We start from the raw sequence: 57,671 nt of genomic DNA on the forward strand, positions 1-57,671 counted from the left end.
TAAAGATCAGCAAAACAAAGATCAGCAAAACAAAGATCAGCAAAACAAAGATCAGCAAAACAAAGATCAGCAAAATAAAGATCAGCAAAATAAAGATCAGCAAAACAAAGATCAGCAAAATAAAGATCAGCAAAACAAAGATCAGCAAAATAAAGATCAGCAAAACAAAGATCAGCAAAATAAAGATCAGCAAAACAAAGATCAGCAAAACAAAGATCAGCAAAACAAAGATCAGCAAAACAAAGATCAAAATAAAACAGATCAATCCTCTCAAAATAGTGAAACTCAGTCTGAAACTGAGCGAGAAAAACAACAAGCAAAAGAACAATGGTTACGGTTAATTCCAGATGATCCAGGTGGATTAATGCGAGAAAAATTTTTACGTGACCATTTACGAAGAGCACGTGGGTGGTATCAATGAAAAAATTACTAATAATTGGATTTTTTTGTCTCTTTAGCTTAGTAGTTAATGCTGAAATACAAGTGCAGGTTGAGCCGTCTCAAGTAAGTAGCGACACATCATTTCGATTGATTTTAACTCAAGATAATTTACAAAACGGCATTCCTGATCTGACTCCTTTACAAAAAGACTTTATGATTCTGGGCACAGAACACCGAATGAATTATTCCATTACCAATGGACAGGCACAATCATCCAGTGAATGGACCGTCACCTTAAAAGCACAAAAAGAGGGAAAATTAACAATTCCCGCGATCAAAATTGGTAACGAATATACAGCACCAATAACCATTAACGTGACCGCTGCAAGTACAACACCACAAAGTACTTCTACTGATAATTCAAATCAACAGCAACGCCTCTATTTAACAACTTCTGTCAACGAAAAAAAACCCTATGTCAATCAACAAATTATCTATAAAGTAACCTTATATAACTCAAAACATCTGTTAGATTCTGATTACCAAGGCCCACAAGTTGAAAATGCCTTACTTATTCCCTTAGGAGCTGAAAAGCGTTATCAAACTCAAAAAAATAATATTAACTATCTTGTTGAAGAACAAAACTACGCTATTTTTCCGCAAAAAAGTGGTTCTTTAAAAATAAAATCTCCTGTATTCACTGCACTGATTTATGACTTTAACCCAGAACGCGTCAAGACGGAAGATAAAACAACTCACTTAGAGGTACAGCCAATCCCTAAAGAATTTTCGGGTAAAACATGGCTGCCTGCAAAAGATATTAAATTAACGGAACAATACGAAAATTCAGAACAAACTATCACCCAAGGTAACACGCTCATTCGTACGATAACTCTTCAAGGAATAGGAATCCCCGCCCAACTTTTGCCGGCACTTACTTTTACAGAAATTGACGGTGTGAATGTTTATCCTGAAAAAGGCAAAGATAAAAACCAAGTTATTCAGGAAGAATTAATTGGTCGTACGGAAATTAAGGTTACTTACCTATTTAATAAATCAGGAAAGATCACTATTCCAGAATTAAAACTCCCTTGGTTTAATACAGAAACAGGTAAAGAAGAAATTGCTGTCTTGCCCTCAAAACTCATTGATGTTACAGCATCAGCTACTATGCCCGTACCCAGTACAAGCCAAACTACTGTAACAAATAATCAAGATGAGCTACCACCAACAACCAAAATAAATAAATCCAATACCGCAAATCAGTTTAACTGGGGCTGGTTAGTTGCAGCACTTTTTGCTTTCGCCTGGTTCGTTACTTTAATTTTATGGGGATGGCAAAAGCATTATAAAAACTCCCAAAAAGGCCAATATAAAGCGACACTCAATGAGCTCCACAAGGCATGTATGCAAGCAAATCCCCAACATGCACGTGATGCATTACTCAAATGGGCGAGTCTACATTGGCCAGATGTTTCTATATTAAATCTCACCGATTTAACACAATTAACTACGGATGTCGCATTTAAAAAGCAAATACAGAATCTTTCACAAGTTTTATACAAAAATCATGAGAAAGTCTTGTGGCGAGGTGATGAATTATGGTGCAGTATTCAACAAATGAAAAAAAATAATGGGCGTAAACAAGAAAACAATAGTGCCCTACCTCCTATCAATCCCTTTTAATTAAGTTCTAAATAAAAGCAGTTCGATAGGAAAAATCAATTTATTTTTTCTATCGAACTCACGTTAAGTATTAGGCAACGTCCCTGTTTATTTAAAGAAAAATTAGATGCTCATCATTCTCAGGCTCATTTTGGTCGCCTTTATTATTGTCAGATTTGGATGTTATTTTATTCGCAATTAAAGCTTGAGTGTTTATTTCAACTAATTTCTGTGACAAATCAACGCGTTCCCTTGAATGAACACCTGATATTTCTTTGAATTCATTTGCTAATTTTTTTGCCTCATTTATTAAAACAAGATCTTCAAACATTAAAGGAATATTTGGCACACTGACTTCTATAGAATTTCGAGGATCCTTATCAGCGTCCGTTCTTTTTGCAATCGCATTAATTATTTTTTCCATCAGAGACTTCATGAAAGGACTAGTGACACGTGCAGCAATATAAGCTACTCCTAAAGAGCCAGGAACAGCAAGCATCCCGATTCCGGCAGAAGGAATATTTGAATGGGTTAACGCTTTTTTTCCGCCTAACACACTTAATTCTAGAGAAGCTTGATGATCATTATTAGAATTTGTCTTTTTTGAAACCGCATTAATTATTTTTTCCACCAGAGACTTCATCAAAGGAACCGTTATACGCCCAACAAAATAAGCCACTCCTAAAGAGGCCGTTGTAGCAAGTATTCCGATTCCGACAGGAGGAAAAATCATGCTGGTTACAATACCAATTAAGGCAAGAGCAGCGAAGCCAACACCTACTGTTCTATCTAAAGCAGATGTTGTACCCAATTTTTCTAATTTTTGCTTGCAATGCTCTTGTGAATCATATAAGGATTGAAGCTCATCTAAATGTTTGGCAATTTCTTTTTTCTTGTTTGTGATTTTATCTTTTATCGACTCTAATTCTTCATCATTTGCCATCTCCGCAGTTTTTTCTAACTTCTCTAATTTATCAATTAACGAAGTTATTTTCTTTTTTTTCTGAGTAATATCCTTTTCTATCTGTTCTAATTTATCTTGAACTTCATAACGCTTATAATAAAGATTAGCCAAAGTGGTTACACTTTGACCTAATGCTGCTATTCCAGCAACTAAAGCAATAATTGGTGCTGAAGGAGGAAAAGCTACTGCAGTAATAGTAAGTCCTAAGATCACCGATGAATATAAAAATTTGGCATTACGCGAAAAAGTGAACGGTACTTCTTGCTTGGCTATAAGGGCTCCTACATAAATGGCAGGGATTCGAAAGAAATCAATAATCGCTGTACCTAATTTAATGTATTGAAACGCACTTGCTGCTGTTTGTGTTGCATTATTGACAAGTCCTTGTATCTCAATCATCCGCGTAATTGCATTCCCAGCACCGCTTGCAGATGCAATAAATTTGTTAAAAAAGGGGATCAAGCTCAATATAGATAAGGCAATAGACTGTCGAGAAGCTTTAGTGCCTTCCATCGATTCTAATGTTTTTCTTAATTCCACTGAATTTTTTTTTAACTGCAGCTGCTCAATAGATTCAATTTCAGTTTTATTAAGAGGCATTTTCTTATCCCCTCTAATTACTTATTCATCTACAAAGTATACCAATCAAAGATTATCTAACTATTATCTAACGACTTACTATTTTGCATATCCTATGAAAAATAGTCATGAATGATGTCTACATGACTAATAATTATGCAAGTTTTTACTCAAATTTATTAATATAGCTTTCTTAATATTGGGACAATTGGCAAAAAAGTGTATAATTCACTTTTTTGTTACACAAATATTGATCAGAATGAATCTTGGAAAATTATATGACGTCATCATAGTCGGTGGTGGACATGCTGGTACAGAAGCAGCACTTGCTGCAGCACGTATGGGTATGCAAACTTTATTACTGACTCATAACATGGATCTGCTCGGTCAAATGTCGTGTAATCCAGCAATAGGCGGAATAGGTAAAGGGCATTTAGTGAGAGAAATCGATGCCTTAGATGGCGCGATGGCCAAAGCCGCAGATAAAGCAGGAATTCAATTTCGTATCTTGAATGCCTCTAAGGGGCCAGCTGTACGTGCAACTCGCGCACAAGCGGATAGAGTGCTGTACAGGCAAGCTATTAGAGAACAATTACAAACTCAAAAAAATTTGACGCTTTTTCAACAAGCAGTTGATGATTTATTGATTGAAGGAGAACGTGTAGCCGGTGTTATTACCCAAATGGGCCTTACTCTACGAGCTCGTGCTGTCGTATTGACTGTAGGTACATTCTTAGGAGGAAAAATTCATGTGGGAATGAATCAATATGCCGGCGGGCGCGCAGGAGATCCTCCTTCCGTCGCTTTAGCAAAAAGCCTTCGGGATCTCGACTTACCAGTGGGTCGTTTAAAAACAGGAACTCCACCACGAATTGATCGTCGTTCCTTAGATTACAGCCAAATGATTGTACAACCTGGTGATACTCCTATTCCTGTTTTTTCTTATTTAGGACTTGTGAGTGATCATCCGCAACAGATTCCTTGTCATATCACCCATACTACTGAAGCCACTCATGAGATTATTCGTAACAATCTCCACCAATCGCCCATGTATGCGGGAGTTATTGAAGGAGTTGGCCCACGTTATTGTCCCTCTATTGAAGACAAAATAGTTCGGTTTGCAGACAAATTGTCCCATCAAATTTTTGTTGAACCTGAAGGATTAACTACTGAAGAAATTTATCCGAATGGCATTTCCACAAGTCTTCCCTTTGAAGTACAAGTACAATTTGTTCGGACGATTAAAGGGTTTGAAAATGCTCATATCACACGACCAGGCTATGCTATTGAGTATGATTATTTTGATCCACGAGGGCTCACTTCATTTTTACAAACCAAACCGATTCCAAATTTGTTTTTTGCTGGACAAATTAATGGTACCACAGGCTATGAAGAAGCAGCAGCACAAGGAATAATCGCAGGCATGAATGCTGCTTTATATGTACAAGAAAAAGAACTTTGGTGTCCCCGTCGTGATGAAGCTTATATAGGTGTGCTCATTGATGATTTAATTACCCGCGGTACTCAAGAGCCCTATAGGATGTTTACATCCCGTGCTGAATATCGCTTACTTCTACGAGAAGATAATGCAGATTTGCGCTTGACTGAAAAAGGCAAGGAGTTAGGTTTAGTAGGAGAAACACGTTGGCATCATTTTTCTGCTAAGCGTGAAGCAATAGAATCTACTCAATCACAATTACGGAATACTTGGGTTCGAGTGAGCCATAATGAAATGCTTACTGATATTCTGGTTAATCCAATGCAACATGACACTAGAGCTTCAGAGTTTCTGAAACGACCGGAAATTAATTATTATCATTTATTAAAACTCGAAGATTTAAACCTACCTGAGCTACCACCTGAAGTAAGTGAGCAAGTAGAGATTCAAAATAAATATGCCGGTTATATTGAGCGACAACAACAAGATATAGAAAAAATGCGAAAGCAGGAAAATACACTATTACCTGACTGGCTTGATTATAATGATGTAACTGGGTTGTCTCATGAAGTGATCCAGAAATTAACAAAAATCAAACCAACAACCTTAGCACAAGCAGCTCGTATTTCCGGAGTGACCCCAGCCGCGCTCTCACTACTTTTGGTTCATTTAAAAAAACAGCGAATTGATGCATGAAGGATGAAGCAAAGATAAAATTATTGCTCGAAGAGGGATTACGATCCTTTGATTTAGAGCCCATAATTACTTCCTTATCAGAGTATTTATCCTTATTGAATAAATGGAATTCAACTTATAATCTCACTGCAATTCGCGATGTTGAGACTATGGTGAGCAAACATATATTTGATAGTTTAGCGATTTTGCCCTGGCTTAACGGCACCCGAATTATAGACGTAGGCACAGGTGCCGGTTTACCGGGTATTCCGCTTGCTTTAGCTAAACCCGAAATAAACTTTATATTGCTAGACTCTAATGGAAAAAAAACTCGCTTTCTAAATGAAGTAAAACGGCAGCTCAACTTAAAAAATGTGGAAATAGTACAATTTAGAGTCGAAAACTACCGCTCGACACAAGGTTTTGATACAGTATTAAGCCGAGCGTTCAGTAGTCTTGCACAGATGATTCAGTGGACCCAACACCTTATTGCTGATAAAGGAATTTGGTTAGCAATGAAAGGGCGCTCCCCTGATGCAGAATTGAATGAGATAAAACAAAACTGCACTGTAAATACTTATAATGTTGCTGGTGTTGACGGTGAACGCTGTTGCGTCATTATTGAAAACACAACTAAGGAATAAATCATGGCAAAAGTCATAGCCATTGCCAATCAAAAAGGCGGTGTAGGCAAAACTACCACGGCTATTAATTTAGCTGCTTCTTTGGCAGCTAATCGACAACACGTTTTATTGATTGACTTGGATCCCCAGGGGAATACAACAATGGGTAGTGGTGTTGATAAAAGTCAGCTGGTACATACAACCAACGATGTTTTACTGCATGACTGTCTGGCAGAGCAAGCATGCCTTACCACCAATGGCGGTTATGACTTAATACCTGGAAATGATGATTTAACTGTTGCTGAAGTAAGCCTCATGGAGCGCAATCATCGTGAAACTTTTTTGTATAAAGCCTTGCAACCTATTCAAAGTAATTATGACTTTATTCTAATTGATTGCCCACCAGCATTGAACACTTTAACTATTAATGCTTTTGTTGCTGCTGATTCGGTTCTCATTCCCATGCAATGCGAATACTATGCTTTAGAGGGTTTAGCTGCCCTACTCTCTACCATTGAACAAGTCAAAGCAGCAGTAAATCCACGTTTGCAGCTTGAGGGAGTACTCCGAACGATGTACGATACACGTAACCGCCTGTGTTCTGAAGTATCAAAGCAATTAATAGAGCATTTTCCAAATAAAGTTTATAGAACAGTAGTTCCCCGTAATGTTCGATTGGCTGAAGCTCCAAGTCATGGACTACCTGCTTTGCATTATGATAAAACATCACCTGGTGCAGCAGCCTATATGGTTCTTGCCTCTGAACTTATTAATAAACAAACTGTTGCAGGATAGGGGTAATTTATGACAGTGAAACGTAGTAGTTTAGGACGTAATTTATCCGCTTTATTAGGCCAATCAAGCAGTGTTTTATTGGATGAAAAACCACAAAACGAACCTCTCATGCTTGCAGTGGATTGTTTGCAACCAGGCAAATATCAACCTCGTGGTGAAATGGAGGAAATACCCTTACAAGAGCTAGCTCAATCCATTAAAAAACAGGGATTACTGCAGCCATTATTAGTGCGCGAATTAAGTAATGGACGTTATGAAATTATTGCCGGTGAGCGTCGCTGGCGAGCAAGTCAAATGGCAGGTCTGACTGAAATCCCTGTGCTATTAAAACAGGTAGATGATGAAACTGCAATGGCAATGGCTTTAGTGGAGAATTTACAGCGTGAGGATTTAAATGCTATGGATCAAGCACGTGCGATGCAACGTTTAATTAATGAATTTTCATTAACCCATCAACAAGTTGCTGAGCTCTTATGTAAATCCAGAACTGCAGTGAGTAATTATATTCGCTTATTGGCTCTGTCCAATCCTGTAAAAAAACTTTTAGAACATGGTGATATTGATATGGGGCATGCCCGCGCGCTATTGGTTTTGGATGAAGAACAACAAAATCAAGTGGCACAATTAATCGCGGCAAAAAGTCTATCTGTCCGAGAAACAGAAAAATTAGTTGAGCGCATTAAAGCTGATAAGAATAAAGCTGAAGAGCGAAAGTATGCGGTTTCTTTACCTTATCTGTATCACGACCAGTTAAATAGTCTCTCTGAACATTTACGAGTGCCGATCAAAATTAAACCAGGTAAGTCTGGTAAAGGCTCTTTAGTCATTCACTATGACAATGAGCATAGGTTACAGATAATTATTGAGCAGTTAATTAAATCAACCGTATAATTTCATAGTTATTCAGATTTATTTTGATTTTGGAAAATGACTTTTAGCATTGATAAGTACTATTTATTTTAAATATAAACACTTAGGCAACGTCCCTAAAGTTTTTTATAGCTTTAGGGACGTTGCCTATTTTATTCGAAAAAATTTGTGCTTTATTGAAGAGAGGCGAACGCTTGCAGTAAAAAGGCTAAGAGGGTCGATCATCTCATTCAGAACCAATTCATACTATTCCATCTGCGCTTCTCAAGAAACTTTTATTCCTATCAAGTTAATATTACCCTAAGGCCAAGTGGTTAATATGTACTCATTTAAAAAATTATTTAATCAATTTGGCCATGAGACATTTTCTATTTTTCAAACCTACTCCATTCAGATTTATATATGGAATTAATGTTCCTTACTTTACAATGCCATACTTGTTACCTCCAGCACAAGAATCCGTGCCGGTACAAGAACACATTCCATTTAATCAAAAAGAAATTTGCGAGCAAGTGCGAAAATATGATTTCATATATAAGAATCTCAATCATATTTATCAGAGCTATCATGGCTTATGTGAGCTAATTTGTAACTATATTATTATTAAAGACTTATTGGATAAAAATTGCACTAGTGACAGACTTAAGAAAATAAATGTAGTTAAATTAGAGAAGCAGAAAATTACTTCCAGCCATATTCTTAATGCCAGCTCATCCTTTTCTATGTTTAAAGCCTATTTATTTAATATCTATCCCTATGATCTCTTTTCTCACAGCGAAATAGAAAGTAACAATCAAATTGATGAAAAATTGCTCTCATCTAAATTAGATAATGTTAATAATAATGCTTATATTAAATTTTTTGTATTTAGTAAATCCATTTTTAGCTTCAAAGGTCACTCGATGCTCATTAAAAAAACCGGGAATGACTTTACTTTTTTTGACCCTAACCAGGGGGTATTTACTCATCTATCCGTTGCTGAGTTATGCAAAAAATTAAGCCAGGCCTATGAAAAGCATAAAGGAACAAACATGGCATTTATCGATGGGAACAAATATATTGATAGCTTGCAACCTGATGAATCAAAACAGCAAAGTAGGTTGGGTCGCTACCTAATGGTGCAGCCTTAAGGCAAAAACCAGGTTTGCCTACGTCCTGCGACTTGTTCCAGGATCTAGGGTTCTATGCACAGAACGAGATTTCTGGATCCCGCGAACAAGTCGCAGAATGTAGCACATAGAGGGAAAAAATAGGTTAAAACCTCAAAACAAGATAAACTATAAGATTTAGCAACCCATGATGTCTGATGAGCCAGAAAGATAATCCTATTCAGTCCTGTTCGAACTGTGGGTTTTTCCCATTTTGTACTCTTGATGGAGGCAGCCCTCACTGGCTCAATCAAATCAGTTCCGCAGTAAAACAACAACATGTTCTTAAAACAAGACAAGCATTGTATTTTCCTCAAAATACGTTCTATAGCCTTTATGCGATTAAATCAGGCCATTTAAAAACTTTTGAAGTGGATAGAGAAGGTAATGAATTAATCCGAGGTTTTTATTTTGCGGGAGAAATTCTAGGCTTTGAAGCAATTGCCTCCGGAACTTATCTTTTTTCGGCGATTGCTCTTTCTGAGACCATCGTGTGCGAGATTCCCTATAATCATTTCATTGAATTATTAAATTCTAACCCCAGTCTACAAAAGCATCTATTATATTTATTCAGTCAAAAATTAACTGTTGGCTCTTACTTAAGTTTTGTAACCGCAGAGCAGCGCTTAGCGGCATTTCTTATCGATTTGTTTCAACGATTACATGTATGTGACCAGCGCATGGAATTTATTTTGCCGATCTCTCGTCAAGATATTGGAAACTACTTGGGATTGACGGCAGAAACGATTAGCCGCTTATTTTCCCAGTTTAAAGAAAATAAAATTATCGCTATTGAACATAAGCGCATTCAATTTCTTCAATTAGACCAGCTCAAATTGATTGCGGGAGTAGTGAATTAGTTTGCTTGGCTTTCTGCCCCCCCATTTTTTCGCCAAATTGGAAAATTAAAAATCATTCAATGATCTAGATCAAGGTTTCCTTTTAAATAACATTTAAAATATCTGCTCATAAATGAATCTATTTCATAAAAGTATTCTGAGTATCTTAATCCTTCTTTAGGAGTATGTATGAGCTTCCCCAAAAAAAATTCATGGAAGGATATAAAGTTAATCAAATCATCTGTTGTAAGAACAATGATTCCTAAAGCATGTTATAACCGCTCTTATGTTAAAACTTTTTTTTGGTATTTTTTTGACTTATTTCTGTTTCTATTTGGATTAATTCTTATTTTTTCAGAGTTTAATTTTAAACTGCAAGTGGTTGGAAGTTTAATTTCAGGACTATCTACCGCGATGCTCTTTGTTTGGGCCCATGATGCAGCACATGGGGCACTTTTCAAAGACAGCAAAGTCTCTGAGGTACTGGGAACAATAGCGATGCTTCCCTCCTTGAATATTTATCGGATGTGGAGTTTTGGTCATAATAAAGTTCATCATGGTTTTGCTTCTTTTTCTCCTATTGATTGGATATGGCGCCCTTTAACTTCCGTAGAATATCGATCACTCTCCGTATTGCAACGTGGAATGTATCGAATTGAACGCTGTTTCTTTACAAGCGCTTTTCATTATTTACGCAGGATTTGGTGGGAGCAAATGCTGTGTTTTAACCCAGGGGAAAATGAAAAAGAACGCCGATACTATCAATGGGGAAAAATATTGGTTCTCTTATACGGGCTTCTAGTGTCACTTTTCTCCTATTTTTTTGCTGGCGGGGTGATAGGTATAGTACTTACAGTGATTTTGCCCTTTATTATTTTTAATTATTTTATTGCAATAATCGTCTATTTGCATCATACACACCCCAAGATGCCTTTTTTTGAGGTTAAAAATGAGTGGTCTCATTCAATTAGTGCTTTGTATTGCAGCACGATTATCCATTGTTCAAAAATATCAAGACTCTTACTGCACAATATTATGATCCATATTCCGCACCATTTGGATCCGCGTATTCCCTTTTATAATTTACCCCAGGCTCACCAGGCTTTAAAAGAGAAATACGGAACCTATTTTCATGAGTATCACTTTAAATTTAGCGAAGTACTAAGTATTTTCAAACAATGTAAGCTGTATGATTTTGAGAATAAGTTATGGATGACGTTTAAGGATGCCATGCAAGCAGATGAAGCTTAAAACCCATTTCCTGAATCTTAAAGCAGGCAGATGATGAACCTGAGAAAAACCAAACCATTTTAGTGCATTACTTGACTTAACGGCGGTGTTTTATATTCCAGAGACTTATATAGATACGGTTTGTTGGAAAAAAGCAAAACATATAAAAATTAATGCTATAAGATAAATTTGCATCCATGCTATGCTTTTCCTTGTTGAGAAAACCTGATCCATGGTTTATCCTAGAAGATTCAATCCCATTAAAGATAAGCTCTATAACCAATATACAAAAACAAATAAGAATAACCAAACTACGTCGACAAAGTGCCAGTACCAAGCGACACCTTCAAAGGCAAAATGTCGTTCTGGGGTAAAATGACCTAATTTACATCGGAAAAATATAACAATGAGCATTATGGTTCCCAAAGTTACGTGTATACCATGAAAGCCTGTTAACATAAAAAAAGTCGTACCGTAAATACCAGCAGATAAAGTTAAGTTCATTTCTGTGTACGCTTCATGATACTCATAACTTTGAAGTGCTAAGAACAAAATACCTAATGAAATAGTTAACGCCATACCAATAAGTAGTTGTTTTTGTTTTCTTAATTTTAATGCCCAATGAGCCCAAGTTATCGTAACACCTGAGGTCAATAAAATTAATGTATTCACTGCTGCTAGGCCCCAAGCTCCCATGGCTTCGTGGGCTCCAGCAAAGACATGATTATCCGGATTAGTTAATATAGGCCAAGTTGAGTTGAAATTGGGCCAGAGCGTAAAATGAGTAATGGGGTGTACTTCGCCTCCTAAAAGAGGCACAGACCAAAGTCTAGAATAGAACAAGGCACCGAAAAAGGCTCCGAAAAAACAAACTTCGGAAAAGATAAACCAACACATTCCCCAACGAAACGATCGGTCAACTTGTTCATCATATACACCTTTTGAATTTTCATAAATGACCTGACCAAACCAGCCAAAGAGCATGAAAACCATAATACCAAGACCAATAGTGAATATATAAGGGCCATACCAATCATCATGAAGCCATGATCCTGCTCCTACAAGAGTAGTTGTTAATCCACATGAAGCAACTAAAGGCCAATGGCTTGGTTTAGGGATGTAATAAGTACCATGTGCTCCCATTATAATTTAATCTCCTGTATCAATAATCATTTATCAGTTACATCAAATAAAGTATAGGATAACGTAACTGTATTTACTTTTTCGGGCAAATCAGCATCTAAATGAAAAAGCAAAGGCATATTCATTGCCTCATGTCCATCTAATGTTTGCCGAGTAAAACAAAAACACTCTGTTTTCTTCAAATACTTAGCAGCAATACCTGGAGTGACGCTTGGTATGGCTTGTACTGTCATTGGATGATTCGTCTTATTTTCAGCATAAAAAGCCAACTTCGCAATTTCACCAGGATGCACCTGTATTTTTCGAACCTTAGGATAAAATTCCCAGGGCACCCCACTATTATTTGTAGCAACAAACTCAACAGTAACCAACCTATCTTTAGCAACCTTTACCTTGGTGGCATCATAGGCGATTGCCTCTGGATTTGTTTTGCCATTAATTCCTAGACTCTTACATATACTGTTGTAAATAGGAACTAGGGCAAAACCAAAAGCAAACATACCTACAACAAGCAAAGCTAATAAAAGAACTAATTTATTATGCCCTTTACGTTCACTCATAAAAACACACCTACAAATCTAGTTTGGGAGGAGTTGTAAATGTATGGTATGGTGGTGGTGAAGGCAAAGTCCACTCTAGCCCATATGCACCTTCCCAAGATCGAGCAGCGGCAATATCCTTATTAGTTCCTCTCTTCCTGACGGTAGCAATTACATTATATAGAAAAAGTAATTGGGTAAAACCAAAGATGAACGCACCAATTGAAGAAATCACATTAAAATTAGTAAATTGCAATGCATAATCAGGAATTCTTCTTGGCATACCTGCTAGTCCTAAAAAGTGCATTGGAAAGAACGCGATATTTACTGAAATTGCTGATAACCAGAAATGCCATTTACCTAAACATTCGTTATACATATGCCCAGTCCATTTAGGCAACCAGTAATACGTGGCTGAAAAAAGTGCAAATATTACTCCTGGGACGAGAACATAGTGGAAATGAGCTACAACAAAATAGCTGTCTTGATATTGGAAGTCTGCTGGAACTAAAGCTAACATCAAACCAGTAAAACCACCAATTGTAAATAAAAATACAAAAGCTAATGCAAACAACATAGGTGTTTCGAAAGTCATCGAACCTTTGAACATCGTACTTACCCAGTTAAATACTTTAATACCTGTAGGTACTGCAATGAGCATGGTAGTATACATAAAGAATAATTCTGCACCCAAAGGGATACCCGTAGTGAACATGTGGTGCGCCCAAACAATAAATGACAATATTGCAATGCTTACCACAGCATAAACCATAAAGTAATAACCAAATAAAGGCTTACGACTAAAGGTAGGAATTACTTCTGAAATCACACCGAAAGCAGGCATTACTAAGACATAAACCTCAGGATGTCCAAAAAACCAAAATACATGTTGAAAGAGTATTGGATCACCACCACCTGCTGCACTAAAGAAACTGGTTCCAAAATGTCGGTCCGCTAGCATCATAGTAACTGCCCCTGCCAAAACAGGCATGATTGCAATCAACAAAAAGGCAGTAACTAACCAAGTCCAAACAAACATTGGCATTCTCATTAGGGTCATGCCTGGAGCGCGTAAGTTTAAAATGGTTGCAATAATGTTAATTGAACCCATAATGGATGAAAGACCCATCATATGAATTGAGAAAATCATAAAATCGGTGCTTGGGGGAGCATATGTAGTCGATAAAGGTGCATACATAGTCCAACCAAAATTAGGGCCACCACCTGCATGAAATGTTGTTGAAAGCAATAAAGTAAAAGCAAAGGGTAGAATCCAAAAACTCCAATTATTTAACCGAGGCAAAGCCATATCTGGAGCGCCGATCATCATTGGAATTTGCCAGTTTGCTATTCCAGTAAACGCGGGCATCACGACACCGAATAACATGATTAATCCATGTAGCGTTGTCATTTGATTGAAGAAGTTTGGATCAACAAGACGATGACCCGGTTGAAATAACTCTGCGCGAATCACTAAAGCCATTCCACCCGCTAAAAAGAAGCTAATCATTGCCAGCCACAAATAAAGTGTACCAATATCTTTGTGGTTCGTAGTAAACAACCAGCGTTTTATAAACCCTAAAACACCTTTACCTTGCTCAGGTCCATGATCATCATGTTTTTCATCATGCGCTAATGTGTAACTAGTCATTGCAAACCTCCAGCTTGAACTTTATTAACCATGGTTGGTTGTTGATTAGCATTCTGACGTTGTGCTGCAACCTCCGCGGGTTGAATTAATTCGTTAGTATTGTTTTCCCAGGCATTGCGCTCATAAGTTGCAATCGCAGCAATCTCTTCATCAGTAAGTTGATCTTTATAGGGTTGCATTGCCGAGCCAGGAATACCATGCAGTATGATATCTATATGGCGCGAAATAGGATGACCTGTAGCTACTGAGCTTCCTCTAAGAGCTGGATACAATGGGGGAATACCTAAACCATCGGGTCTATGACATGGCGAGCAAATTTGATCATATTTTTCTTTTCCTTTCGCCAGCAATTCATCACGGGTCATTGTCCTTTGTGCAGCCTCACTAGACTCTTCTTTAGTGTATTTATCTTGTGATTTTGTTTGTGCAGCCACCCACTTATCAAACTCTTCTTGACTTACAGCCTCAACAACTATAGGCATAAATCCATGATTAACCCCACAAAGTTCAGCACACTGTCCTCTATAAGTACCTGGTTTTTCGATAGTTGCCCAAGCTTCATACATAAACCCAGGGATTGCATCACGTTTTATACCCAATTCAGGAACCCACCAAGAATGAACTACATCGTTAGAGGTAACCAGAAAACGAACTTTCTTATTTACAGGTAACACTAATGGCTTATCAACTTCCAATAAATACCACTCATTTTTTCTTTGATTATTCTCAATTTGATCAAATGGAGTGGATAAAATACTAAAATAGCTAATACCTTGATCAAGATATTCATACTGCCATTTCCACTGATACCCTACTATTTTTACAGTAATTTCGGACTGTTGGGTATCATCCATGCGCATTAAAACGCGAGTCGCAGGTATTGCAAGTCCAACCAAAATTAAAAAGGGGATAATAGACCAGAAAATTTCTAATCTAGGATTATCATGGAATGATGCTGGTTTATAGCCCTTAGATTTTCGATGATGAATCATAGAGTAAATCATGACGCTAAATACAACAACGCCAATAATAGCGCATACCGCCATACAAACCATATGCAGATAATAGGCATCCTTACTGATAGGAGTAACCCCTTCATACATATTTAGTTGCCAATTATTCGCGGCTGCAAATATTGGTTGGCTCATGACCCAAGCACCTAGCATTATTATTAATTTACAGATTTTCAACCTGTTTAACATCCCCATTCCTCGTCTTATCATTGAAGTATGAATAACCGACATGAAAAAGATCTCATCCCCTTTATCCAGATAGTTAACTCTTCAATCAATCAATATCTTCATTCAAGAAAAGCCATAGTGATGCTTTAGCTTGAACGTAACGCCCTTTTCTTGAACAAAGGCCTAAGCTCTTTCAGGTCTTTGTTCAACGTTCAATTTACCACAAAGAGTAGTTTCCCTCAGTTTTAGACTTACTGACCATGTACTTAATTGCTTCGATTACTTCATCAGTAGTACAGTGTTTACAGCCACCGTTTTTCAAATGTTTTTTTCCATTAACGGTATTCTCAATAAGCACATCCATATTTTCTGCAAGTAAAGGCTGCCACGCTTTTTGATCTCCAAGCTTAGGAGCCCCTTCTTTTCCTTCGTTGTGGCAAACAGCGCAATTTTCATTATAAATGGTCTCGCCATCAGTAGGATATTTTTTCGCACCACCCGATTTAAGGTTTAATAATTGAGTACGAGTTAACGACTTATCTAATATGTAATCAACAGCAGAAATAATGTCATTATCAGAACAAGTCACACAAGCTCCTTTCACCGGCATGAAGTTAAAACCATGAATTGCATGGCGATATAATCCATTCAAACCACTTGTTTTTAATCGCTCATACCAACCCGGTGCATTTCCTATTAGTGGGGCAGTCATTGCTCCATCTTGATGGCAAATGTGACAAGCAGTGTAATAAACCTCTTTACCACGAGCAAGAGAAGGCGGCTTTTCCGAAGGCGGTAATCCCAATGGTTCTTCGCTAACAACCGTTTTAAGATAAATCGCAATAGCCATTTTATCCGCATCCGTTAAATACATCAGACTGTTATGGTTTACTTCAGCCATAGGGCCAGCTACAGGGCCAGCATTATTAATGAGTTTATCGTGTTTGAATACATCAACAACTTCCTGATGCGTCGCTGATTCCAACCCGTATTTAGTGATATTAGGTGCCCAATAGCCATCAATGAAACCGCCTGTTAAATAATATCTGGTTTTTGGGGAACCAAACACGTTTAATGGGGTATGGCACATACTGCAATGACCTAAACCATCTACTATATATTTTCCACGATTCCATTCTGGAGATTTATCGTTCTGATATTGATAAACACCTTCTTGAGGGAAGAAAAATAATATATTCCATCCCCAAAGTGTAAAACGAGCACCAGGAACATTGAATGGGAAAGGTAATGATTTATTCTCTAAATGGACTGGCGGCAAGCTCATGAAATAAGCATACAAAGCACGTGCATCTTCATCAGATATCTTAGAAAAATAAATATAGGGAAACACAGGAAAATAGTTTCTGCCTTGGGGATCACGTCCTTCTCTTAACGCACGAATAAAATCCTGTTCCGTCCAATTACCAATTCCTGTTTCCTTATCTGGAGTAATATTAGGACTGTAAAATGTTCCAAAAGGTGTAGCTATAGGCAATCCCCCTGCATAAGCCGGTGTGCCTCCTTTAACATGAGTATGGCAAGAAATACAATCTCCCATTTTTGCTAAATACTCACCGCGCTGAATTAGTTCTTGTTTCTCACCCGTAGCTGGAGCGGTAGGTGGATAAGCTGGATAATATCCATCAATAATTGACAATTTCTCTTGAGCAGGTGCATTTTCAGCTTGTAATAATTGACCTGTCATGCCAAGCACAGTCACCGTTGCAGTGACAATTAGCTTTCTTAGTAACAAAGAGCCCACGCCCCCTCCTATTTGTTCTTATTTTGTACGCATATCTTATGGAGACAGAATAACCGACGCATTTTATACTCCACAATACATAAGTTGCAATGTTATAATAGCTATCTTTGATTTTTTTTAATATCTCTATTATGTTTGTTTACCTCGATGGCTTACTTTTAGGCTTATCCTTAATCATTGCTTTAGGGCCGCAAAATGTTTTTTTAATCAAACAAGGCGCGCTTAAAAATCATGCGCTCCTCTCCGCTCTCATTTGTTTTATTTGTGATTTTATCTTAATTTGTGGCAGTATAGCAGGTCTTCATGAATTACTCATAATTCGTCCTGTTTTGCAAATATGGATGGTACTATTAGGCTCCGCTTTTTTGCTTTTTTATGCAGCAAAAGCCCTAACAAATGCTTTTTCAAAAACAGCAAAAACCTCCGAACAGGCAGCTCAACCCCGTAATAGAACTCAAATTATACTTTTAGCCTTAGGTTTTAGCATACTTAATCCGCATGCAATTATTGATTCTCTGGTTATTATCGGTGGAGGCAGTAGTGGCTATCCTAACCAAGAGCATATTTTTTTACTAGGAGTACTTACATCAAGCCTTCTTTGGTTCAGCTCGTTAACATTCACCGCTCGATATTTTTCGGATATTTTGACAAAAGAAAATGTATGGAAAGGAATAGAACTTGTTAGCGGCTTACTCATGGCTTTCATTGGAGGTAAGCTGGGAACAGATGGTTTACGCTTAATTTCAGAATTGATGTAACAGATCAGCCCCATTCAGGAGACGACCATATTTTCTCGCAACCTGAGCTCAAATTTGACCGTTTGTGCTCTGTTCAGCATGAAGTGCCTGGAATTAAATTAATAAAAAGAAATGGAGTAGAAAGGGCCAATCAGTGTGTCGCCAATTGACCCAGTGGAATGACACATAGCAAGTCCAACCTCGCAAGGTGCACTATCTCATAACCGATGATTTATGTCAACTCAAGGAGCGCGTTTCCTAACAAGTCTATTGTCGTTCTAGCATGCTTCAGCTAAACTTGTGTTTTTATAAATTTTGAGCAATGCATGTTTTACGGCGATACCATCCAAGAAACACGACATATGTTTTTTTCGAGCTGGGAAAAATACCAACAGCGAGTGTTGTTATCTCCTTTAGAGCATGAAATCGTTCAAGTTATTCTCGCCCATCCTGAATACCATAAAATGCTTGGGAATCAGTATAAATTTCAACAACAATCCTATTCTCCTGAATTGGGCGAACCTAATCCATTTTTACATATGGGGCTGCATCTGGCTGTCAGAGAGCAGATAAGCACTGATCGCCCCATAGGAATAAGTGCTATCTACACTAAGTTACTTCAAAAATATCATGACCCTTTAGCAGTTGAGCATCTAATCATGGAACAACTTGCCGAATGCCTTTGGCTTTCACAAAAGAATAATCTACCACCCGATGAAACTTATTATCTGCACGTGTTAGCTAATTTATGAACTATGCATCGTGCCGATCCATTTGATATTCAAGAATATCTCCAGGTTGACACTTTAAATAAGTACAAATTGCCTCCAATGTAGCGAAACGTATTGCTTTAGCTTTACCATTTTTTAAAATAGATAAATTTGCTTCAGTAATCCCTATTGCCTCAGCTAATTCTTTAAGCCTGCATTTACGTTTTGCCATTATTACATCTAAATTAACAATAATTGACACGGGAATATTCCTTAAATTGTTAATTGTGTTTCTGACTTTAATTGATGCGCTTCTTGAATAATCCAGGATGCAACTAAAATAATAAACGCGGTAATTAGAGTGGATAAATTCGCTGACTTCAAAGTAATACTTGCAAAACGCTCGCCCGCAGGATTGTTAAAAGTAAGAGCAGCAGTGATTAAAGGTTGATAAATAAATTGGACTAGTTCACCTAATATCATATAAATACTTACTTGTTTAATTAATTTAATATTGTCCTCTTCAAATAAATACCCTTTTTCAAAAAGTTTAAATAGCTTAGCGAGATTATGACAAATCAAAAGGGTAATTGTAAGCGGTAATCCTTCAATTGCTAATAAGATACAACGATGCGCTAAGGAAAAATGTTCCCAATCATAAATTCGCTCAGGAGAAATCACTGTAGACCAACCGCCTAAATGGCACATCCAATTGAACTTAGCTAAAATCAAAAACGTTGTCGTTAAAGGAATAAACCAGCAAAGTGATCTAAAGAGCAGATAAAGCAAATGACTTGTGTTTTTTATTTTATTCATAAAATACCCCTTAATGATACAAATATTATCCTAGGAAAAAGCAGTTGGTTCGTACACAGTAAGATCCAACTTCTTTAATTCGGTTACTCTGTATTATAATAATTTATTATCGTTTTACAATAATTTTTTTAATTTCATTCTGATTTTTTAACCTCAATAACCGCTTATAATCTAAGTTCATTTTGATTACATCCCGGATACAGAATGTAATACTGGGTATCTTGCCTAAAATAAGTTAATATGAAGTTTTTAATGGCAAATCCGTATTTTATGACTGATCAAGAAAAAAATACCCACTTCGGATACACGACTGTCGCTTGGAATGAGAAAGAAAAAAAGGTAGCCGAAGTTTTTCATTCTGTAGCAAAAAACTATGACTTAATGAATGACTTAATGTCTTTTGGCATTCATCATTTATGGAAACGCTACACCATCGAGCTTAGCCGAGTTCATCCTGGACAATTTGTTTTAGATTTAGCAGGCGGTAGTGGCGATTTAACCCAGTTATTATGTACAAAAGTGGGTGATACAGGACGTGTTATTCTTGCAGATATTAATTCTGCTATGCTTCATGTAGGTCGTGATCGTCTATTAGATGCAGGCTTATATAAAAACATTGACTATGTACAGGCAAATGCCCAAGCCCTGCCTTTTGCTGATAATTGTTTTCATTGTATTACCATGGGTTTTGGCTTAAGAAATGTGACCGATAAAGAAGAAGCGTTGCGTTCCATGTATCGTGTCTGTAAGCCTGGAGGAAAAGTAATGATTCTTGAATTTTCCACCCCCACGCTCCCGGGTTTAAAACCTATTTATGACTGGTATTCGTTTCATATTTTACCTAAAATAGGAAAGATTTTTGCGCAAGATGAAACCAGTTACCAATATCTTGCTGAATCCATACGCATGCACCCCAATCAGATGGAGCTCAAAAAAATGATCGAGCACGCTGGATTTGAAGACTGTCATTATGACAATCTAAGCGGTGGTATAGTTGCCTTGCACATTGCCTATAAATATTGAGTTGATTATGCTAAAAAAATATTCCTTAAAAGCGCTTCAAAAGGCCATAAACAAAGCAGCAAAATTGGATGAAGGTATGCCTGCTAAGTTGCAAGCTCTTGACAATAAATGTCTTGAAATGGTTATTAGTCCGCTAAATGTTAATTTTTTTATTCTGTTTCAAAACGGTGAAATTGTCTTACTGGATCATTATGAAAAACAGGCAGACACAGTCATTCACAGCAGTCCCTTAGGCTTAATCCGTCTCAGTGTATTACCGGCGTCTAAAGCACGCTCTTTATTTAATGATAAAATCCGTATCACCGGCGATACGGAACTAGGACAACACATTAAAAAATTATTTGATGAAATGGATATTGATTGGGAAGGTCACCTTGCTCATTTTACGGGTGATGTAGTCGCCCATCAAATTGGTTCTTTATTCCGTAAAGGACTCAAATTCAAAAGGCAATTTGATGAATCCTTATGCCAAAATGTAGCTGAGTATTTACAAGAAGAGTTACGCATCGTACCTTCGAAATATGAATTGGAAGATTTTTTTGCAGAGATTGATGAACTGTCCTTAAGTGTTGAACGCTTACAAGCCCATGTCAATCAACTAATAAGCTACTATGAAATCCATTAAAAAACTCATTCGTCTTATCCATATTAATTACATTCTAGCAAAAAACGGACTAGACAATGTAGTGGTGTCGTTAAGGTTATTTGCGCCACTTCGTTTCATTGTTTATTTAAATCCTTGGAACTGGTTTCGTAAAGTACATTTAACCCACGGGGAAGCATTACGTATTTCATTGGAAGCACTCGGACCTATTTTTATCAAATTTGGTCAAGCACTTTCCACCCGACCTGATATTTTACCTCTAGATATCGCCATTGAGCTCAGTAAATTACAAGATAAAGTCCCTCCATTTCCCAGTGAAAAAGCAATGGCAATTATTGAAAAAGCCTATGGTTTATCCCCTTACGAAGTCTTTGCTGAATTTGATCCCATACCTTTGGCATCAGCCTCAATGGCTCAAGTACATGCGGCAAAATTGAAAACAGGAGAAGAAGTCATCGTCAAAGTACTAAGACCTAATATGCGTCGTATTATTGAAAATGACTTAAGCATTATGCATACCATAGCAAAATGGGCAGATCGATATTGGCCTGAAATTAGACGTTTAAAGCCTAAAGAAATTGTAGCTGAATTTGAGCATACCTTGATTGATGAGCTCGATTTATTAAGAGAGGCAGCTAATGCAGCGCAACTAAGGCGTAACTTTGATCGTTCTCCTATCTTGTATATCCCAGAAGTATACTGGGATTACTCGCGCTCTAACGTAATGGTTCTTGAACGAATTCATGGCATACCTGTATCAGATATAAGTAGCTTGCAAACGCATGGTGTAGATATAAAAAAGCTGGCCGAACGAGGTGTAGAGATTTTTTTCACGCAAGTATTTCGTGATTGTTTCTTTCATGCAGACATGCATCCAGGAAATATTTTTGTTTCCTATAATAACCCTAAAGATCCGCAATATATTTGTATTGATTTTGGCATTATGGGCACATTAAATGACAATGACAAGCGCTATTTGGCTGAAAATCTTTTGGCATTTTTTAATAGAGACTACCGTCGAGTTGCTCAATTGCACGTGGAATCGGGTTGGGTTGCTCGCGACACACGAGTTGATGAGTTTGAAAGCAGCATTCGTACAGTATGTGAACCTATTTTTGAAAGACCTTTAAAAGACATTTCATTTGCACAAGTAGTTTTGCGCCTTTTTCAAGTTGCACGACGTTTTCATATGGAGGTACAACCTCAGTTGGTTTTATTGCAAAAAACATTGTTGGCTATAGAAGGCCTAGGCCGCCAACTTTATCCTGAACTGGACTTGTGGGCCACCGCAAAACCTTTTCTTGAAAAATGGATAAAAGAGCAAATCGGCCCTAAGGCCTTTTTCACCCAATTAAAACAAAATCTACCCTTTTTGGCAGAGCAATTGCCCCATATGCCAAAACTAATCTTTGATTTTCTTGAACTGAAAAAAGAAGAGTTGATCACAGAAAAAGATAATTTAATCAATACACTAGGACATGACAAATCACCAGTACAGTGGAACAGTATTGCCATTGGTGCAAGTATCTCTTTTCTTTTAATAGGTCTGCTTGATTATTGGCATCTTATTCAACACAAACAACTTGCTCCTTTGGCTTTTATAGGAGCCATTGTCACAGGGTTGTTTGTTCTCCTTAACCGTAATATGAGGAATTAAAAATGGGACTCAGTGGTATCAGCCCTCTTTCTTTATTATTGATTTTAGTGATTGTTATTGTCCTTTTTGGCACTTCTAGATTAAAAACGATAGGTACTGATCTTGGTGAGGCCATTCGAAATTTCCGTAAGGCATTGAATGAAGACCAACCTCAAACACCTAAAGAAGACGACAAATCCTTATGAGTGGCGAAATTTTAGTAATATTCATCGTTGCTTTAATTGTATTTGGCCCTAAAAAACTGCCCATGCTCGCGACTCATTTAGGATTATTAATCAGAAAAATAAATCAATTAAAAACACAAGCTGCTGCCTTGTGGCAACAGCAACTTAATGAAATACAGTTAAAAGAAAACCAGCGTAAAGCCGAAGAAGCAGAGATGCAGTACCAAAAAGAAAAGTCTTTATAATTTCTTCCTAGACTCTACTTTATATCTAGCTTCTTAGATGAAGTCTCTGAGGGCTCCGGCATTTTAAACTTATCATCATATTTAGGAAGATTCCCCATTTCCTCTTTTTTAGGCAATATAGATTCACCCTCCTCAAGTTTTCTAGGTTTTCCATCCGGAGGTTTTCCAGGCCTATAAATCTCTTTATCACCATTTGAAAAAGCAAGAACCTGGTTTGTTTTTGCATCAATAATCACAAAACGATCATTAGCCGCAGCGCGCTCTTTAAAAAATGCGTTCATATCTTCAGGAGATTTAAAATCGAGGCTTACTTTACCATCTTTATCAGGTTTTAGCTTGTTTTCATCTACTTCTATAGGAGGCTTTCTATTTTGACAAAACTCTCTATAGTTTTTTAAAAGCCTGTCCATATCCGCGCTCTGAACCAGAACACTTTGTTTCTTTTTTGCCTCTTCTTCCTCATGGGCGGTAGTTAAAGTAGTCACCACCTCCTCGGTAGGAGTTACTTTTGTTTTAGGAGGAGCTGTTAAACCAATTGGCTCTTTTTCTGGGTCTTTTTTTGGCTCTTTTTTTGGTACTTCAAGATTTTCTTCACCCATAGTGCCTCCAGATATTATTTATGTCGAAGTGGGTCATTGTGATAAATAACTCTGTACCCAATTAAAAATTGTGTTGGTAATTTAATCATAGTTTATCCTGTTTTTGTTTTCAATAAAACAACTAAAGACTCCTTTCGCTTTAAAGTAGTGCGTAGCTCATTGCCCAAGCTTTCCAGCTGCCAACCGCTCTAAAGAGTCTCCTGCTAAACGAAATTGCAACAGATCTGTTCGTGGATGTGCTCCTAAAAACTCATAGAAGTGAATGGATTTCTTATTCCAAGTAAATGCATGTCCTTCCATTCGACAACATTGTTTCTCTAACGCTAAGCGGGCAAGATAAGACAATAAAGCAGTGCCCAAACCTTGATTTTGATACATTTCAGTTACAAATAAATCTTCGACATAAAGAACAGGAGCAGCTTCTGGAGCAGAATATGAAAAAAAATATAATGCATAACCTGCTGGTTTTTTCTTATATTCGGCTAATAAGACATAAAAATATTTATTTTTGCCAAAACCATGAGCTTCAATTTTATCCAGAGTTAAATGAATTTCTTCCGTTTTTTTTCGCTCATACTCTGCTAATTTCTCGACTAAGAAAGAAATTTTCTCTTTATCTTTTTTTGTAGCAATTCGAAAAGTAAATTCCATTTTTCGTCCCCTGATATACTCCAAAAACCCTAACCAAATCGGTTTACTGGCTGGTGACAATAAGGTGCCTTACGATGTTTCGCATAATAATCTTGGTGATATTCTTCTGCGGGCCAAAATGTTACTACTGGAAAAAGACGGGTAGCAACTTGATATCCTTTTTTTTGCAATATCTGAATTAATCGCTTTGCTTCGGCTAGTTGTTCCTCGTTGTAATAAAAAACCGCACTTTGATATTGTTGTCCTATATCAGGACCTTGTCCTGATTTTTGCGTCGGGTCATGAATTTCGAAAAACCGTTTCAAAACATAATGATAATCAGTTTTATCCCTATCAAAAACAACGCGTACAGCTTCGTAATGCCCCGTATTGCCTTGACATACTTGTTCGTAACTGGGCTCTAAAGTAACTCCTCCAGTATAGCCTACCTCAACTCGAAGCACCCCAGGGATTTGTTTTAAAAAATGATCAACACCCCAAAAACATCCACCCGCCAAAATGGCCTCTTCAGTGTCTAAAACCTGATTATCGGCAACAAAATCAAGAGAGGCTGAATTAACACAATGGCGTAAATTCTTTTGGGTAAAATATTCACCGGTAAAAACATGGCCTAAATGAGCCTCACAGCGTGCACAAAGTAGTTCCATGCGTTGCCCATCACGATCAGGAACCTGTTTTACTGCATGGACAATATTATCATCAAAACTTGGCCAACCACATCCTGAGCTGAACTGGCTTGACCCGCGAAATAAGGCCAAACCACAACGTCTGCATAAATAGGTTCCCTGAGTCACCAGAAAATTATAGGCTCCAGTATGAGGATATTCTGTAGCCTTGTCACAAATTATTCTTTTCGCTAAAGGAGTCAAACTGGCCGTCTTATCAAGATAAGTGTCCATAATTCATTACCTTCTTTGTTGCCCCTGACAAATTTTATCTGCTAAATAACCTACTGCCCCAGCATAATAGATAGAGTTATTATAGTGTAAAATCATCTTATAGTTAGGAAATGCTAAGAAAGTTGGACCGCCCAATGGTTGCACAATACTTGCTTCCAAATTTGAGTAAGGTAATGGCTGACCATCTTCTGTACGTACTCCTACAGCATTCCATTCACTCACAGGCTTCACAATGGTTTTACCGGCCATCGCCATATTGAATTTGGGAGGTAACTTCACTTGAATAGCCCAGGGCTCCCCAGTTTGCCAACCATTTTGCTTCATGTAATTTGCGATTGAGGCAAAAACATCCGGTTTACTTCTCCAAATATCTTTGCGTCCATCACCATCATAATCAACAGCATATTTTACCCAGCTGGAAGGCAAAAATTGCGGCTGACCTGAAGCACCAGCCCACTCACCTTTGAAATCAGCCAAATCCACATGACCTTCATTAAGAATTCGTAAGGCAATAAATAATTCTTTACGGAAAAATTCCTTACGATTTGAGTCATAAGCCAGAGTCGCTAATGCCTTAATTACAGGAAAATTGCCCATATAACTACCATAACTTGTTTCCATCCCCCAAAAAGAGACGATAAAACAAGGATTTACTCCATATTGCTTAGCCACTGCATCCAGGACTGCTTGATTGCGCTTATATTCTTTACGACCAATAGCAATCCGATAACTATCCACCCGAGTATTGCGATATTTAATAAACGTCAATCGATGTTCAGGTTGCGAACGCAAAAGTCCTTTAATTTGATGGCTTGGCTCATGAATGTTCGCAAATGCTTCATCAAAAACTTCTGGCGAAATACCTTGTTGTAAGGCTTCTGCTCTAATTCCAGCCACCCATTGATTCCAATTTTGTTGTGCAAAGGCAACTTGATGTACCAGAACATATGCAATTGCAGCAAGCACCCATTTTTTCATAGTTCTTCCCCCCGATTTTTTGTTACCTCTGTTTTTTATAGCACTACTTAGCGTGAGTTCGCCATAAAAGGCATTTTTATGCTCCTTTTATGGCGAACTCACGCTAAGTATACAGTGACTATTAAAGCGCTTCCATAAAAGCAACTAAATCAGTTTTTTCGTCCTTAGTTAACTGTAACTGCAATACTAAGTTAAAAAACTCTACGGTGTCTGCTAAAGTTAACAAACGTCCATCATGCAAGTATGGAGGAGAATCTTTAATACCTCTTAAAGGAAATGTTTTTATAGGTCCATCACCAACTGCTCTCATACCATTAATTGTTTGAGGTTTATAAAATTTCTCTGTTTGTAAATTATGCATGGTATTGTCAGTATAATAAGGTGGTACGTGGCAAGTGGCACATTTTGCTTTACCAAAAAAGAGTTCTTGGCCTCGTAACTCTGCTGGAGTTGCTTTAGCAGGATCGAGTTTTCCTTCCCAATTCAACTTAGGTGCAGGAGGAAAATCCAAAATTTCCTGGAATTCCGCCATAAAATGGACCTGGCTGCCACGCTCAAGAATATTCACTCCTTTCTTGGTTGCAATCACAGGATCACCATCAAAGTAAGCCGCTCTTTGTTCAAATTCGGTAAAGTCCTCCACGGTCTTCAAAGCACGTTGCGAACCAAACAGTCGCTGGATGTTGACTCCACGTAAAGTTGGTGTATTAATACGATGACGAAATTCTTGTGGCCTGATATCACCCACCAAATGTGTTGCTTTATTAGTATGCCCATTAGCATGACAATCAAAACATGAAACTCCACGACTAGGCTTCACCGTGCGCCGGTCTTCAGTCTGGTTAAATTGTTGTTGCATAAAAGGAGTTACCAATAAACGTAAACCCTCTAATTGTTTAGGATTTAATAGACCATTAAATAATTCATAATAATTTTCAATAGTCACCATCTTTCCTTTTGATACATCCCCAAGATCAGGCCTGGTGGTTAAATAAATAGGAGCAGGAAAAGGAGGTAAAAAATGATCTGGAATATCAAAATCCAGATCAAAACGAGTTAAATCTCTATCTTCTTGTTTTTTAATTTCATCAATAACAAACTTAGGAAATAACATTCCACCTTCTGGATGATTAGGATGAGGTAAAGGTAAGAACCCCTGCGGGAAAAAACCTTTTTCCTTAATCTCTTCTGGACTCATTTTGGCCAACTGTTCCCAAGTGACACCTTCAGGAAGTTTGACACGAATACCTTCTTGTACGGGTTTTCCATTAGACATCTTTACGTTTTGAGAAGGATTATTACTCAAATCATAGCGCTGCTTTAATAATTCTTGCTGGCGATCATTAATCTCTTGCTTAGCACCACTCATACGCTGCAAAATGCTTTGAAAACTCTCATGGATATCCACTGGCATATAACTCGAAGGGACCGAATTCGAATTAGTTGAAGAAGAAGGTGATGCATCTGCATAACCTAAGGAACAAAGACTAGCAGTTAAGACACTTATTTCTAAAAATTTTTTTAACATGTTCAAGTCCATTTAATGATCAAGGAATTTTTTCATCTTAAGGTACTTATAAATTTGGTGCAATAGAGAAATAAACGAAGTGCACTCCAAGGAAAGATGTGGAAATCGATTTTGAATTATCCTATAAAAATACAGTAGGTTAAGTGCCCTTAGCTTGTGCAATAGGACTCAACTGCTTTTTCGAGTATTATTAGAGTGAATCAAATCGTCTATTGCTTCTAATACAATTTTCACTGCAGCAATTTGTTGCACATCAGGCCTATACACCAAACATAAAGGTTTAACATAAATTGGTGCGTCTTCAATCTTCTTTAATTGATCTTTAAAATGAAGCTCTATGTAGCAATTGGGTAAAATAGCAACCCCGTGATTATTTACTGCCATACCTGCTACAGCTTCAATTTGATCAACATTACAGATACGTGGAGCAGGTTTATGTGGACGTAATTTTTGTAATTCGTTCAATAAATATTGTGATGGTGAAATTTTTAAATCCGCCAAAATTAATAGTTCATCAGAATATAAATCAACTTCAGCACTTTGTTTACAGGATACCCAAAATCCAAACTCTGTTTCTGCAATGTTGCGAATTATCACGTTAGCATGTGGATGAGGATCGGTCATAATACCGATATCTACATTGCCTTCAATGATATTTTGCATAATTTCAGGTGAAAGACCATGTTTGAAATGAATTTCCAGTTCTGGATATTGTCGCAGTAAATCAGCGCTTATTTCCGACAGATGAGAACAAAGTGTGGAATAACAACTTATAGTTACCTTTCCTTTAACGTGCTGATTTTCTTCTTTAATCGTTGTAGTTAATGAATGCCACTGCGCTAATAAACTCTCAAAATTCTCGAATAATGTATTACCTGCCCGAGTTAAAGTCACGCCTTGGGTATGGCGAATAAATAAGTGTGTATTAAGTAATTGTTCGAGTCTTTTTATGGAAAAACTTAATGAGGGTTGACTTATATGCAGCTTTTTAGCAGCTCTACTAAAATTTGATTCTTTAGCAACTTCATAGAAATAAATTAAATCACTTGCAGAAGGTAACATCGATTTGTCCTTTCAATTCAGAGCGATACTTCCCCCAGAAGCTCCATCAGGATGAACTGGGTCCCATAAATTTTATTTATACCCAATATAAAAATTCTATATTTTACATAGCATTACCTCCACCTTAAAATTTTTTTATTTAGCGTTAAGGAGCAACGAATGAACGAATTAAACAGGGTAGATACAATTATCATAGGTGCAGGTCCCTCCGGTTTATCTGCTGCTAGTGTTTTAAAAAAACATGAAAAATCCGTATTCATTTTGGAAAAAGAAGCTCAAGCAGGAGGTAAATGCCATACCTTTACTGATTCCTTAGATAAAAACAATAAAACCGAATGGGGAGCGGCTTTAATAGCACCCAATTATGGTAAAGTCATTGATAAGATGCAAGAAAAACAGTTAGTTTGGGAACAAGTATTACCCTCGGACCTAAGTACTCTTCCTTTTGATAAAAATTTAAGCCAAATGAGCTTATTAGAAAAAGGGGTCTTTGGGTTAGAATTCACCAATGAGGTGCGCGTTTTTGCGATGCATGCTAAAAAATATCAAAATTTAAGAGATAAACATCAAGATCTGCCGGCAGAGTATAAAATTCCTTTTAAAGAGTTTGCCAAGCAGCATCATTTAGAAAAGATAAATGAATTTTCTTATATCTTTGTTCCTGCTTTCGGTTATGGCCTTATGGAAGAGTGTCCTACCTACGCTGTTCTTGAATACTACGGTACTATGACTCTGCCTGATCTGATCGTTCCCAAACTTTTTGGAATACAAGGCCTACGGGGCGTTCAAAATGGCTTCCAAGAATTAATGGAAGCCATAGCTGCTGACTTTGATATTAGCTATAAATCCAACATCCAATCCATTACAAGAAATGATAAGGGAGTTACCGTAGTTTTTGAATCAGATGGAGTCTTACACAGCATCAGTGCAAACTCCTTAGTCCTTGCGATTTCACCTCTGTATTGGCCAAAATTAGGGATGGAGCTTACCGAAACAGAACAACAATGCGTTGATAATCTCAGTTGGTATCAATACCCCGTTGCAGTAGTTAAATTGCATGGATTCCCAGCCAATCATTATTATGAATATAAAGGCCTTACCTCAGAAGGATTAGAGCATTTAGCCTTGATTACTACTAGAGATAATCGTGTCGATCCTAAAGACGGACGTTTATGTACCGCATATATTAATTTAAAGTCCAGTCAAAAAAATAAGAGTACTGATTTCGTCTTCACTCCGGAAAAAATAAAACAATTAAAGGATGAACTCCTGCAAGTGCCCAGTGTAACAGGTGTCGATATTTTGGAAACCAAAGTTTGGAATGATTACATGTCCACACTACCATGGGAGCTTCGCCTCGAACTGGATAAGAAACAAATGGAAGCTAAAACCCTGCATGTAGGACCTTATGCCCTAGGTGGCTTTGAAGATGTTGCCTGTGTTTGGGAGCAATCTCATAAAGCTACAAAAGAATATATCTTGCAGAAACAACCTAAAACCTCTTCCTTGTGGAAAGAAGTGAATCGAAATCTGTTCTTTTTTAGTTCTGCAAATGAAAAGCCCTATGATGGTCCAGATAGAAGTGTGAGTTACTCCAACTCCATTTCGGGATAAGGATTTTATGAGATTCAGAGTCTACTTGGTTCCGTTAGGGCAGAGGAATACTGCCATTGACTTAAGGGGTTCGTCATTTTCGCGAAAGCGGAAATCCATTTCTATTTAGCATTGTTCCTTATCAAAATGGGTCCCCGCTTTCGCGAGGACAATTCAATGGCAGTGTACTCTACCCTAGATGATTGGAAATCATGATGCGCTCTGAGTCATTATTCGCTGCGCAAAGAAACTACAGGTGCCAATTTCGCTGCTCGTCGAGCAGGATAAAAACCAAAGAAAATTCCTGTTGCAGCAGAAACTAAAAACCCTGCTATAGGGGGAAGAAAATAGATTGAAAAATTCCAATCGCTAAAATAGGCCAAAATGCGGGTCACAATTAATCCTAAAAAGACGCCGAGTACACCTCCTAATAGCGAGAGCATAACAGATTCTGCTAAAAATAAAGCTTGAATTTCGCTGTTTTTAGCACCAACAGCTTTGCGAATACCAATTTCTTTTTTACGTTCACTCACTGAAACCAACATCACATTCATCACACCAATTCCGCCCACTAAAAGCGAGATACCACCGATTACAGCAAGTAATAAGGTAAAAATTTGTCCTTGACTTTCCATACTAGCAATGATTTGTTTGGGGCTACGGGTAAACACGTTTAATCGAGGCGCTATAGAACCAACAATTTGTTTTATTTCTTCAACAACTTCATCAATAGGGCTATCTGGCTTTAACTTCAAAATCACATTATTTACTTTAGCATCTTTACTGATTAGATTAATACCTACCAAAGGAACAATCACCGCCTGATTGACGTCTTCATTAAAAAAACCATTTTCCTTCCAGGGTTCAGCAACTCCGATAATAGTATATAAAGATTGTCCTATTCGTACTTGTTTTCCTATTGGCTCATCAAAACTAATTTCTCTTATTTGTCGAGCTAAGTTCGCGCCAATAACACAATAGTGTTCATATGAGTCTACAAAAGAAACAAAATGCCCAGCAGCTAATTTGATGTTAGCAATTTTGGCCAAATGTTCATTAGCTCCAATTACGGCTCCTTGCATCGATTTTCCTTGAAAACTTAGATTCTGATAGGCCGTACTATATGGTGCCATATCCACAATATAAGGTATTCGATCAGCGAGTTGCTCCCATTGCGCTACAGAAACTGATTCCTGATTGCTTTGTGATTTGCCTACAGTTTTTGAGTAAACAGCAACTGAAAGTAAATCCGTACCCAATGCTTTAAACTGCGCTAAAGCCTTTTCTGTAGCTAATTGACCACAACTGATTAAAGCAACAACCGCAGCTGTGCCCACCAAAATGCCTAAAATAGCCAAAAAAGAACGTAATTTAGCTGCAGTCAAGTTGACTAAAGCTTGCTGACAATGCCCAGAAAACTTCATGACACCGTCTCCGCTGATACCACTCCATCCACGAGTATAATTCTTCGCTGGCAAAGTGCTGCGATTTGTTCATCATGGGTAATCATGATGATACTTCGACCTTGATCATGTAAGGATAAAAACAAATTCATTACCTCATTACCTGTACGCGAATCAAGTGCACCAGTAGGTTCATCTGCTAAAATCACTTGGGGCTCTGTTACTAAGGCACGAGCTATAGCAACTCTTTGTTGTTGTCCTCCTGATAGTTGTGTGGGCCGGTGCTGTGCATATTGGTGCATACCCACACATTCAAGAGCAGCAAGAACTTTTTCTTCAATTTCAGCAGCTGGAACACCACGATAAACTAAAGGCAAAGCTACATTTTGCTTCGCACTAAAACGTGGTAATAAGTTAAACTGTTGAAAAACAAATCCTATATTTTGATTCCTTAATTCTGCAGTTTGATCATCAGTCAAAGCAGCTACATTACGATGGTTTAACCAATAAGTGCCACTATCCGCTTTATCTAATAACCCCATAATATTCATCAATGTAGACTTACCGGAACCAGAAGCGCCTACAATAGCAAGAAGATCACCTTCATAAACGTTAAGTGATACTTCTTTTAAAATTGTGGAGCTAATCCCCTCAAGATGATACGTTTTCACAATATCTGTAAGCATCATTAAAGGTTGTTTTTCCCTGTTCCTATCATTGCTGTTTCCTTGTGTTCCACTTTTTTTACATAGATCAGATAAGGAATTACTCATAAACCACCACATCACCAGTATTTAGGCCTGCTTCAACAAGCACTGAATCCGCTTGAGCTGCACCCGTTGTAATGACACGTTTTTCAATAGAACCTGATTCATTTTTTACCTGAACAATACTTTGTCCTTTTTCACGTTTGATCGCAGCAATAGGGATCACTAATTGCTTTCCATTATCCACACTTAATTCTATGGATGCACTCATACCTACTTTGATCCATTTTTGTTGCTCTGAACTTAACTCTCGTACTTCAACAACCGCTGTAAAAAAAGGAAGCCCATTATTATTAGAAGCTTGTGCATTCACTGCAACCAACTTCCCTTTTAATCGATATTTACCAAAAGCAACCCCACTGACTGTTGCATCCATACCTGCTTGAACTTGTGTAATATCAATTTCAGGAACATCAATTTCGATACTAATTCCCGATAAATCACCAATTAACCCAATCACTTGGCCTGACTTAACTGAACTCCCCACAGTGACACGTGCACTTTTATCCTCTCCTGCTTTGGGAGGATAAAGCAGCACACCATCACTTGATGCTTTTAAATGAATCAAGTTATGTTGTGAAGTCAAAATATTTTTTAACCTGTCGAAGTCGGCTAAACTTAAAGAGGATATATTTTGTGAGTGATTTTCATCTAATTTTTCCAACATCTCGGTTAACTTACGCGTGGATTGCATCAAAGTAACTCGTCCCGTATCCACATTTGATTTTTCACTCAAATAATTATTTTTGGACAATAAGCCTGAATTCCATAAATCCTGAGTTCCTACAAATTTGGCTTTAGCAATGGTATAACTGTCTTTAGCTTTTAAGTATTCTGTTAATGTGTCATTAAACTGCTTTTGTAACTCTGTCGAATTTAAAGTAACAAGGACATCACCTTTTTTAACCATTTGCCCATAATGAAAATTCATCGTTTCAACCACAGCTTCAATGGGGCTACTCAGAGTATTTTCATGTAAAGGTTGAACTGTTCCTGTAAAATGTAATGTCTTATGAATGGGTTGTTCTTGGACTTTATACTCGTGCAAAGCAGCGGTCTTTTGCTGTTCATGATGTCCACACGAAGATAAAAAAACGCTCGTCATTAATAAGATTATGATCATTACTTGATTGAGATACCTATTCATCCACCATACCTTAATTTAATTTGCCAATGCTCCAGTGTTGTTCCAAGAGTTCTTTGCAGATTTGATATCTGATTCAAATACGCAATTTTTGCATTGATTAACCCTGCCTGGGCTTGAATTAATTGATTTTGTGTGTTGTTTACATCCAATGCGCTGGAGATACCTGCTTGTTGTTTTTTCTTTTCCAAAGCATAAGACTGCTCTGCCAATTTCACTTGTTTTTGTGCTAACTGATATCGTTTAGCTAAGCTTTTGATATTATTTATATTATTCGTGATATTAGTGATTAATGCTCTTTTAGCAGCAAGGAAGCTCAAGCGATCCTTTTCTAAACGTACTTTTGCATTAATTAATTGACTCCGTCGATTGAGATCATGTAGAGGAACGGTTAAGGTCAAGCGTGCTGTTTCAGTCACATTGTTTCCATCATAAATACCACGCACACCACCACTATTCCCAGTAACATCATTCACAACCCCGCTTTGGACGTTTCCTCCTAAATCCAATTGCCATAATTGCTTATTTTTAGCAACTTTATAAGCACGCTCATCCGCACGTAATGCAATTTTATGGGCTAGATATTGAGTGTTATGATTCAAAGCATACTCAATCGATTGCTTTAAATTAGGAATGGTAAGTTTGTCTAATACTACATCGCTAGGTACTGATATGTGCATTTCTGGATCAAGTCCTATCGTCTGTAATAAATCTTGTGATGAGGTTTGGAAATCGTTCTCTGCTTGCTCAACCATCAAACTTAAAGATTCAATTTGATACGATTGTTGAATATTACCCGTGGGCTCTAATTGTCCTGCCTTTATTTTTTTTTCATTGATTTCATATGATTTTTGAGCTTCTTTTAATTGCAAGCGCTGATTTTGTAAATTATTACCACTAAGAATCAACATTCGATAAGCAATGATCACTTGGGTTACTTGATCGGCTACCGATTGCTTTAAATTTAACTTATTCAACCACTCGGTGTCTTCAGCATTTAAAAGTGCTACTTCATTGACGGATTTACCAAAACCACGTAATAGAGGTTGTGTTAATGAAAAGTTCAATACAGGATTATAGCTGTTGTTCCCATTCAAATTATTATCAATTCCTAACTTCGCTGATGTACCCAACTTCGTATTCAGCTTAAATTCTGGGGTAGCTAGAAGCGTATGATTTGTATTGGAACCAATACCAGAATAGGTAGTTTTCTGAACTGCTCCTGAAGCACCTATAGCATATTGTAATTCAAACTCATTATACGCTAAACGCAATTGATAGCGCTGAACGATACGATCTAACTCGGCATTTTGAATATTAGGGTTATAGCGTAAGGCCAATAAAATAGCCTCGCGTAAACTCAACTGATGAATGGCTTTGTTACGTGAAGCAGGTGATGTGGGTAACTCTATCCAGTGTTTTAACATAAACTCAGGATTTTCTATTGCTTTTTGCAAGCGAGCTTCAGCTTCTTTTATTGGTAAATCTTCCACAGCAGGGATGGACCAAACCTGGCATGCAACCAAGTAAATAAACAAAAAAAGCAGTGCTCTTTTTTTTAAGATCATTTTTTGTTCCACACTGCAAACCGCTGCTTGTCCTGCAAACGTAATGCGGTTAATTGCCCCCCCCAGAGACATCCAGTATCTATGGCATGAATTTTAGGATGGGGACATTTCCCCATTAAAGCAGCCCAATGCCCAAAAACAATATCGCACTCGATTTCCTTACGACTTGGTACTTCATACCAAGGATAAAGATTTGCTGGTGCTTGCGCAATAGTCCCCTTATAACCTAATTCTAACCGGCCGTTTGCATCACAAAAACGCATCCGCGTAAAATAATTCGTTATAGACCGCAGTCTGTCTATTCCAGTTAACTCATCGGACCATAAATCTGGTTTATTACCATAGAGATGGGCCAGAAAATCATAAAAATGGTCACCTGAAAGTACTTCTTCAAGTTCTTTAGCCCGTTGTATTGCCTGGGTTAAGTCCCATAAAGGAGCTATTCCAGCATGACACATCACCACTTTAAGCTCGGATGAGTAATGCAACATAGATTGCTTTCTTAACCAATGCCCTAAATCTTCACTATCTGAAGCACACATCACTTCCTGTAGCGTGTCATCATTTCCGCGCCAAGGTCTTCCACCAAATAGTGAAGCTAATAAATGTAAATCGTGATTACCTAACGTGATTCTTGGCGTAATGGGTAAGGACCGAACAAAGCGCAAAACAGCCAAAGACTCAGGACCACGATTTACCAGATCACCAACAAACCACAAGCAGTCCGTTTTTTCATCAAATTTAATTAACTCCAGTAACCTCTGCAAGGGCTCATAACAGCCTTGTACATCACCGATTGCATAATCAGGCACCGTTTTTTGCTCCTGGCCTTAACGTATTATTCTCATTTTCAACAGATTGCCATTTTCCACTTGCATTTAATTTCTGCAACGAAGTCACTAAACTACTATTTTGTTGCGTAAATTGACTGTTGAACTGAGCTTTATGAATCAATTCAGTAGCCGACATAGTCTCAACTTTTCCGGTATTCATATTTTGCACTTTGACTGACGTAGGTAAAGCAAGTGCGTATTTAGAAAAGACGATACCTGACTCCATTTTTCCTTTTGCTTCAAATCGGCTCGTCACCCCCCCGTCAGCGGCACGACTGTGAAGCGCTAACGATAAAAAACCATTCTTGGCTGCTTGCCAATTTTTATATTCAGGATGTTCCCGCACAAACAATTGATATATTTCAGGACACATCAACATACCACCAGGAACCATGAATAAAGGTGCTTTATTAATCATAATGCGACCTTCATCTAAGGATTTAATCATCCAGCGGATGAACTCCATTCCTATGGCCTGTTCTTTTTCCATTATAGATTCGGGCTGGCCACCGGAGAACGTAGCGGCTCGATAACGCCCGCCACCTTGAGCCGAAACAACTCGACCCATAAACTCAAGTAAATAACGTTGAATTGCAATTGCTTCGGCGTGAATTAATAGTGCACCTAAAGTACCCGCAGAACGCTCGTCCTCATTCAATAAAGCTAACCAAACCGCTAAAACTTCAGGATTAGAAGCAATCCAGTTAAAACCGCTTACAGGCATTAATGTCCTGGCCATCAATAAATTAAGTCGACGACGCAGCTCAACCTCTGACTCTTTTTGAAACTCATAAAAATAATGAACTCCAGTGTTCGTCAGACTCTCAAGCAATGGATTCCATTCTTTTAAAAATTGGCCATTTGTATCATAAAGACCGACTCGGTAATCTGCATATAACTTACCTATACCTTGTACTAAAGCAGCAGAATAAAGCGCATATTGCCAAAGCTTTTGCTCTTCAGACATTGCCCCAGGTTGATCAAGTAACATAAACTCCTGAAATAAACTAAGCGCTGCTTCAGTGCGATTTAACGCATGATCAACTAACCCACCGGGCTGCGAATAATAACTGTGTGTAGTCTCGGGTATATTTTGGCAATAATGAACGAGATTATCGATAAGAGTGCTACATAAACTATCATATCGTGACGTTTCTAAGCCCGACAAAACTCTCATCTTTTTGAGTAATGTTTGCCTCCTTTCCTCTGATAAAAAAAGGTTGGCATTGACCATGCGTGTTAAATCTTTCAAAGATTTACCTTGTGAGGACAAGGAACCTTTACGTGGACGTTGAAACAAAGCCATCTCCATAATAATTTAATAACTCCGACCTAAATGAATCCTCAATAACTAATTTTACACTAATTGGAAATAAATTTCGCTAGTTGAACATATTCCGAGACAGAAATTTGTTCTGGTCTTTTACTTCCATCAATACCCAAATCATGTAATTGTTCTGCCGTTATTAAGCCCTTCAAGTTGTTGTTCAGTGTTTTACGGCGCATAGCAAACGCATGAGCCACCAAATACTCCAATCGATCCACAGCAACCTCTTCAAAAGGTGAAATGCGATACGGCACAAGGCGCACCACTGCAGAATCCACCTTAGGTTTTGGATCAAAAGCTTCAGGAGGAACATCAAATAAGTGTTCCACGATGCAATGGTACTGTAACATCACTGTTAACCGTCCATAAGCCTTGCATCCTGGTTGAGCAGCCATTCGCTCGACTACTTCTTTTTGTAACATAAAATGCATATCTTCTATAGAAGCAGTAAAATGCAACAAATGGATGAGCAACGGAGTGGAAATATTATAAGGCAAATTACCCACTACTCGTAATTTGGGACCGAATTGATTGTAATCAAGTGTTAATGCATCAGCTGAAATCAAATGCAGTTTACCTAGTGCACTGGATAATTCTAGCAAATATTTTTGCAAATCAGTATCAATTTCAACAGCGGTTAAATGATTTAGGTCGCGCAGTAAAGGCCGCGTTAGTGCCCCTAAACCCGGACCTATTTCCAGCATATTATCCTGCGATTGCGGATTTATCGCTTGCAAAATACGATTAATAATATGTTGGTTGTGTAGAAAATTCTGTCCAAACCGCTTACGCGGGCTATGCCTCACTTTAATTCATCTCCAAAGAGTAAAAAAGAATTATATCGTGCATCTTCTCTAAAAAGTAGTCTGATAAAAACCCAAGTCCTAATTAGTGTGAGCTCATTGGCGACCTAAAAGGTATTCCATCCCTTACGTCGAACTTACATTAATTAATAAGTTTCGAATATAGGGCGTTCTACATTCAATCGATAAATTTATATAGCATAAGCTTCAAAATATGGTGTAAAATTCGGCCACTATGAACAAGGCTGGAATTATTATGGCTTATAGAAAAATGTTAAAATCCAAAATCCATCGTGCTTGCGTTACAGAAGCTGATTTGGATTATGAAGGAAGTATCACCATTTCTCCAGAACTTCTTAAAGCAGCAAATATTTTACCTTATGAGGCAGTTAATGTCTGGAACATCACGGCAGGAACGCGATTTGAAACTTATGCGATCACGGGCAAACCTGGCTCAACTGAAATTTGTGTCAATGGTGCAGCAGCACATTTGGTCACTCCTGGAGATCTAATAATTATCGCTTCTTTTTCCCAAATATTAGAAGAAGATTGTGCACGCCAGGTTCCAACCGTGGTTTTTGTTGATCAGTTTAACCGGTTAAAAGAAATTAGGCCGGAGAAGATTGGCATGAAAAACGAAGAACTTACTGGTGCTTAGAAATCATGCCATTATGTTAAACCATCTCTTAGAATTACGCCGTCGAGGACTGCAAACCCTAATTTGGTTCATCACTTTATTTTTCATTTTCTTTTTCCTAGCCAATCACTTATTTCAAGGGTTGGTTAGCCCGTTACTTAATACACTATCTACTAAAGAAAGTGTCATTGCCACGCAAGTGACCTCACCCGTGTTTACCCCACTAAAGCTAGCCGCTGATGCCGCCATGTTGCTGAGCGCTCCTTTCGCCTTATTTCAATTCTGGCGCTTCATTAGTCCCGGACTTTATAAGAAAGAACAATCCATTTTACGTACTGCGCTAATATTGAGCCTCATACTTTTTCTCGCTGGTGTTTTATTTTGTTTTTGTTTCGTTTTGCCATTCATGTTTCATTTTTTTGCTCATTCCTTACCTAAAGGGGTACGTTACATGCCGGATATGGGTTATGCATTGGATTTTATCACTAGGATGTTGATGACATTCGGATTTTGCTTTCAAATTCCCTTAATATGTTTTGTGCTCGTACGCTTAAAAATCATCGATGTAATGACTCTAAAAAACATCAGACCCTATGTTATTGTTGGTGCATTTATAATAGGTATGTTACTCACCCCACCTGATGTCTTTTCTCAAATTATGCTGGCGGTACCTCTTTGTTTGCTCTACGAAATAGGAATTGTTTTATCTATTTGTTTTACACGCTAGTTCACTTTAGTTTTAGCATCAGACGTTCTTATCGGCCTCGGTATGGAAAGATGAGGTGAAGAATCCTGGAAGCTATTAAACAATAAAATCATTTTTTATATTTACTAGATTTTTTTTGTACAAAGCCATACAATTTGTCGTCCCATCTGATTAGGTCAAAATAAAATCATTTATTTTCTATCCTAACACTTGATAAATAAGAGGAATTTTAGAATGTATGATAAACGCTTAAATACACTTCCCCAAAAACACTCTGGCTCATTGAATGTAATTAATTTGGCCACTCATGATAAAGATGGATTTCGCTTATACACTTGCTCTCCTATTCACTATAATGAAAACCAAGAAATAGTGCGAGTTTTAGAACCAGAAGTAAGGTTTAGAGCCAATAAAAAAATAAATGGAACAAGTATTGGACAAGCAATTAAACAGAAAAATTCTCTTATTTGTTTTCAAATTACGATGAATATAGTCAACAAAATCATCCTCGCGGATATCCAATTAACAAAACACAAGCATAAAGTGTTCATTAATAAATTATGGAGTGGATTAAATAATGAGCATAAAAAAGAAATAGTAAGGACTATTTATGAAAAAAAGCCTCATTTGTTAACAAGTAAAGAAAGTGTCTATAACACCATTATAAGCGGTGAATACGTAAGAGAATTTTTTAATCTTGTTTGCCAAAATCACCCTATTACAACTCCGGCTACTGTATCTCCTGAAAAAGCATCGCGCATTATTTTTATCAATGCTAACGTGCATAAAACAAGACAGGGCAGTGAAAGTGTAGCATTGTATACTAAAAAGCATCCGCATGAATGCTGTATTGTCTATAATAAATCAGCTTTAGAAAAGGTTTTAAAGCTACATCAAGATAAAGATCAGGCAATTACTTTAATTATATTTGCAGATAATAATTTTGACAAAAAGAAAAAATGCTTGGATTGGAGCCTTGACGATATTGGCAATGAGCTTGGAAAAATCGTCAAAACATACTCTTGCATTGGACATTTAAATCTGTTTATTTGTTATAGTGGTTCATTAGAAAAAGCAAAACTCTACGATGCTACATGCTATGAAAAAAGCAAAGGAACGCAAGATTTATCACGAGCGTTATCCGTTTATCCTAAAAGTCTTCTCCTCGAAGACAATCCGTTTGAAACCGGTACTATCGCTCATCAAATTTGCCAGATAGTTTTTCCTGCTGTCCATGAGAAGCATCGAGGGCCGGTCATGATATCCGCTTCACCTCGCTACATCCATAATAATGAATCACGATTTATTGGCTCTTCCCAAGGAATACCCTATTACCCACATCGCTTTAATGAAGATACCCCTCTCCTGCATTATAAAAGAATTACCGTATTCATTGGAGAACCCCGATTATTCCAAGGGGTATGCTTATCCAAATTAAACGAGCACAAAGAAAGCCATTCCAAAGTGACATTATGTGAAAAAGACCATAACACAGCCCCCCGAGAAAATGGATTACTTTTAGAATATGGTTTTTTTAAACAACAGGAAGAATCCAGTCCTGATCACACAACCCAATGTACCAAAGATTATACACTTTAGCGAAAAAACGAAAATAACTCTGAGGTCGCATATAGGCTTAACGGTATCGATATAGTCTACTTTTTGCCGACCCTCGACTTACTTCATTATGCATAAGTATACGTTCAGAAAATATGCTTCTCTCTTGGTGAAAGATGGGTTTGAATGGACGCTCGCTGCATAGCTCTTGCTCATAGTTAAAATAGGTTGAAACAAATGTCCTATGCCAAAAATATAGTTGATCTCAATAATATTAAGCAAAGAAGCGGAGAAATTCTATTAGTTAATTCAGCTACTGCAAAAATGGATGGGTTTCGTTTATACATCTGCACCCCAGTTCCCTATAAAACGAATTCAGATGATGAAAAAGAGCTGAAACCAGAAGTACGATTTATAGCAAATAGAACCATAGGTAAGTTTCATATTAATGAAGAAATCAAGAAAAAAAACTCAACATTTTGCTTCCAAATTATAATGAATATTGCCAATCAAGTAATTCTTAGTGATATCCAACTCAAAAAACAAAGACATACTGTGTTTATCAATAAATTATGGAACGGATTAAATGCTGATCACAAGAACGAGATAATAAAAACTATTTATGAGAAAAAACCATTTTTACTCTCTAATAAAGCAACTGTTTACCGATCTATCATTGAGGGCAATAATACACAAGAGTTTTTCGATTTGGCGTGTCAAAGATACCCCATTGCCTTGCCTGATACTGTAGAGCCACAGTACGCATCACATGTAATTTATATCAGTAATAAAGATTTAAACTCAAAAGAAGGCATCGAGAGCATTGCTCTATATACTCAAAAACATCCTCATGAATGCTGCATTGTTACTCAAAAAAGTGCCTTACTGCACGTTTTAAATCATCATAAACGTGAAAATCAGACCCTAACCTTAGTTATTTTTGCCCATAATAATGTTAATAAAAAGAAGGCTTTCTTAGATTGGACTATTGAAACTGCTGGAAAAGAATTGGGCACATTATTAAATGAGAATCCCTGCATTGGGCATCTAAATATGTTTACTTGCCACAGCGGCTCATTAGATAGCACCAAGCTAAACAAGGCAATATTCTATGAAAAAAGTACGGGAAAACAAGATTTATCACGATCGCTATCCGTTTATCCTCAAAGTGCTTTACCAGAAGACAACCCATTTACACCAGATACCCTTGCCCATCAAATTCATCAAGTTGTTTCTTCCAATATCTGTACCAATAAACGAGGTCCCATAACTATGACGTTTTCCCCCATTTATATCCTCGCATGGAATAATCAATTTATCGGAACCTCCAATGAGTATCAATATTTTTTTAACGAAAAAAATAGTCTTTTACATTATAAAAAAATCACTACTTTTCTTGGAGATGAGTCTTTATTTAATGGAGTTTGCTTATCAAAATCGAACCATCACAAAAAAAGTCGTCCTAAAGCCACTCTAATAAATAATGAAATAGTCATTCAAACACCATTATCCTCACCCCATGCTTTTTTTGGTAGATTATCGCCAAAATCTGAAAATGACTTATCCAATCAATATAGAAAACAGGTTGATTTGGAGCCGTCTTCAATTTAATCGATATGAGGTTTTCTACTACACTAAAACGCATTTTAAGACGTGACATCGATTTTTAAATATAATCCATCGGTGATTATATTTATATTTTGCCTTTGAAATCGAGCTTGATTGATATAACCCACATCAAATGATGCTGATTTTGAAATGGATTTTTCGATACCAATAAAATAACGATTTTGCGAAAAAAATTTATCGCTTACCCAAGATGGGTAATTTACATTAAAGAAAAGCTCGTCAAAAGTTATAAATGAATATTTTGTATTTTGAAAAGGAATTTTAAGCGTAAATTGCTCTCGAAAACGTACCGCCCATTGAGAATATAAAGTATTTTTTCGTTCTTCTAAACGTGTACGGTTGTTCAATTTGAAAGTTTTAGATTTGTATATATCCCAAAGAAATTGCTGCCATACTCTATTTTCATAAGAAAGGACTCCTTCCGTACTCTTAGATACAGAAGACGCCATACCAATAAAAGATGTAAAAGCTGGAGTAATTTGATATCCGGCACCATAAAAAACGCGCGCTTCATCGAGTCCATATCGATTATCAATGATTACCAGTCTTGGTTGCAAATAATACTTCCATTTTTCATGTTTTTTTGAAAATGGACCTATAAACGTTCCGTTTAACCAAACAGTTCCATAATTTTGTGTTTCTGCAAAAAGTGTAGTACAAATCAAAAAAGAAAATAATGAATATAAAATTCCCTTTATTTTTAAATCCATTATATAACCCTTGAGATATTTGCAAATTTAATAAATTAGAACTTTTTAATCAAAAATAATATAAATTTCGACAATTAAATTAAATGAGCCAATTGAAAATAAGATTCTTTTTTTGATCCAATTTGACAAAAGGACTATGGGGATAATTTAGTGAAGTTACTCTGGCTTGTCGATGATTTACAAAAAAATATCCCCTAAGTTTGATAGATCCGATCTGAATTTAGCTTAAAAAGACAGTGCGAAAAGCGCTATTCAACCAATCCAACCGAGACCATCCGTATGTAACAACAGATACTGGGAATACCCATTATGATTATTAATCTTACTAAATGTGCTATATTTAATGAATCATCTGAAAGAAATGATGAAATCATGCTTCATGAGCATCCCAACAGGGAGGAATGTAAAAATGAACAGGAAATTATTTATTGCATTACCATTAGCAATCGCTACAACCGCTTTTGCTGATACCACGATAATCACAGAAACCAAAAACTGGAAAAGTGTTCCTATTACAATTGATGAGAAAGCTCATACTTATACAACAGTTGAAGGAGTTGCCGTACCTACAAGTGATTTTTATTATACTTATCCTGGGTATCGTTGCTTAAGAGAAAAAAGAGAGCTTGTTGGCGTCAATGCGCTCATCTTTCATGCAGGCATACCTGGAGGAAGTGAGATATATTGCTATCCGGAATAATAAACAAAATATAGGTCAACAAGTACCATTTCATGAGACAGAACTTAGAAAAATAACCAGATTAGCTAATACCTACCCTGGTTATTTTCTAATTTATTTATAAATATGCTCATCAGAAAACTCGAAAAAAATGGATATTAGGGTATTGAGGCAGCTTCAATCGACGAGATATTCGGGATCCAAAAACCCCAGCATACAGTTAATAAACTCTTAATAATAAACTGATAAAATATTAAACATTAATTTCATTATTTATACATATTATGCTCGATTGGTAGGTTATAGCCGATAAGCAACCGTATTTCAATTTTGCCGAATAAACAGGCTAATGACCAAAGATAATGCATAAATGAAATTAGAAGACTCCTAGTTCAAGGTACCTCATATAAAATTTTAGAAGGATAGCTTTTTATGCCTGACACAACATCAAAAAACAACTACCAAAAAGAATCTCTTATTCGAAAAGGAACATACACTGGCGAAGTAGAATGTGGGCCATGTAAATTCGATACAATAGCAATATTTAGAGAAATAGAAAAAAATAAATATGATGTCAACGTATCCATTAAAAACAAGGGCAGTAGTTCTTGTCCAATAAAAGACTATGAAGGCCCTGCGGAAGTCAAAGATAATGGAAATGGTACCTTAACCGCTAAAGGTGTTGTCCCTTATTTTAAAGTAGAAGTAGAACAAACCGTACCTGTTACGAAAACATCAGACAATTCACTATCTGTGACTACCTCATTATTTGGTTTATTTAAATTGAATGCCCATGTCAAACCAGAAGCTCCTCGTGTTATTGAGTCTGTATCAAGCACATTGCCGATAAAATAAAAATAATGCGTTACTTTATTATCATGACCCATTTTGAAGATGGGTCAATCTTTTGATTATTATTAGGATTTCCAGCAGTATAATGTTTGCTCATCAAAGTGCTGGTGGCTTTATCAAATTTATTCTTACTGATGTGTTTTTTGAGGCAATTGCTTACAGTTTCAGTTGAAGTGCCTAAACAGAACGCTTGATTGAAATCATAATATTGCCGGAGCTCGCTTTTTTCAGCAGTAGAGCCCATAAAATTATAGGCTACATAGTTTTTTAATTGCCATGAAGACGCATCATTCGGTCTTGATAAATTTAACGTTTTAAAGGAAGAAGCATTGCCGTGATCGGTCCCAATAGAGGCTGAATAAATAATCGGTATCACATAGCCTTTATTTTCAATTTTAATCGCATGAATCTCATCGAAATGAGTATGAGCGGCGACCATGCCCAGTATGACTTCCGGATACGCTTTTATAATTTTTATGAAGGACTCCTTATATATTGATTCCCAATTCTGAAGTGGAACATGCATGGCTAAAAGCACACGATCATGCTTTTCTTTGCTGGTTTTAATTTCATGTTCCAACCATTGAAGTTCTTCTGTAGCGCCATCTCGAGAAGGAGAGAATTGTGGCCTTGATACAAATACCACACTGTTTAGAGAAATAAGCTTGAGATGATCACTTAAATAAGCAGAGTAATAACCGTAGTTTTTGTTTTCATTGAGGATGCAAGACCTACCATAAAAAGGACATTTTATACCTGTGGAGAGAAACCCATCATTGTTACCTGTTACCCAGTTTAATAGGTCGAAAGCGGATTGATTTTTATACGTAAAAGGGCCGTAATTTCTTTGCAAAGAATCATTATTACCAAAGACATAGAAATAAGGAAATGGATTTATTTTTTCAAACAATTGTTCAAAAACTAAATTAATATTAGCTCGAGTTGTCTTACGTTTGTATGCATTATGTGCAGGCAAGTCTCCAAGCAATAAAACTGCCTGATTTGCTTCTTGATGCGAGTCGAGTTGTTCACCAATTTTCGCGATTAAAACTTTAAAACTTTGTGGATCTAATTCTTCAGAAATATTGGGTTTTGGATTTATATGAGTTATTTGATGTTTTGTAATATCTACATGAGGGTCTGAAATTAAAAGTACATCCATCTGATTTTGATTGTTATCATTTGCAGCAATCGAATAAAAATTAGCCATATAAAGTAACGTTGTAGTACAAACAACTGTAAATTTTTTCAAACTCATCATCTATTCTCTTTTTAATTAGACTCTAGTAACTCTGCTGCACGATCTATTTGAAACAAGCGTCACATTCTACGATGATTTCGATAATGGTTTTTTAAAGAAATTTAAAAATATACGCAAATTTTACAAATTGGACATTCTTGACACTCATGGTCCTCTCCTAGTTTATAACTTTCTCATTCCGATTAAAAATAGGTTTAAGTCCATATCACCACCTGATAAAGCAAAAAAACGGAAATTAAATGTTCCTTTATTTAAGGATTTTGGTAACGTCTCTAATAAGTTTTGAAGTGCGCTATGATAAAATCTAACAAGAGCCGAGTTCGCTTTGGTAGGATCTGCTGATGAGGATAGATTGCATATAAATGGTAAAAACCAAAATTATATTTTGTAAGAATTGGCTGTAGTTGCTGTTGTTGTAGTGCTATTCTGACATTGAGATCTGTAAATTTCCCTATCCCATATCCATTAATACATGCACTAAGAGCACTCTCGATATCGTTACAATTAAATTTTGGTTCAAACGTAAAGCATCTATTTTGATTATTATCTTTATAATTCCATGTTTCTTGATTTGCATGGTCTGAACTCATGCAACTGACTATTCGATGATTTAATAACTCATCCACAAACTCAGGCTTCCCCTGTTTGAGTAAATATTCAGCGCTGGCATACAAACAAATTTTTTCTTTAGTAATTAACCTCATTTGTAAGCTACTGTCTTTTAATGTCGTTTCATCATCCATATAACCGGCACCACGAATCACTAAATCAATGTGCTCCTTGACGAGATCAATTTTTTGATTATTCAACACTAAGTCAATTTTGATATCTTTAAAATCATCTAAAAATTTGATTAACAGAGGGGTTAAATAATGCCTCCCAAAATAAAAAGGAGCGCTGACTCGTATTAACCCCTTCGGCTTTTTTGCCGAAGACTGGATTAACGTAAGCGCTGAGTCTAACTCCTGTTGAATTCGGTGAGCATGTTCCCAAAACAAATGTCCTTCTGATGTTAAGTGCAACTGTCGTGTAGTTCGCTTGAGAAGTGTGACACCAAGCTTCGCTTCTAAGTGCGCAATACGACGACTCACTAAGCCAGCTGATAACCCTAAATGTCTTGCTGCATGACTAAATCCACCTTGTTGCACTACAGCCACAAATAGTGCTGTATCGTCTAACATCCCCATCGATTATATGCAAATAGTAAAATATGTTGTTCATTTTAAGTCATTGTTTGGCTATAGAAAACTACTTACTCTATCCAATGACACAATGTATTAATTTATATTTTAAAGAAAGCATTTAGGAACGAAAAATTTGAGCAATCCCAATTACCTTCTGAGAGCGATCATGCATAGCAATAGTTTCATTAACCTACCCTTAATTGATGTTTCAAAAACAATAGACCAACAATCAGGATCTGAAGAATACAGTAACATGGATAAGGCATGTAAAACCTATGGCGCTTTTTTTCTTAGTGGGATTGAGTCAAGAACACAGTTTAATTTACAGGGTCTATTTTCTGAAGCAGCACATTTCTTTAACTTAGATTTGTCTGTAAAAAAACGTTATATTGCCTCTGCTGATAATCGTTATTTAGGCTATAGAGGAATAGGCAGTGAATTTAGTGAATTGGCTCATCGCCAATATGAACCCTGTGAACAATACAAAGTGGGCTATTTAAATGATTTAAAAAATAATACGTCAACATTTGGAGTTGAAGCAATTCAGGCGCATGGTTCAATCTTTAAAAAACACGTGCAAGCTGGTTTTCATTCTTTGGATCATATTGGCGCATATCTTTTATCAATAATCGCTAATAACTTAAATTTAGGTGAACATTATTTTGCTGACTATTGCAATCACCCCAATCATCAATTGGGGCTTAATTGCTACCCTAGCGAACATCATCTATCAAATCATAATAATCCTGACCAATATGGTATGAGTGCCCACAAAGATTTATGCCTAATAACCATTATCGCCCAAGATAAACCCGGGTTAATGCTAAAAGATATTGATGGTGAATGGAAAATTGTTCCTTATATTCCCAACACATTAATTATCATGCTTGGTGAGTTTATGGAGGTTTGGACTGATGGTTATTATCTAGCACCGCTTCATCAAGTTTTGAAATCAACTACTGAGAGAAGATTATCTGTTATTTATAAACTACGGCCAAATTATGACGCCAAAATTCCAGTAATTGCAGGGATTAATCCGCACTCCAATAACAGGTGTAGAACCGTCATTCATACGGGAAAAGCGTATGATAATAAATTAAAAAATATTATGTACATCGATAAGGGGATGTAGATTTTGCAACCTAAAATTTTCTTATTAAAAGAATCTCGCCATAATGAAAAGCGAGTAGCTTTAATCCCCAGTGATGTGGCGCAATTAATCCATTTGGGAGTCAGGGTTTACGTTGAAGATTCTGCAGGGGTATGGGCTGGTTATAGTAATGAAGATTACCTATCGGCGGGTGCTAGCATCCGTCAAATTAACTATAATCAGGTTGATAGTTATCAACACGCATTTAGTGACATCGATATTATTGTGCGCGTGAAACGACCTGATCGGGCACGAGAAAAAATCGAAAACAGTGTAATAAAGCCCCATACGAAAATGGTAGGTTTATTAGATATTCTTGAACGAGATTCTGAACATATTTCAGAATATCAACGGGCTAAAATTGACTATTATTCATTGGATCAATTTCTTTTTCCAGCTCATACACCAATGGATTCTTTAAAAGAAATGAGTCGAATAGCCGGTAAACTAGCCCTGGAACATGCGATTGAAATCTTTAACGCACCGGTCAGACACGTTTCAATTATTGGTAGTGGTGAAGCAGGTACCACCGCCTACCAAGAATGCATGAAGCGTAACTTACCACACACTGTAATAACGAGCGATCGATACAAATCGAAGCTTCTTAGCTTGCAAGGCATCCATAATGTGGTTGTCGAACGTCATTTATCATTAAAAAAAAGGCAAGATAGAATTTATCAAGTGATTAAAGATACTGATATTGTTATAGCCGCTGCATCGACCGCATGGATTGCTGCACCAATGTTAATTCCAGAGTCAACATTACTAAAATTAAAAAGCGGTACAACCCTTGTTGACTTAGCAGTATCTGACGGGAGTAATGTATTTGGCAGTCAACACGATGCAACGGTAACACTATCGAACAATGTAAAAATTATTAATGTAAGTGGTTATCCCAAAGAATTACCCGTTGAATCCAGTCGAGCCTGGAGTATTGCATGTTGTTATTTTCTGCACCTATTATTAACATCACATGATACCTTAATAAAACTAAAATACTGCTAGTGTTCCGTTATGCATACACCTCTCTACATACGCTCCACGGCCTTGCTCATGGAGGCTCAGTATTTAGCGCAGCTTTAAATAACCACAATACGATCTGAAAAACCGAATAGTGAAAAACATCGGAATTACTTCATGACACACTCAATAGTATTTAAAGCACGCTCTGCAACAGGTTAAAATCATCTTAAACTCCCTTATCTAGTGTCACAATAGAATTCATTGGCTTGTATTTCACGCGTTCACACAACACTATGAAAAAATCAGAGCATAAAGCGAATACACCAATGGTTAGAAAAAATACTTGCCCCCCAAAAGTTTGAAAAAGTACCCCTCCTAAAATAGGTCCTAAAGCTAAACCCAGTTCTAAATGTTAGTGCACCAAAGTAAGTTCCTTTTAAATGAGCTGGAGCCATATCATCTGCGCTAGATATTTAATGAAGCTTAGCATCGCTTTCAGGTTTATGATTTAGTGCCTTTAATCCAATACCTGAAAGAGGTGATGCAAAATGTGCATACCTCTTGCAACATCTGATTCGTTAACAACAGAGTTCCCTAATTTTATCTCGGTAAAATTAACTTAGAGATTAGGTTGCGATCAAAAAATAGTATTCTTTTGATGGAGATTTTGTAGCATCAAAAAATCTCATATGACATACAAATAAAACCAATTGTACAAATAACAAATATGATGATTAAATATTTTTGTTCACTTATAGGTCAAAAAATGAAACTCAAAAAAATTAGGGTAATAGATTATGAATATGGTTATGAAGAATTAATAAAGAAGATTTTATATAACTCAAAAGAACCCATTTTAATCAAAATAAAAAATTTCCCGGAAAAATTTTCTTTGGATTATTTTATTGAGCGGTTTAATGGGGAAGCAAAATACAATGTTTTTGAAAATAATATGTGCGTGGATCTGCAAAGCAGTGAATTAAAAACAGCCTTAACTGCGATAAAGGAGAATAAACCTTATCGAATTTTTTCCCAAATTTTTTCTAGAAATGAATCTGAGAAAATAGAACGTCACGTGCCACTTTGGAAAAAATTTCCTTTAAGACCAAGATTTTTTAATAAAAATTTAGCCGTAGCCTATTTTTTTGGTGGCAAAGGGGCTCATACGGATATGCATTATGATCGAGAGCATAGTTGTAATCTTCATTTATGTTTAAGTGGCAAAAAGGAAATTTTACTATTCACCGAAGATCAAAGTGATAATATTTATAAAGTCCCATTCATCAGTGATAGCATGATTCATTTTGGTCTCCCTATGGACTTAATAAGAAAGGAATTCCCAAGAATAAATCAAGCGGAAGGCTATCAAGTATTTCTTGAGAAAGGTGATATGTTATTTATGCCCAGAAATTGTTGGCATTATACGACTTATCATGACGCTTCTTCCGCAGCAACATATGCATTTTATCCTAATAAGTTTTTTCACCTTTATGGGTTTTTAACGGGACACTTTTTTTTGGGATATAAAGTCTATTCGCAAATTGATCAGTATTCATGGTTCAAGAAATTTATTAAAAGTTATGCCTTTGCAACAGGCATTAAGAAGTATTTTTTTAAGATGATAGAAAAAATCTTATTTCTCGGTTTATTTCTTCCCATTAGCATTTGCAACATCATGGGTAAGAGAATATCGTTGTACCCAAGGGTTGCTGCCAAAAAGAGAAAAACAAAATTATATTGTTATCCAAAAAACCAAGTTATGTCGCAAGAATATGGCGTGGAGGATAAAGCAGTGTAATTTTTCTGGAGCTCATGTTAAAAAGGAAGAAAATTTAATTGTTTAAGTGGTGAGCTTGTTGTTAGAAAAAATGAAAATGGATTGATGATGGATTTTCCGGGATATCTAAATAGGTAGAAATTTTTATGACTGCATCTAAAGCAAAATCCGCAAAAAAAGTTGGATGACCGTAAAAAACGACGCATAAAGAAGAATACTGTTTATATTCAAATATAATTTTTTCAGTAATGGCATTATATGAGTCTTGTCTATTTGAATATTTAAAATAAAGTGTCTCTAAAGACTCACTATTTAATTGCATATTAAAAATATAATCGTAATCGTCTGTCAAAGTCATATAGATTCGTAAGTTGGCTGAATTTTGTTCCTGACTTGAAATTATGCTCAACATTATCAATTTGAAAGGGTCGCATGTATGGAGTTAATGGAGTTAATCTGAAAAAACTAATAGCTTCTAAAAAGCATAATGAGCGTAGCTCATCAATGATAATAAGACCTCGATTTTTTAGTAGCTCAATTTGTTCTTTAGGAGTAATTGCTGGTTTGGTGAATACTGCCATAACTGGCCTTATTTTTGATAAAAAAACCCGCTCGATTTGAGCATACTGATCTAGATCAATAGAGGCTTGGCGGGTGTGTTAGACTGATTGTAGCTAAATATGGGGATTCATACAAAATAAATTTTTATTAAGTTTATTGAACAAGAAAAGCTAATATATTGAATTTAAGTCATTTTAATTAGCCAGTTTCTAATCTTCAACTAGAATAAAATAAAAAGGTTAATTGAAATGAGGCAAAATAGCCACGAGAACCAAATTAGCACTTTTACATCTACCAGACCATTTTTAAAATGAGCTGGTGGAAAATATTTAATAATAGATAAAATTCTAAATAAATTACCAACTGGTTCTCGCTTAATTGAACCATTTGGTGGTTCTGGCGCAGTATTTTTAAACTTCAGCAAGAAATTAAACAAACAAAATGGGAGGTGAGCCTTTTCGGAGGAGTAAGCTAAATATTTTTATATATTTCATTTTGATTGTTGCAATTTCTGATTAATAGGAACAGCTAAAGCTACCAACAAGATCAATTGAATTCATAAACTCTTGTAAATAGGTGGGGAGAGAGTCCATATTATCCATCATGATCTTTTTCTTATAAAGGTTCGCCTTAAAGGCAGACTCCAAATAATGCTGGATTACCATTTGCTCTTCTTTACTGTTGACAGAAAGAACTTGACGAATAAAACTCGGATTTGACCACTTGCTGGTCTCAACCCAAAATAAATTTTGTCTCTCATAAGTATTCGAGAAAAGTAATTCATCCAAAATATAGTGCATCGACAGGGTATCGAGTTTAAATAAAATATTATTTATATGGGGATGCGCCAATATTTTCATTAGAAAATCGATGCGCTTGTTATCCGGAATCTGGAAATAAGGGCTGGGTTTATTGCTATAAAATAAAATAGAAGGGGTTGCATCTTGGTAGCAAGGTGTGGTGAATAAAAAGGTAAATATCTGTCGTAAAACATCAGGATTCGTTTCATGTATGATGCACTTCATCAACGAATTAATTTCATCCGATGAAAAATTAGAAACGTAACAAATAAGATTATCCATGATCGACTGAACCAAGCTCATTTTCTCTTTTGCAGTGCATTGACTTTCTCCAATCAATACCAAGAAGATGGGAATATTGTTCATATCAAGCATGGGCTTTTTAACCCGTTCAATTTCATTTTTTTTGAGATCTATTAACGCATTTTTTTCGCTGTAGAACTTTATGGAGGATGTATCATAGTTCCATTCAATAGTGCTTATATGACTCATCGCTTCCGCACATAACATATTGAGGAGCAATGGGTACGATAAAGATAGGGTGATTTCTGGATGTATCCGTTTTAATTTAGAAAACAGGTGAATAATACTCTCTGTTTTCACATCGATAATTTGGTCTATATGCTCTATGAAGTACATGATCATGCTATTTTTTTCATGGGTGCTCGCATCTTCGAGATAGAAATTAAGATGATCGAAAAGAGACATGCTTCCCACAATTGCTTTTTTCCCTTCTCCTTGCTCACTAACATAATAGTTAAAATTTAAGGCTAGATTATCAATAAACTTTTTAAATAGTTCATAGGTTGATAGGGTCAGCATTGAACGAATGTAAGCCGTACTATTGAGGGACAAATTTTTCTCTTTAAGGAGGTACTCGCGCAAAACTTCCGTTTCTTTTCTCAGCATGTCTTGATGTATGCAGTAAAAATCAGCAAGCTCTTTCGGGGATTTAAATTGATCGTCGACAAGTTCAAACCAGCGCTGCAGTGTCGTCAGTGCCCCCTTTTTTGCAACATCGATTAAGGACTCATAAAAATGCTTTTTCCATGACATAGCCTGATAAAAAGGAATTTTTGTAAACGATAAAGCCTCTGAAATACTTTGATCACCCGTTAATAGATTAACGGATTCTGAGATCTCCAGAAATGCTTCCATGGACTGTTGCTGTAAAGGAAAAGGGTTAAACAATCGAATAATTTTATCAGATCCGTTTTGTTGGTTTTCAAACTCTTCTTTGCTTATTTCTGAATGTGTTCCTTCACCTGGATGATAAATCAGATATAGTGGAGCACCGGATGCTGGAGGGAAATAAGCAATGAGTACTTGATTAAAACCTCGCAGGTTCTCGACAAAATGGCTCTCGCTTAATGCCCTCATGGTACTTTCTTGACTGCAATGAGTAGCATCCTTCGTCTGCAATGGCATAATAATATCAATTTCCTTTTGATAGGGGCTATTATGCGCCGCAAACGCAATGAAGCGTGCGGGAGTTGCTCCGGTACAGGAATCCGCTATTTTATTAAAATAACCAAAATACAGTCCTTGGCCCTGTCTTAAGTCTTTAGGTAATTTTGAGGAATCCTCAGGATGGATAAGATCCCATAAATTCTTGCGAGAAGGAGCGTGCTCGTTAAGATAAATTCCGATACTTTTTTCGCTAACACCAGTAGAAAGGAAAACTGATCCTACAACAGTACTAAAAAAAGTGCTTCTGTATTGGTGTTGGTAGTCTAAATCGATATCGTATTCACCAAAAGCAAGAACACGCTTCTTGGTCTTTCCAATCAGCAAGGCTGAAGAATAATCAAAAAAATGAGGCGTAGGATAGAGAATGATGAGATCAGCATCAATAATCTCAGGTATCAACGTAGACTCATCAAATTCATTGAGCAATTGATACGGCATATTGCTTTGAAATAATTTTTTAACGGGTTCTGCATATTGAGATTTAACCTGGACAACTACTTTAATGTCAATGAGCTCACTTTGCTTAGAGAACTCATTTAGAATACATTGCTGTAATTTAGCTGCTGAACTGGGATCACCTAAGGTACCTTGAGGAGCATGGGTGACAATGACAATTTTTTTCATGCTATTCTCCAGAAAAGTGTTTCGGATTGAAAAACACTTTGAAACAACAGGATAATTCCCAACGGATAAACCACCTTAAATTGTAAGGTTTTATTATGTACTTATTTTTACATGGTTGTCCAATTAATATTTTTTGTGAATCTTTACAACTCAATTAAGTGCCGTATTGACGTTTTGGGCAACATATTCTACAGAACTGATGTCTCAATACCTTAATATTCTCAAAAATCATACATCTAATATCAATGGAAATATCCAATCTCAAAACAATATGAAGAATCAACTGCATTCAGTGAAAAGGGAAAAAAATGAACATTTGAAAGAAAACTCTCAAAATAATTTTATTCAAGCTTAATAACTCCCAAAAACCTAAGGCTATCTCTTGATAAAAAGCATTTTAAAATAGTTTATTCTTTTCATGCTATTAGAGATTCTTTTCTAACCATCAGTACAAACTCAAGTTTTCTTCATTTATACCGATATATTATCCACAATGCTTCATATGGAGTCTGCCATGGATAAAACTGCACAATTTAATATTGGGGATTTAGTGATTCATAAACACAGTCGTTATAGAGCGATCATAGTGGATATTGATCCGCTTTTTCAGGCTTCAGGACGCTACAATCCACAGGCAAAAAAACGTGAATTTGCTATTCGAAACCCCTGGTATCGTTTATTAGTTGATGACAGTAGTCAAATTACGTATGTTGAAGAATGCATGCTCATTGCTGACACCAGCAAACTGCCAATCAACAATCCAAACATTAGATTTTATTTAAAAGAAAAAGAAGGCCATTATTGCAGTGCTAATTCCTCACATTAAATCACCCGGTTTTTGATGAAACATGGGCGAAAGGAATTCTACTTAAGCATGCTATGTATTTCTTAGAATCAAAACCAGTAATGCAATAAAACCAATCAAAATAAGTGCTAAGAACCCCATTGTCGAAAAACTCTTGTTCAAATTCTCTTTACTAAATTGGCCAGGATTACCTTTGATGGTACGGTACAAAATGAAAATAATCATTCCTGCACCAATTAAAGCTAAAATTTGATATAAAGTTTCCATAAAACCCTTTCCTTATTTGATGTGCCTAAAAATTTACTCTTTACGGCTTTTTAATTTCAAAACTAAATGCATCTGAAAATAAATGAGTAGGTGAAATACCCTTATCCACTAATACATCTCTTGTACTGTAAACCATATCAAAAGGACCACTAATCACGATTTGCCATTGATTCAAATCATGCGTATGTCTTTCCAACACCAATGAAGCTAAAGGTTTACTATTATCTTCAGAAACTGAAGAAAAATAATTAAATCGACTGACGTGAGTTTTCCAGCTATTCACCTTTTCGTCCAGATATAAATCACTTTGCAAGCGCGCGCCCCAAAATAGCTCAAAAGGTCGCGTGTCTGAAGTCGATAATAACTGCTCGATCATCGCTTTTACTGGTGCAAATCCAGTACCCCCCGCAATAAATAATATGGGAAGTTGGGCGTCTAAATGTTCAATGGAACATACGCCAAAAGGCAAGCGGATATTCACAAACCCATACTCTTTAATATGGGCAAATAATCGTTGCGTGTATGGGTTTTCTATACTATGCCGAATATGAAGTTCATATTTATGAGATCCTAAAGGTGCATTAGCGATAGAATAGCTAAATGCATCTTCATCAAAAACAATTTGTAAGTATTGTCCTGCTTGATAATCAATGTATTGTTCGGGCATTAAAATCAAGCGCATGATGCTATCGGTCAATGGTGAAATGTCTTCTACCAGAGCTTTGATGATTTTTTTCGTCATTTATCTAACCCCAATAAAGGCCAATAGTCATTGACTTTTTTAAGAATTTCTTCGTCCATAACAATGGGGACGCCCCATTCTCTTTGTGTTTCTCCAGGCCATTTACTGGTAGCATCCATACCCATTTTTGAGCCTAAACCAGACACTGGTGAAGCAAAATCAAGATAATCGATTGGTGTGTTTTCGACCATTACTGTATCTCGGCTCGGATCCATTCGTGTGGTCATTGCCCAGATTACATCCTGCCAATTGCGTGCATCAATATCATCATCACATACAATAACAAATTTGGTATACATAAATTGTCTCAAAAAAGACCATACCGCCATCATAATTCGCTTTGCATGGCCAGGGTATTGTTTCTTGATCGTGACTACTGCCAAACGATAAGAACATCCCTCCGGAGGCAAATAAAAATCCACAATTTCAGGAAATTGCTTTTGCAATAAAGGAATAAAGACTTCATTTAAAGCAACACCTAAAATAGCAGGCTCATCGGGAGGTCTTCCTGTATACGTACTGTGGTAAATGGGATTATCTCTATGAGTAATACGCTCTACAGTAAACACTGGGAAAGACTGTACTTCATTATAATAGCCCGTATGATCACCATAAGGCCCTTCAGGTGCCTCGACTCCAGGATCTAAATACCCCTCTAGAATAATCTCTGCGCTTGCTGGTACATGTAATTCATTACCAATAC

Annotated in this window: 57 protein-coding genes and 1 pseudogene (1 of these 58 only partly in view); 27 read left to right on the forward strand and 31 right to left on the reverse strand. The window is 36.7% G+C overall.

Going from position 1 to position 57,671, the window contains the following annotated elements; all coding sequences use genetic code 11:
- Positions 1-404 (reverse strand): pentapeptide repeat-containing protein (locus tag Lgra_RS18610; RefSeq protein WP_420795199.1); only part of this gene is annotated, 404 nt, incomplete at its 3' end.
- A gap of 13 nt (positions 405-417) precedes the next feature.
- On the opposite strand from Lgra_RS18610, the gene Lgra_RS05515 reads away from it, so the two are divergent.
- A complete protein-coding gene (locus Lgra_RS05515; RefSeq protein ID WP_058498274.1) occupies positions 418-2,067 on the forward strand; it encodes a BatD family protein in 1,650 nt (549 codons plus the stop codon).
- Positions 2,068-2,158: 91 nt separating this feature from the next.
- Here the strand turns inward: Lgra_RS05515 and Lgra_RS05520 are convergent, their stop codons facing one another.
- Entirely contained in the window at positions 2,159-3,610 is a 1,452-nt protein-coding gene (locus tag Lgra_RS05520) for a hypothetical protein (protein ID WP_238584369.1), read from the reverse strand.
- Between the two features lie 238 nt (positions 3,611-3,848).
- On the opposite strand from Lgra_RS05520, the gene mnmG reads away from it, so the two are divergent.
- The 7 genes from mnmG to Lgra_RS05555 all read left to right on the forward strand — a co-directional run bounded on the left by mnmG (position 3,849) and on the right by Lgra_RS05555 (position 11,228).
- Entirely contained in the window at positions 3,849-5,723 is a 1,875-nt protein-coding gene (gene mnmG / locus Lgra_RS05525) for a tRNA uridine-5-carboxymethylaminomethyl(34) synthesis enzyme MnmG (RefSeq protein WP_058498275.1), read from the forward strand.
- Positions 5,720-6,346 (forward strand): 16S rRNA (guanine(527)-N(7))-methyltransferase RsmG, encoded by a 627-nt coding sequence (rsmG, locus tag Lgra_RS05530; RefSeq protein WP_058498276.1) that lies wholly within the window; start codon positions 5,720-5,722, stop codon positions 6,344-6,346. The genes mnmG and rsmG overlap by 4 nt, the downstream gene beginning before the upstream one ends.
- Before the next feature lie 3 nt (positions 6,347-6,349).
- On the forward strand, positions 6,350-7,120 hold the full coding sequence (locus Lgra_RS05535) for a ParA family protein (protein WP_058498277.1): 771 nt from the start codon (positions 6,350-6,352) through the stop codon (positions 7,118-7,120).
- Positions 7,121-7,129: 9 nt separating this feature from the next.
- Complete coding sequence (locus Lgra_RS05540; protein WP_058498278.1) at positions 7,130-8,011, forward strand: ParB/RepB/Spo0J family partition protein; 882 nt, start codon at positions 7,130-7,132, stop codon at positions 8,009-8,011.
- A gap of 407 nt (positions 8,012-8,418) precedes the next feature.
- A complete protein-coding gene (locus Lgra_RS05545) occupies positions 8,419-9,120 on the forward strand; it encodes a hypothetical protein (RefSeq protein ID WP_058498279.1) in 702 nt (233 codons plus the stop codon).
- Positions 9,121-9,296: 176 nt separating this feature from the next.
- Positions 9,297-9,998, forward strand: a complete 702-nt coding sequence (locus Lgra_RS05550; protein WP_058498280.1) for a helix-turn-helix domain-containing protein — start codon at positions 9,297-9,299, stop codon at positions 9,996-9,998.
- Between the two features lie 168 nt (positions 9,999-10,166).
- Positions 10,167-11,228 carry a fatty acid desaturase gene (locus Lgra_RS05555; protein ID WP_058498281.1) on the forward strand — a complete coding sequence of 354 codons (1,062 nt, stop codon included), beginning with the start codon at positions 10,167-10,169 and terminating at the stop codon, positions 11,226-11,228.
- A 252-nt stretch (positions 11,229-11,480) separates the two neighbouring features.
- On the opposite strand, the gene Lgra_RS05560 is transcribed toward Lgra_RS05555, so the two are convergent.
- The 5 genes from Lgra_RS05560 to Lgra_RS05580 all read right to left on the reverse strand — a co-directional run bounded on the left by Lgra_RS05560 (position 11,481) and on the right by Lgra_RS05580 (position 17,483).
- The gene (locus Lgra_RS05560; RefSeq protein WP_058498282.1) at positions 11,481-12,350 is read right to left on the reverse strand and encodes a cytochrome c oxidase subunit 3; all 870 of its coding nucleotides are present in this window, start codon (positions 12,348-12,350) and stop codon (positions 11,481-11,483) included.
- A gap of 26 nt (positions 12,351-12,376) precedes the next feature.
- The gene (locus Lgra_RS05565; RefSeq protein ID WP_058498283.1) at positions 12,377-12,910 is read right to left on the reverse strand and encodes a cytochrome c oxidase assembly protein; all 534 of its coding nucleotides are present in this window, start codon (positions 12,908-12,910) and stop codon (positions 12,377-12,379) included.
- Between the two features lie 10 nt (positions 12,911-12,920).
- Entirely contained in the window at positions 12,921-14,540 is a 1,620-nt protein-coding gene (gene ctaD, locus Lgra_RS05570) for a cytochrome c oxidase subunit I (protein WP_058498284.1), read from the reverse strand.
- Complete coding sequence (gene coxB / locus Lgra_RS05575; RefSeq protein WP_058498285.1) at positions 14,537-15,742, reverse strand: cytochrome c oxidase subunit II; 1,206 nt, start codon at positions 15,740-15,742, stop codon at positions 14,537-14,539. Before coxB ends, ctaD begins: the two co-directional genes overlap by 4 nt.
- Positions 15,743-15,938: 196 nt before the next feature.
- Positions 15,939-17,483, reverse strand: a complete 1,545-nt coding sequence (locus tag Lgra_RS05580; RefSeq protein WP_058498286.1) for a c-type cytochrome — start codon at positions 17,481-17,483, stop codon at positions 15,939-15,941.
- A gap of 131 nt (positions 17,484-17,614) precedes the next feature.
- Here Lgra_RS05580 and Lgra_RS05585 point away from each other — a divergent pair, with 131 nt between their 5' ends.
- Positions 17,615-18,241: a LysE/ArgO family amino acid transporter gene (locus Lgra_RS05585; protein ID WP_058498287.1), complete on the forward strand. Its 627-nt coding sequence runs from the start codon at positions 17,615-17,617 to the stop codon at positions 18,239-18,241.
- 305 nt (positions 18,242-18,546) lie between these two features.
- Positions 18,547-18,972 (forward strand): DUF1841 family protein, encoded by a 426-nt coding sequence (locus Lgra_RS05590; protein WP_058498288.1) that lies wholly within the window; start codon positions 18,547-18,549, stop codon positions 18,970-18,972.
- A 1-nt stretch (position 18,973) separates the two neighbouring features.
- Here the strand turns inward: Lgra_RS05590 and Lgra_RS05595 are convergent, their stop codons facing one another.
- Positions 18,974-19,192 (reverse strand): helix-turn-helix domain-containing protein, encoded by a 219-nt coding sequence (locus Lgra_RS05595; RefSeq protein WP_058498289.1) that lies wholly within the window; start codon positions 19,190-19,192, stop codon positions 18,974-18,976.
- Between the two features lie 11 nt (positions 19,193-19,203).
- Positions 19,204-19,746: a DUF2975 domain-containing protein gene (locus Lgra_RS05600; protein WP_058498290.1), complete on the reverse strand. Its 543-nt coding sequence runs from the start codon at positions 19,744-19,746 to the stop codon at positions 19,204-19,206.
- Between the two features lie 270 nt (positions 19,747-20,016).
- On the opposite strand from Lgra_RS05600, the gene ubiE reads away from it, so the two are divergent.
- Genes ubiE through Lgra_RS05625 form a run of 5 tightly spaced genes read left to right on the forward strand, consistent with a single transcriptional unit; the run spans position 20,017 to position 23,439 of the window.
- Positions 20,017-20,769 (forward strand): bifunctional demethylmenaquinone methyltransferase/2-methoxy-6-polyprenyl-1,4-benzoquinol methylase UbiE, encoded by a 753-nt coding sequence (gene ubiE / locus Lgra_RS05605; RefSeq protein WP_058498704.1) that lies wholly within the window; start codon positions 20,017-20,019, stop codon positions 20,767-20,769.
- 7 nt (positions 20,770-20,776) lie between these two features.
- On the forward strand, positions 20,777-21,394 hold the full coding sequence (locus Lgra_RS05610; protein ID WP_058498291.1) for a ubiquinone biosynthesis accessory factor UbiJ: 618 nt from the start codon (positions 20,777-20,779) through the stop codon (positions 21,392-21,394).
- Complete coding sequence (gene ubiB, locus Lgra_RS05615; protein WP_058498292.1) at positions 21,381-23,030, forward strand: ubiquinone biosynthesis regulatory protein kinase UbiB; 1,650 nt, start codon at positions 21,381-21,383, stop codon at positions 23,028-23,030. Before Lgra_RS05610 ends, ubiB begins: the two co-directional genes overlap by 14 nt.
- A gap of 2 nt (positions 23,031-23,032) precedes the next feature.
- The gene (gene tatA / locus Lgra_RS05620) at positions 23,033-23,215 is read left to right on the forward strand and encodes a twin-arginine translocase TatA/TatE family subunit (protein WP_058498293.1); all 183 of its coding nucleotides are present in this window, start codon (positions 23,033-23,035) and stop codon (positions 23,213-23,215) included.
- A complete protein-coding gene (locus Lgra_RS05625) occupies positions 23,212-23,439 on the forward strand; it encodes a Sec-independent protein translocase subunit TatA/TatB (protein ID WP_058498294.1) in 228 nt (75 codons plus the stop codon). The genes tatA and Lgra_RS05625 overlap by 4 nt, the downstream gene beginning before the upstream one ends.
- 14 nt (positions 23,440-23,453) lie before the next feature.
- Here Lgra_RS05625 and Lgra_RS05630 read toward each other — a convergent pair whose 3' ends face one another.
- The 6 genes from Lgra_RS05630 to Lgra_RS05655 form a co-directional block, all read right to left on the reverse strand.
- Positions 23,454-24,038, reverse strand: coding sequence for a hypothetical protein (locus Lgra_RS05630; RefSeq protein ID WP_058498295.1), 585 nt, complete (start codon positions 24,036-24,038; stop codon positions 23,454-23,456).
- 156 nt (positions 24,039-24,194) lie between these two features.
- Entirely contained in the window at positions 24,195-24,689 is a 495-nt protein-coding gene (locus Lgra_RS05635; RefSeq protein ID WP_058498296.1) for a GNAT family N-acetyltransferase, read from the reverse strand.
- Between the two features lie 29 nt (positions 24,690-24,718).
- Positions 24,719-25,588 carry a bifunctional methionine sulfoxide reductase B/A protein gene (locus tag Lgra_RS05640; protein ID WP_058498297.1) on the reverse strand — a complete coding sequence of 290 codons (870 nt, stop codon included), beginning with the start codon at positions 25,586-25,588 and terminating at the stop codon, positions 24,719-24,721.
- A 6-nt stretch (positions 25,589-25,594) separates the two neighbouring features.
- Positions 25,595-26,566, reverse strand: coding sequence for a lytic murein transglycosylase (locus Lgra_RS05645; protein ID WP_058498298.1), 972 nt, complete (start codon positions 26,564-26,566; stop codon positions 25,595-25,597).
- Between the two features lie 121 nt (positions 26,567-26,687).
- The gene (locus Lgra_RS05650) at positions 26,688-28,094 is read right to left on the reverse strand and encodes a hypothetical protein (RefSeq protein ID WP_058498299.1); all 1,407 of its coding nucleotides are present in this window, start codon (positions 28,092-28,094) and stop codon (positions 26,688-26,690) included.
- A 168-nt stretch (positions 28,095-28,262) separates the two neighbouring features.
- Positions 28,263-29,156 carry a LysR family transcriptional regulator gene (locus Lgra_RS05655; RefSeq protein ID WP_058498300.1) on the reverse strand — a complete coding sequence of 298 codons (894 nt, stop codon included), beginning with the start codon at positions 29,154-29,156 and terminating at the stop codon, positions 28,263-28,265.
- A gap of 159 nt (positions 29,157-29,315) precedes the next feature.
- Here Lgra_RS05655 and Lgra_RS05660 point away from each other — a divergent pair, with 159 nt between their 5' ends.
- The gene (locus tag Lgra_RS05660) at positions 29,316-30,770 is read left to right on the forward strand and encodes an NAD(P)-binding protein (RefSeq protein WP_058498301.1); all 1,455 of its coding nucleotides are present in this window, start codon (positions 29,316-29,318) and stop codon (positions 30,768-30,770) included.
- 209 nt (positions 30,771-30,979) lie between these two features.
- Here Lgra_RS05660 and Lgra_RS05665 read toward each other — a convergent pair whose 3' ends face one another.
- From Lgra_RS05665 to rsmA, 7 genes are all read right to left on the reverse strand, one after another.
- Complete coding sequence (locus Lgra_RS05665) at positions 30,980-32,173, reverse strand: ABC transporter permease (protein WP_058498302.1); 1,194 nt, start codon at positions 32,171-32,173, stop codon at positions 30,980-30,982.
- A complete protein-coding gene (locus Lgra_RS05670; RefSeq protein ID WP_058498705.1) occupies positions 32,170-32,841 on the reverse strand; it encodes an ABC transporter ATP-binding protein in 672 nt (223 codons plus the stop codon). The genes Lgra_RS05665 and Lgra_RS05670 overlap by 4 nt, the downstream gene beginning before the upstream one ends.
- 76 nt (positions 32,842-32,917) lie before the next feature.
- Positions 32,918-34,066 (reverse strand): efflux RND transporter periplasmic adaptor subunit, encoded by a 1,149-nt coding sequence (locus Lgra_RS05675; protein WP_058498303.1) that lies wholly within the window; start codon positions 34,064-34,066, stop codon positions 32,918-32,920.
- Positions 34,063-35,631 carry a TolC family protein gene (locus Lgra_RS05680; RefSeq protein ID WP_238584371.1) on the reverse strand — a complete coding sequence of 523 codons (1,569 nt, stop codon included), beginning with the start codon at positions 35,629-35,631 and terminating at the stop codon, positions 34,063-34,065. Before Lgra_RS05680 ends, Lgra_RS05675 begins: the two co-directional genes overlap by 4 nt.
- On the reverse strand, positions 35,628-36,443 hold the full coding sequence (locus tag Lgra_RS05685; RefSeq protein ID WP_058498305.1) for a symmetrical bis(5'-nucleosyl)-tetraphosphatase: 816 nt from the start codon (positions 36,441-36,443) through the stop codon (positions 35,628-35,630). The genes Lgra_RS05680 and Lgra_RS05685 overlap by 4 nt, the downstream gene beginning before the upstream one ends.
- Positions 36,436-37,776 carry a conjugal transfer nickase/helicase domain-containing protein gene (locus tag Lgra_RS05690; RefSeq protein WP_058498306.1) on the reverse strand — a complete coding sequence of 447 codons (1,341 nt, stop codon included), beginning with the start codon at positions 37,774-37,776 and terminating at the stop codon, positions 36,436-36,438. Before Lgra_RS05690 ends, Lgra_RS05685 begins: the two co-directional genes overlap by 8 nt.
- A gap of 50 nt (positions 37,777-37,826) precedes the next feature.
- Positions 37,827-38,597: a 16S rRNA (adenine(1518)-N(6)/adenine(1519)-N(6))-dimethyltransferase RsmA gene (rsmA, locus tag Lgra_RS05695; RefSeq protein ID WP_058498307.1), complete on the reverse strand. Its 771-nt coding sequence runs from the start codon at positions 38,595-38,597 to the stop codon at positions 37,827-37,829.
- Positions 38,598-38,850: 253 nt separating this feature from the next.
- Between rsmA and panD the strand changes: the two genes are divergently transcribed.
- The 4 genes from panD (at position 38,851) to Lgra_RS05715 (ending at position 43,105) form a co-directional block, all read left to right on the forward strand.
- Positions 38,851-39,252, forward strand: coding sequence for an aspartate 1-decarboxylase (gene panD / locus Lgra_RS05700; RefSeq protein WP_058498308.1), 402 nt, complete (start codon positions 38,851-38,853; stop codon positions 39,250-39,252).
- Between the two features lie 13 nt (positions 39,253-39,265).
- On the forward strand, positions 39,266-39,958 hold the full coding sequence (gene tatC / locus Lgra_RS05705; protein ID WP_058498706.1) for a twin-arginine translocase subunit TatC: 693 nt from the start codon (positions 39,266-39,268) through the stop codon (positions 39,956-39,958).
- Between the two features lie 213 nt (positions 39,959-40,171).
- Complete coding sequence (locus tag Lgra_RS05710; protein WP_058498309.1) at positions 40,172-41,536, forward strand: hypothetical protein; 1,365 nt, start codon at positions 40,172-40,174, stop codon at positions 41,534-41,536.
- A 195-nt stretch (positions 41,537-41,731) separates the two neighbouring features.
- Positions 41,732-43,105: a hypothetical protein gene (locus tag Lgra_RS05715; RefSeq protein ID WP_058498310.1), complete on the forward strand. Its 1,374-nt coding sequence runs from the start codon at positions 41,732-41,734 to the stop codon at positions 43,103-43,105.
- 35 nt (positions 43,106-43,140) lie between these two features.
- On the opposite strand, the gene Lgra_RS05720 is transcribed toward Lgra_RS05715, so the two are convergent.
- Entirely contained in the window at positions 43,141-43,833 is a 693-nt protein-coding gene (locus Lgra_RS05720) for a DUF2490 domain-containing protein (protein WP_058498311.1), read from the reverse strand.
- 409 nt (positions 43,834-44,242) lie between these two features.
- Between Lgra_RS05720 and Lgra_RS05725 the strand changes: the two genes are divergently transcribed.
- Together Lgra_RS05725 and Lgra_RS05730 are read left to right on the forward strand one after the other, a co-directional pair.
- A complete protein-coding gene (locus Lgra_RS05725; protein ID WP_115385373.1) occupies positions 44,243-44,533 on the forward strand; it encodes a hypothetical protein in 291 nt (96 codons plus the stop codon).
- A 411-nt stretch (positions 44,534-44,944) separates the two neighbouring features.
- Entirely contained in the window at positions 44,945-45,367 is a 423-nt protein-coding gene (locus Lgra_RS05730; RefSeq protein ID WP_058498312.1) for a hypothetical protein, read from the forward strand.
- Positions 45,368-45,377: 10 nt separating this feature from the next.
- Here the strand turns inward: Lgra_RS05730 and Lgra_RS05735 are convergent, their stop codons facing one another.
- Together Lgra_RS05735 and Lgra_RS05740 are read right to left on the reverse strand one after the other, a co-directional pair.
- Entirely contained in the window at positions 45,378-46,625 is a 1,248-nt protein-coding gene (locus Lgra_RS05735) for a metallophosphoesterase (protein ID WP_058498313.1), read from the reverse strand.
- Positions 46,626-46,897: 272 nt separating this feature from the next.
- Positions 46,898-47,806 carry a LysR family transcriptional regulator gene (locus tag Lgra_RS05740; protein ID WP_238584372.1) on the reverse strand — a complete coding sequence of 303 codons (909 nt, stop codon included), beginning with the start codon at positions 47,804-47,806 and terminating at the stop codon, positions 46,898-46,900.
- Positions 47,807-47,975: 169 nt separating this feature from the next.
- On the opposite strand from Lgra_RS05740, the gene Lgra_RS05745 reads away from it, so the two are divergent.
- From Lgra_RS05745 to Lgra_RS05755, 3 genes are all read left to right on the forward strand, one after another.
- Complete coding sequence (locus Lgra_RS05745; RefSeq protein WP_058498315.1) at positions 47,976-48,941, forward strand: 2OG-Fe(II) oxygenase family protein; 966 nt, start codon at positions 47,976-47,978, stop codon at positions 48,939-48,941.
- Between the two features lie 3 nt (positions 48,942-48,944).
- Complete coding sequence (locus tag Lgra_RS05750) at positions 48,945-49,964, forward strand: Rossmann-fold NAD(P)-binding domain-containing protein (protein ID WP_058498316.1); 1,020 nt, start codon at positions 48,945-48,947, stop codon at positions 49,962-49,964.
- Positions 49,965-50,688: 724 nt separating this feature from the next.
- Positions 50,689-51,720: a cupin-like domain-containing protein gene (locus Lgra_RS05755; protein ID WP_058498708.1), complete on the forward strand. Its 1,032-nt coding sequence runs from the start codon at positions 50,689-50,691 to the stop codon at positions 51,718-51,720.
- Between the two features lie 61 nt (positions 51,721-51,781).
- Here Lgra_RS05755 and Lgra_RS17935 read toward each other — a convergent pair whose 3' ends face one another.
- Entirely contained in the window at positions 51,782-52,057 is a 276-nt protein-coding gene (locus tag Lgra_RS17935; RefSeq protein WP_058498317.1) for an SAM-dependent methyltransferase, read from the reverse strand.
- Positions 52,023-52,280 carry an Abi family protein gene (locus tag Lgra_RS05765; protein ID WP_058498318.1) on the reverse strand — a complete coding sequence of 86 codons (258 nt, stop codon included), beginning with the start codon at positions 52,278-52,280 and terminating at the stop codon, positions 52,023-52,025. Before Lgra_RS05765 ends, Lgra_RS17935 begins: the two co-directional genes overlap by 35 nt.
- Positions 52,281-52,586: 306 nt before the next feature.
- Between Lgra_RS05765 and Lgra_RS18615 the strand changes: the two are divergent.
- Positions 52,587-52,712: pseudogene (locus Lgra_RS18615) on the forward strand (DNA adenine methylase); the annotation flags it as partial.
- A 63-nt stretch (positions 52,713-52,775) separates the two neighbouring features.
- On the opposite strand, the gene Lgra_RS05770 reads toward Lgra_RS18615, so the two are convergent.
- Entirely contained in the window at positions 52,776-55,154 is a 2,379-nt protein-coding gene (locus tag Lgra_RS05770) for a hypothetical protein (protein ID WP_058498319.1), read from the reverse strand.
- A 514-nt stretch (positions 55,155-55,668) separates the two neighbouring features.
- Here Lgra_RS05770 and hspQ point away from each other — a divergent pair.
- A complete protein-coding gene (hspQ, locus tag Lgra_RS05775; protein WP_058498320.1) occupies positions 55,669-55,980 on the forward strand; it encodes a heat shock protein HspQ in 312 nt (103 codons plus the stop codon).
- Positions 55,981-56,031: 51 nt separating this feature from the next.
- On the opposite strand, the gene Lgra_RS05780 is transcribed toward hspQ, so the two are convergent.
- The 3 genes in view from Lgra_RS05780 to ubiD are tightly spaced (at most 40 nt apart) and all read right to left on the reverse strand, a layout consistent with a single transcriptional unit that may run on beyond the window.
- Positions 56,032-56,226, reverse strand: a complete 195-nt coding sequence (locus tag Lgra_RS05780) for a hypothetical protein (RefSeq protein ID WP_058498321.1) — start codon at positions 56,224-56,226, stop codon at positions 56,032-56,034.
- Between the two features lie 40 nt (positions 56,227-56,266).
- Positions 56,267-56,968, reverse strand: coding sequence for an NAD(P)H-flavin reductase (locus tag Lgra_RS05785; protein ID WP_058498322.1), 702 nt, complete (start codon positions 56,966-56,968; stop codon positions 56,267-56,269).
- Positions 56,965-57,671 carry the final stretch of a 4-hydroxy-3-polyprenylbenzoate decarboxylase gene (ubiD, locus tag Lgra_RS05790; protein ID WP_058498323.1) on the reverse strand. 763 nt of this gene lie beyond the right edge of the window, so only the last 707 of its 1,470 coding nucleotides appear in the window; its start codon lies beyond the right edge, outside the window — the gene reads right to left on this strand; the stop codon is at positions 56,965-56,967. The genes Lgra_RS05785 and ubiD overlap by 4 nt, the downstream gene beginning before the upstream one ends.

The organism is Legionella gratiana (assembly GCF_001467695.1).
Classification (GTDB): Bacteria; Pseudomonadota; Gammaproteobacteria; order Legionellales; family Legionellaceae; genus Legionella; species Legionella gratiana.

Excerpts from the sequence above, each read along its gene's own strand:
- Lgra_RS05515 (WP_058498274.1), top strand. The coding sequence starts at position 418 with ATGAAAAAATTACTAATAATTGGATTTTTTTGTCTCTTTAGCTTAGTA.
- Lgra_RS05520 (WP_238584369.1), bottom strand. The coding sequence starts at position 3,610 with ATGCCTCTTAATAAAACTGAAATTGAATCTATTGAGCAGCTGCAGTTA.
- mnmG (WP_058498275.1), top strand. The coding sequence starts at position 3,849 with ATGAATCTTGGAAAATTATATGACGTCATCATAGTCGGTGGTGGACAT.
- rsmG (WP_058498276.1), top strand. The coding sequence starts at position 5,720 with ATGAAGGATGAAGCAAAGATAAAATTATTGCTCGAAGAGGGATTACGA.
- Lgra_RS05535 (WP_058498277.1), top strand. The coding sequence starts at position 6,350 with ATGGCAAAAGTCATAGCCATTGCCAATCAAAAAGGCGGTGTAGGCAAA.
- Lgra_RS05540 (WP_058498278.1), top strand. The coding sequence starts at position 7,130 with ATGACAGTGAAACGTAGTAGTTTAGGACGTAATTTATCCGCTTTATTA.
- Lgra_RS05545 (WP_058498279.1), top strand. The coding sequence starts at position 8,419 with ATGCCATACTTGTTACCTCCAGCACAAGAATCCGTGCCGGTACAAGAA.
- Lgra_RS05550 (WP_058498280.1), top strand. The coding sequence starts at position 9,297 with ATGAGCCAGAAAGATAATCCTATTCAGTCCTGTTCGAACTGTGGGTTT.
- Lgra_RS05555 (WP_058498281.1), top strand. The coding sequence starts at position 10,167 with ATGAGCTTCCCCAAAAAAAATTCATGGAAGGATATAAAGTTAATCAAA.
- Lgra_RS05560 (WP_058498282.1), bottom strand. The coding sequence starts at position 12,350 with ATGGGAGCACATGGTACTTATTACATCCCTAAACCAAGCCATTGGCCT.
- Lgra_RS05565 (WP_058498283.1), bottom strand. The coding sequence starts at position 12,910 with ATGAGTGAACGTAAAGGGCATAATAAATTAGTTCTTTTATTAGCTTTG.
- ctaD (WP_058498284.1), bottom strand. The coding sequence starts at position 14,540 with ATGACTAGTTACACATTAGCGCATGATGAAAAACATGATGATCATGGA.
- coxB (WP_058498285.1), bottom strand. The coding sequence starts at position 15,742 with ATGTTAAACAGGTTGAAAATCTGTAAATTAATAATAATGCTAGGTGCT.
- Lgra_RS05585 (WP_058498287.1), top strand. The coding sequence starts at position 17,615 with ATGTTTGTTTACCTCGATGGCTTACTTTTAGGCTTATCCTTAATCATT.
- Lgra_RS05590 (WP_058498288.1), top strand. The coding sequence starts at position 18,547 with ATGTTTTACGGCGATACCATCCAAGAAACACGACATATGTTTTTTTCG.
- Lgra_RS05600 (WP_058498290.1), bottom strand. The coding sequence starts at position 19,746 with ATGAATAAAATAAAAAACACAAGTCATTTGCTTTATCTGCTCTTTAGA.
- ubiE (WP_058498704.1), top strand. The coding sequence starts at position 20,017 with ATGACTGATCAAGAAAAAAATACCCACTTCGGATACACGACTGTCGCT.
- Lgra_RS05610 (WP_058498291.1), top strand. The coding sequence starts at position 20,777 with ATGCTAAAAAAATATTCCTTAAAAGCGCTTCAAAAGGCCATAAACAAA.
- ubiB (WP_058498292.1), top strand. The coding sequence starts at position 21,381 with ATGAAATCCATTAAAAAACTCATTCGTCTTATCCATATTAATTACATT.
- tatA (WP_058498293.1), top strand. The coding sequence starts at position 23,033 with ATGGGACTCAGTGGTATCAGCCCTCTTTCTTTATTATTGATTTTAGTG.
- Lgra_RS05625 (WP_058498294.1), top strand. The coding sequence starts at position 23,212 with ATGAGTGGCGAAATTTTAGTAATATTCATCGTTGCTTTAATTGTATTT.
- Lgra_RS05630 (WP_058498295.1), bottom strand. The coding sequence starts at position 24,038 with ATGGGTGAAGAAAATCTTGAAGTACCAAAAAAAGAGCCAAAAAAAGAC.
- Lgra_RS05635 (WP_058498296.1), bottom strand. The coding sequence starts at position 24,689 with ATGGAATTTACTTTTCGAATTGCTACAAAAAAAGATAAAGAGAAAATT.
- Lgra_RS05640 (WP_058498297.1), bottom strand. The coding sequence starts at position 25,588 with ATGGACACTTATCTTGATAAGACGGCCAGTTTGACTCCTTTAGCGAAA.
- Lgra_RS05645 (WP_058498298.1), bottom strand. The coding sequence starts at position 26,566 with ATGAAAAAATGGGTGCTTGCTGCAATTGCATATGTTCTGGTACATCAA.
- Lgra_RS05650 (WP_058498299.1), bottom strand. The coding sequence starts at position 28,094 with ATGTTAAAAAAATTTTTAGAAATAAGTGTCTTAACTGCTAGTCTTTGT.
- Lgra_RS05655 (WP_058498300.1), bottom strand. The coding sequence starts at position 29,156 with ATGTTACCTTCTGCAAGTGATTTAATTTATTTCTATGAAGTTGCTAAA.
- Lgra_RS05660 (WP_058498301.1), top strand. The coding sequence starts at position 29,316 with ATGAACGAATTAAACAGGGTAGATACAATTATCATAGGTGCAGGTCCC.
- Lgra_RS05665 (WP_058498302.1), bottom strand. The coding sequence starts at position 32,173 with ATGAAGTTTTCTGGGCATTGTCAGCAAGCTTTAGTCAACTTGACTGCA.
- Lgra_RS05670 (WP_058498705.1), bottom strand. The coding sequence starts at position 32,841 with ATGATGCTTACAGATATTGTGAAAACGTATCATCTTGAGGGGATTAGC.
- Lgra_RS05675 (WP_058498303.1), bottom strand. The coding sequence starts at position 34,066 with ATGAATAGGTATCTCAATCAAGTAATGATCATAATCTTATTAATGACG.
- Lgra_RS05680 (WP_238584371.1), bottom strand. The coding sequence starts at position 35,631 with ATGATCTTAAAAAAAAGAGCACTGCTTTTTTTGTTTATTTACTTGGTT.
- Lgra_RS05690 (WP_058498306.1), bottom strand. The coding sequence starts at position 37,776 with ATGGAGATGGCTTTGTTTCAACGTCCACGTAAAGGTTCCTTGTCCTCA.
- panD (WP_058498308.1), top strand. The coding sequence starts at position 38,851 with ATGGCTTATAGAAAAATGTTAAAATCCAAAATCCATCGTGCTTGCGTT.
- tatC (WP_058498706.1), top strand. The coding sequence starts at position 39,266 with ATGTTAAACCATCTCTTAGAATTACGCCGTCGAGGACTGCAAACCCTA.
- Lgra_RS05710 (WP_058498309.1), top strand. The coding sequence starts at position 40,172 with ATGTATGATAAACGCTTAAATACACTTCCCCAAAAACACTCTGGCTCA.
- Lgra_RS05715 (WP_058498310.1), top strand. The coding sequence starts at position 41,732 with ATGTCCTATGCCAAAAATATAGTTGATCTCAATAATATTAAGCAAAGA.
- Lgra_RS05720 (WP_058498311.1), bottom strand. The coding sequence starts at position 43,833 with ATGGATTTAAAAATAAAGGGAATTTTATATTCATTATTTTCTTTTTTG.
- Lgra_RS05725 (WP_115385373.1), top strand. The coding sequence starts at position 44,243 with ATGAACAGGAAATTATTTATTGCATTACCATTAGCAATCGCTACAACC.
- Lgra_RS05730 (WP_058498312.1), top strand. The coding sequence starts at position 44,945 with ATGCCTGACACAACATCAAAAAACAACTACCAAAAAGAATCTCTTATT.
- Lgra_RS05735 (WP_058498313.1), bottom strand. The coding sequence starts at position 46,625 with ATGATGAGTTTGAAAAAATTTACAGTTGTTTGTACTACAACGTTACTT.
- Lgra_RS05740 (WP_238584372.1), bottom strand. The coding sequence starts at position 47,806 with ATGTTAGACGATACAGCACTATTTGTGGCTGTAGTGCAACAAGGTGGA.
- Lgra_RS05745 (WP_058498315.1), top strand. The coding sequence starts at position 47,976 with ATGCATAGCAATAGTTTCATTAACCTACCCTTAATTGATGTTTCAAAA.
- Lgra_RS05755 (WP_058498708.1), top strand. The coding sequence starts at position 50,689 with ATGAAACTCAAAAAAATTAGGGTAATAGATTATGAATATGGTTATGAA.
- Lgra_RS17935 (WP_058498317.1), bottom strand. The coding sequence starts at position 52,057 with ATGACTTTGACAGACGATTACGATTATATTTTTAATATGCAATTAAAT.
- Lgra_RS05765 (WP_058498318.1), bottom strand. The coding sequence starts at position 52,280 with ATGGCAGTATTCACCAAACCAGCAATTACTCCTAAAGAACAAATTGAG.
- Lgra_RS05770 (WP_058498319.1), bottom strand. The coding sequence starts at position 55,154 with ATGAAAAAAATTGTCATTGTCACCCATGCTCCTCAAGGTACCTTAGGT.
- hspQ (WP_058498320.1), top strand. The coding sequence starts at position 55,669 with ATGGATAAAACTGCACAATTTAATATTGGGGATTTAGTGATTCATAAA.
- Lgra_RS05780 (WP_058498321.1), bottom strand. The coding sequence starts at position 56,226 with ATGGAAACTTTATATCAAATTTTAGCTTTAATTGGTGCAGGAATGATT.
- Lgra_RS05785 (WP_058498322.1), bottom strand. The coding sequence starts at position 56,968 with ATGACGAAAAAAATCATCAAAGCTCTGGTAGAAGACATTTCACCATTG.